We start from the raw sequence: 55,516 nt of genomic DNA, 5'->3' as shown, positions 1-55,516 counted from the left end.
TCGTCCGGCACTGTCCCGACCCACGGCTGGCTCTTCGGTTCTCTCTTGCTCGGCGTCACAGTCATCATGACCGCCTTGAGCTACTTCCCGGCCCTCGCCTTGGGCCCCCTCGCAGAAGGACTCCTCAAATGACCCGGTCCAACACGGCATTAGCCTCGGACACCGCCGCCCAGACCTACGCAGACGGAAATCCCCTCGGTACTCCGGGGGAGCACAAGCACCACACCAAGGCCCCGGCCAAGCTGGATCTTGCCAGTATCCGGACCGCCCTGCCGGTCGCAGTTCGGAAACTGGGACCACGCCAGATGATCCACTCTCCCGTGATGTTCACCGTGCTGGTAGGGGCGGCTCTCTGCACGGCCATTTGCCTTCTCAAGCCGGCGGCGTTCGGCATCTCGGTGACAATCTGGCTCTGGCTGACGGTGTTCTTCGGCACCTTGTCCGAGGCCATCGCAGAGGGCCGCGGCAAGGCCCAGGCAGATAGCCTCCGGGCCAGCAGGAAAGGTGTTGTTGCCCGGCTTCGGCTGGAGGATGGCACCCTCAAGGAAGTGCCGGGAACGGACCTGCGGAAGAACGACGTCGTCATTTGCGAAGCCGGGGACGTCATCCCCTCCGATGGTGAGATCATCGAAGGCCTGGCGAGCGTGGACGAATCCACCATCACCGGTGAATCGGCACCCGTCATCCGTGAGTCGGGCGGCGACCGCTCGTCGGTGACTGGCGGCACCAAGGTCCTTTCGGACCGCATCGCGGTTCGCATCACGGCTGAGGCGGGCGAAACGTTCATTGACCGGATGATCAAGCTCGTGGAAGGTGCCGTTCGGCAAAAGACACCCAACGAAATCGCCCTCCACGTACTCCTTGTCTCCCTGACCATCGTGTTCCTGGCAGTCACTATGAGTTTGGCGCCGTTCGCTTCCCTGCCGGGGGCAACGCCATCGCCGATCGTGCTGGTGGCGCTGCTCGTCTGCCTGATTCCCACGACCATCGGGGCGCTCGTGCCGGCCATCGGCATCGCAGGCATGGACCGCCTGGTGCAGCACAACGTCCTGGCCACCTCCGGCCGCGCCGTGGAAACCGCCGGGGACATCACCACGCTCCTGCTGGACAAGACCGGCACCATCACCTACGGCAACCGACGCGCGGTCAACTTCTTCCCCGCCAACAACGTCGACCGGACCGAACTCATCGAAGCGGCACGGCTCTCCAGCCTGGCCGATGAGACGCCGGAGGGACGTTCGATCATTGAGCTCGCGCGTGAAAAGGGTGTCAGCGGCCCTGACCTGGCTACTCTCCTGAAGACCTCGGAAGACTTCGCCGTTGTCGAGTTCAGCGCCAGCACCCGCATGAGCGGCCTGGACCTGGACGGGCGGAAGATCCGCAAGGGCGCCGCCGCCGCCGTCGCCAAATTCGTCGCGGACGCCGGCGGACACACCCCGGCCGAGGTGGACCACAAGGTGCAGGAAATCTCCGCCCAGGGCGGCACGCCACTGTTGGTGGCCGGCGTCGGGGACGACGGCGGAGCCCGGGTCCTGGGCACCATTCACCTGGCCGATGTGGTCAAGCCGGGCATGCACGCCCGCTTCGCCGAACTGCGGCGGATGGGCATCAGGACGGTCATGATCACCGGTGACAACCCCATCACGGCCAAGGCGATCGCCGCCGAAGCCGGGGTGGATCACTTCGTCGCCGAAGCCACCCCGGAAGACAAGATGGCCGTGATCAAGGAAGAACAGGCCGAAGGACGGCTCGTCGCCATGACCGGCGACGGCACCAACGATGCCCCCGCGCTGGCTGCGGCGGATGTCGGCGTCGCCATGAACTCAGGTACTCCGGCTGCTAAGGAAGCCGCCAACATGGTGGACCTGGATTCGGATCCCACCAAGCTCATCAACATTGTGGGCATCGGCAAACAGTTGCTCATCACCCGCGGCGCGCTGACCACGTTCTCGGTGGCGAACGACGTCGCAAAGTACTTCGCGATAGTCCCGGCGCTGTTCACGGCCGTATTTCCGGGGCTTGGCCGCATGAACATCATGGGCCTGGCCTCGCCTTCGTCGGCCATCCTGTCCGCCGTGATCTTCAACGCCTTGATCATCATCGCCCTGGTGCCGCTCGCCCTGCGCGGCGTCAAGTACCGGGCTGTCTCGGCGAACCAGGCGCTCGCCAGGAACCTGGCCATCTACGGCCTCGGCGGACTCGTGGCACCTTTCATCGGGATAAAGCTCATCGACCTGCTCATTTCCCTCATCCCCGGCATCGGCTAGGAGACAACCATGAACACCCTTCCCGGCTACCTTCGCCAAGCAGGAACGGCCTTGCGGTTCCTGCTCCTGGCCACCGTGGTCCTTGGATTGATCTACCCATTGGCGATTTTCGGTATCGGCCAGGCCGTTGCACCCTTCCAAGCCAATGGCTCCATCGTGAGGGACTCGGCCGGTAAGCCCGCCGCTTCCGCCCTGATTGCGCAAGTCTCCGCCAACGACGCCGGCGCCCAGAACCCGCTGTGGTTCCACGCCCGCCCTTCGGCGGCCAAGTGGGACCCGGGGGCGTCAACCGCCAGCAACCTGGGACCCAACGATCCCAAACTGCTCGACGCCGTCAAAGCCAACCGTGCCGCCGTTGCCGCCGCGGAAGGGGTCGAGGAGTCCGACGTCCCCGCCGACGCCGTGACGGCGAGTGGTTCCGGTCTGGACCCGCAGATCTCGGTGGCCTACGCTCGGCTCCAGGTGCCGAGGGTGGCCAAGGCGCACGGGCTGAGTCCTGAAGCCGTGCAGGCCATGGTGGACCGCCGCACAGTCACCGGACTCGAGGCCTTCCTGGGGCAGCCGTCCGTCAACGTCACGGAGCTGAATCTGGACATAGCCGCAGCGGTGCCGGCCAAATGAGCGCAGCCCGGGCCCGGATCCGCGCGGGCAACCGGCGCGTTCAACAAGTGAAAGAATGACCACATGGCACGGGCAACGCTGCGCATTTTCCTCGGGGCAGCCCCGGGAGTAGGGAAGACCTACGCCATGCTTGAAGAGGCCCACCGGCTCCGCGGGCGCGGTGAAGATGTAGTGGTGGCCTTCGCCATGGATCATGGGCGCAGCGACACCCGGGCCTTGATGGATGGACTGGAAGTCATTCCACCGCACAGCATCGCGTACCGGGATACCAGCTTTGAAGAGATAGACGTCGACGCGGTCCTGGCACGTAAGCCGCGCACCGCCGTCGTCGATGAATACGCTCACTCGAATATCCCAGGAAGCCGAAATCCCAAGCGTTGGCAGGACGTCGAGGAACTGCTCGACGCCGGTATCAACGTCCTCTCCACCGTCAACGTGCAGCATCTGGCTTCCCTCGGTGACGTCGTGAGTGCCATCACCGACGTCCGGCAGGCGGAGACAGTGCCTGACGACGTCGTGCGGCGTGCGGACCAGATCCACCTTGTGGACATCTCACCGGAGCTGTTGCGGCAACGGCTGGGCGACGGCAAAATCTATTCGGCGGACAAGATCGACGCAGCCCTTTCCAACTATTTCCGGATGGGCAACCTGACGGCATTACGGGAGCTGGCCCTGCTGTGGCTGGCCGATCGCGTGGACGAAGGGCTCGCGAAGTACCGTTCGGAACAGGGGATCGAGGCGAGCTGGCCAGCCCGCGAACGCATAGTCGTCGGCCTCACAGGCGGCCCTGAAGGAGAAGTCCTCGTCCGCCGCGCCGCCCGGATCCTCAAGCGCGTCAACGGCGGCGACTTGCTCGCGGTGCATGTCCGCGCCGCCGATGGCGTGGCGTCGGAATCTCCGCATGCGTTGGAATCCCAGCGCCTTTTGGTGCGGGATTTGGGCGGCAGTTACCACACGGTGGCGGGGGAGGATCCGGCCAAGGCCTTGCTGGACTTCGCCCGCAGCGTGAACGCGACGCAGATCGTCGTCGGGATTTCCCGACGCCGGAGCCTCGTCGCCCGGCTGACCGGCCGGGGGATCGGCAACCGGGTGGTCCGTGACTCCGGCGATATTGACGTGCACATGGTCTCGCATCCGCTAGGTGGGCGGGGCGTCGACCGTCGGCGGCAGCGGGACCTTGGCCGCACCAGGGTGGTCGTCGGGTTTGCCATGGCTGTGGTCCTTCCGGTTCTTTTGCAGCTCCTGCTGGCCGCGAGCCCTTCGCACAGCATCGCGACGGCGGTGCTCCTCCAGCTCACGGGCTCGGTTGCCGTGGCGCTGGTCGGCGGGTTGTGGCCCGCCCTGCTCGGTGCCCTGTGGAGCAGCCTGTTGGTGAACTTCTTCTCCATACCGCCCGTGGGAACCCTGACCATCAGCGACCCCGAGAACATCCTCGCGTTGCTCGTCTTCGTGGGCGTTTCAGCCGCAGTGGCGGCCGTCGTGGACGTATCGGCCAGGCGTTCCAAGGAAGCTGCCCGTGCCCGTGCCGAGGCCACCACCCTGGGTGACCTCACGCGGGGGGCATCGAGCGCCGAGGACACTGTCGAGGGACTCTTGAAGCAAGCGCTGGACGTGTTCCAGATGCGCGGTGCCGCGTTGTTCAAGGCGGGGGGCCTGGCTGGCGCGGGGACCGGCGGCTGGCGCCTCGTCGCGAAGGCCGGAGAGGCCGCACCACTACTGCCCGACGGCGGCGAAAACACCGAACAGATCGACGCCGGAACCCGGCTGGTCCTGTCCGGCCGCATCCTGCCAGCCAGCGACCGCCGGTTGCTCAGCGCCTTCGGAGCGCACCTTTCGGCCCAGCTCGAGCGGCGACAACTGGCAGCCAGCCGACGGGAGGTCATGCGCTTGGCCGAGAGCAACACCATGCGAACCTCCATCCTGCGCGCCGTCTCCCACGATTTGCGGACTCCGTTGGCCGGGATCAAGTTGGCCGTGGGCGGCTTGCGGCAAAGCAACGTCCATTACACGCCCGAGGAGGAACAGGAACTGCTGGCAACCATCGAGGAATGCTCGGACAGGCTCGACGTCCTCGTGGGGAACCTCCTGGACATGTCCCGCATCACCTCGGACTCGGTGAACGCCCTCATTCGCCCGGTGCGCTGGTACGAAGTGATTCCGACCGCCCTCCATGGCATACCGCCGGGCCGGGTGCGCGTCGACCTGCCGGGAAACATGCCGGAGATCGACGCCGACTCCGGAATGCTGGAACGCGTCATTGCCAACATCGTGGAGAACGCCATCAAGTACGCTCCGGATTCCGATGTTGTGCTGGTGGGAGCCGCGGGTGGCTTCAGTTCATCCACCTTGGACGGGAGGCCGTCGGGGGAACTGCGCATCATCGACCACGGCCAAGGTGTTCCCGCCGAAAGCGTGGTGAGGATGTTCCAGCCATTCCAGCGGCTCAACGACGTCCCTTCCACCACCGGGGTTGGCTTGGGGCTCGCCGTGGCGAAGGGATTCACGGAAGCGATGGGAGGAACGCTCACCGCGGAAGCGACTCCGGGCGGTGGCCTGACCATGGTCATTCGGCTTCCGCTGTCCACAGGGGTCGCGTTCCCGCACGAGGAGGCGCAAGCTCCCATGGAAGCGCAATCGGTTCTTTTGCAGCGCCGCCATGTGCCGCCGTCGGGCAGCCCTGAGAGCGCCTCCGGGGAGGCGAGATGAGCAACGTCCTGGTAGTGGACGACGATCCCCATATCGTCAAGGCCTTGCGGATTACGCTCCAAGCGCACGGTTACACCGTGGCCACTGCGTCCGACGGCGAATCGGCCTTGCGCTCTGCAGCCCAGCACCCGGTGGGCGTCTTGATCCTCGACCTGGGTCTGCCGGACATCGACGGAACCACGGTCATCACCCGCTTGCGTGAGTGGAGCAGCGTGCCCATCCTGGTCCTCTCCGCCCGGCACGGCTCCGACGACAAGGTTGAAGCCCTGGACGCCGGTGCGGACGACTACATCACCAAGCCCTTCGGGCTCGACGAGCTGCTGGCGCGTCTCCGGGCGATCCTGCGGCGCACGTCGGATCCAGGCGATGAACCGCCGGTGCTGGTCACTGAATCATTCACTGCGGATTTGGCCATGAGACGCGTGACGCGCGACGGCGAAGACGTCCGGCTGACGCCGACCGAGTGGCGGATCCTGGATCTCTTCGTGCGGAATCCCGAGAAGCTGATCACCCAGCAGCAGCTCCTCAGCGAGGTCTGGGGGCCGGCCTACGCCAAGGAAGCCAACTACCTGCGCGTGTACATGGCCCAGCTCCGCCGGAAACTGGAACCGGAGCCCGGGAACCCGCGCCACCTGATCACCGAGGTCGGGATCGGGTACCGTTTCATGCCGTGAGGCGGGCGTTTAGGCTGTCATGGCGTGATCTTCAAACTCCAGGCTCCCCCGGGCCTCGGCGAGCCGCGCATACGCGCCGCCGGAATTGCGAAGCTCGGCGGGCGTTCCGAACTCCACGATCGCACCCCCAGAGAGGACCGCCAGCTGATCGGCCTTCTCCACGGTGGAAAGCCTGTGGGCGATGGTGAGCGTAGTCCTGCCAACCGCGAGCCGGTCGAGCGCCGCCTGGACGTGGGCCTCGGTGGCGTTGTCCAGGGCGGAGGTGGCCTCGTCGAGGACCAGCACCTTGGGATTGCGCAGTATGGTTCGGGCAATGGCCAGGCGCTGCTGTTCTCCGCCGGAGAACCGGTGGCCGCGGGCGCCGACCATGGTGTCCAGGCCGTCGGGCAAGCTTGCGATCAGGTCCGCGATCTGCGCGGAGGCCAGCGCGTTCCACAGCACCGCGTCGTCCGCTCCGGGCGCCGCCAGCAGCAGGTTTTCCCGGATGGTGTCGTGAATCAAATACGTCTCCTGTGACACGACACCAACGATTTTCGTCAAGTCCTCCGGGGCGATGTCGCGCACGTCTACTCCGTCAATGGTGATCCGTCCGGCGGTGGCGTCATGGAGGCGCGGGACGAGCGAGCCCAGCGTCGATTTCCCGGAGCCCGTGGGTCCCACGATTGCGGTGCTGGTGCCGGCCGGAAGCGTGAGGTCGATGCCGTGCAGGACTTCAGTGCCGCCGTCGTACGCGAAACTGACCCCCTCGAAGCGGACCTCGCCGCGTACTGCGGCCGGATCCAGTGGGACGGGCCGCGCCGGGGCAGTGATCTCGGGAGCCAAGTCCAGGTACTCAAAGATGCGGCTGAACAGGGCCATCGCCGTGACCCATTGGACGCCGAGGTCCAGCAGGCTCATGACGGGGCGGAAGATGGCGCCCTGCAGCGCGGTGAACGCCACGAGCGTGCCGATGGTCATGCCGCCGCTCGTGACGGGCAGTCCGGCGGTCAGGTAAATCAGCGCCGGAATGGCCGAGAAGATGATGCCCATCGTGGACATGCGCCAGCGGCCGGCCAACTGGGATCGCATCTCCAGGCCGATGAGCCGTTTGGAGCTTTCCGTGTAGCGGTGGGCGTCTCGCTTGGTGGTTCCGAGGGTTTTGGAGAGCCGGACGCCAGACACTGACAGCCCTTCCTCGACCTGCGTGTTCATGGTGGCCAGTTCGCTCTGCAGCGTGGACGTGATGTTGCGCCGGAGCAGGGCCACCCGGCGGGTGAACCAGACCGCCGGCGGGATCACTATCAGGGACAGGAGCGAGAGCCCGGGCGAAATGGCCACCATCGCGATGGCGGTGGCAATGGCAGTGGTCAGGTTGGAGGCAACTCCGGTGGCGGTGGAGGTGATGACCTGCTGCAGGCCGGAAATGTCGTTGTTCAACCGCGATTGCACCTCGCCGCTGCGGGTCCGGGTAAAGAATCCCAGTGATTGCTGCTGTAGGTGCGTGAACAGTCGCGTGCGCAGGGTATGCATGATCTTCTGGCCCATGCCCGTGGTCATCCAGGTTTGCAGCACGCCAATAAGCGCGGTTCCGGCGGCTACGGCGATCAATCCGGCGGCCAGCCATGCGAGAAGCGGCAGATCCTTGCTGGGCAGCGCGACGTCGATGATGTGGCGGACCAGGAACGGCTGCGCCAGGCCGATGATGCTGGAAGCGCTGATGAGAAGCACGACGGCGGCAATGGTCACTTTGTGCGGCGTGAACAGCCCGGCGATCCGTTTGAGGCGCACGGGATGCTGTTTCAGCTGGGTGCGGTCGGCAGGATTGAGGCGGGCGGGGCCGCGGCCGGGACTTCGGGCTCCAGCGCCCGGTCGATGAGGATTTTGGGTGAGGATATTCTCCGTCATAAGCACCACCTCCAGTGGCGAGCGGGGCGCGGGAATCGCGCCTACTAATGCAGAGGTTACCTCACTATGTGGTTACTGGTCAAATTGCTAGACTGGCAGCATGCACTCACAGCCCTCTGATTCTGCCGACCTCGGCGATCTCTTCCATGCCGCTTTCCGGGGGCTGCGCCGGACCTGGGCCGAGCAGCTCTCGCCCTGGGAGCTGACGCCGCACCAGTGGCGGGCTCTCATGACGCTGATGCGCCCGGCGCCCGGGGATCCGATGCGACTGAAGGACCTGGCGGAAAGGCTGCGCATTGCGCCGCGTTCGGCCACGGAAGTGGTGGATCAGCTGGAGGTCAAAGGCCTCGTCCGTCGTGATCCGGACCCCACGGACCGGAGGGCCACCCTTGTCGCCGCCACACAAACCGGGCAGCAGCTCTTCGCGAAGGTCAGCGCCGAACGGCGCGGCAAGTCCTCCGAGTACTTTGCCCGGCTGAGCGCAGAGGATCGCGCCGAGCTGGCCCGGATTCTGGGGCAGCTCAGGGATTGAAGCTTGCGCCCCTTCCCTCCCAAGTTGCCGCGGAGTAGGTAGAGTCGAAGCCATGACTCGCCGGAAGGTTCCAGTTGCCCTCGTCGCGCTCCCTTTCGCGTTGTGCCTAATCGCACTTGCGCCCGCGGAGACTGCAGGGGCCGCAAGCTGTGATTCGCAAGGCCTTCTAGGTGTGGTTGGCATGTGCTCTCCCGGCAACTCCCCATCTCCTCGGCCGACGGGCAAAGCAACGCCGTCCGCCACGGCCAGCCCGCCGGTACAACCGCAACCCCAGCCGGATCCCGGCGTCGCGGTTCCTCCTGGTGGCGCTTCGACGCCCTCGCCGGCGGTGACCGCCGAACCGGCACCCGCCCAGGTGGCGCCACCTGCCACAACCGTCGCTGCAGTGCCTTCGCCGATCGTGTCCAGCCCGAGCCCCTCGACGCAAAATTCAGCCTCGGCGGTGGCCGCCGCCCGGATCGACCCCGGCTCGCCCGCACAGAGCGACCATCCCGTCGCTCCAACCGTCTCTGTGGCTGGAATCCTGGTGGCCTTCGGCGGAACCCTGATTGCAGCGGGCGGAGTGGTGGGCCTCAGAAGATATCCGCCGCTCTGATCCCGGACCCCGGAGTTCATCGGGAAACAGGTAATAGCGGACCCTGCCTCATTCCGATGTGCGTTCCTAGGATTGAAAGCGAGTAGACAAGCTTTCACGGAAGAGGAGAACCACATGACTGAACAATCGCGTGCCCAGCAACTCGTCGGAGACATCTCGCCCAAACTTGCCTCCCTGACCGACGACGTTCTCTTCGCTGACGTCTGGGAACGGCCCGAACTGGCCAAGCGGGACCGGAGCCTCATTACCGTTGCCTGTCTCGTGACGAGCGGCAGCACCGAACAGCTTTTCGGGCACCTGCGTCTTGCGAAGGCCAACGGACTGAGCGAGGCCGAATTGAGCGAGGCGATTACGCACCTGGCGTTCTACGCGGGCTGGCCGAAAGCGATGTCCGCCATGGCGGTCGCCAAGCAGGTGTTTGCCGAGTAGCCGAATTCACGTCCGGGGGCGCTTTGCGCCTCCGGTCCCGGTTACTGCGCGAACTCAGGCCTGTGGCGTTTGCCCTTGGAGGGAGGCGATCTGTGCACGCGCGGCCGCGATGAGCTCCTCGTTCGTGTTGGCGTGGCCGTTGAGGCCCCAGCCGCCGTCGGGGGCTTCCGTGAGGAGGACCCAGGTTCGATCGGGCAGTGTTGGATCCGCGGCCGCCGTCGCGACGAGCGCCGTGAGCTGTTCGACCAGAGCGAGCCGCTTTTCGCGGTTCAGCGCGCCCGCGTTCGTGAGCACCTGGACGCGCACGTAGTTGCTGTCGCCGTCGACATTCGACAGATCCCCCTCCGGGAGTTCATGGATGAATGCCGCCGTGTTCTTGCGGAACATCGGGATATCTGGCACCTGCTCCACCCGCATCACCGTCGACGCCAGATCAACGGCGAGCTGGTGTTTGTCGGCAAAGGTCCCTGTCGTGGCGTACACGTCGATCATGGGCATGACGCTTCTCCTCTTCGATGTGGGTCAACGGTCATTTGTTGTGCCATCCTTGCACCCTGCAGTCACCGTGTCTTCCTCTGGGCAATCATTTGCGGGTCGTCCGGCTTGACGTCCTTGGAAGTGCGGTTCTTCGGCCGGTGCGGCATGATCGGTTCGGACGCGAAGCGCCGTGGGCCACTCCACATTGATGGCGGGGCGTCGATCGCGTAGGCAAGGGCGTATGCGACTTTTTCGTAGTTGACGCGCCAGCCCCTGAAATGGGGCCAGGCTTGCTCCGCCGTCACCTCAATCGGGTAGTCGACAGTCCGCATGAGCTCCACGGCCGCTTGAAAATCTTCAAAAGTCACGTCGAGTTCGGAATCGGGATCGGGGTCTTCCTCGACCGGGATACGAATAGCCCGCGCCACCTGATTCAGGCAGGTGAACCCCATCCGCAGGACCAGCCGCGCGCGGGTGCTTGGGGCAGACCCCGGACTCAGGGAAAGCTGCAACGCGGCCGCGTCCATGACGCTGAGGAGGGAGTTGAGCCAGTTCGATTGCGGTGAAGGTGAACGGAACCATACCAACGTGAGGTAGGTGCTGTGTGATTCGGCCACATCTGCGGCCCACCGCTCCCACCTTTGGTAGAGCTCGCTGAGCTCGCTGGTGCTGGTTTGGGCGGCCATCCCGAACCGCGTGCGCACCAGAAGCTCCGGTCCCCATGAGGGTGAGCCCGCCCTCGAAACCAGGAGCGTTACTTCCGCCTCCCGCCTGTTGAAGGCCGCATAGAGTGTTGGCAGGTAACCGATCTGCAAAGCGATCACGATCAACCCGGTATAAGCGGCTACGTAAACCAACACCGTGTTGCCGACATTCGATGGAGCAGCGTAGCCAAGCGTGAACATTGCCGAGCCGGCCTCGCTTGCGGCTTGCCAGAGATCACCGTCGACGAAGGGAAGAAGGAGGAGACTGAACGACAAGTCGAACACGATCACCCAAACCAGCAGGCGGACGAACAGCGCCATGGGAGACTGCCAGGCAAGGATCCGATCACGTACTTCGTACGAGGTGAGGGGCTTTGTGATGACAAAGAAGATTTTCGCAGTGACCAAATGGGTCACCCGTGAAAGGTTGCTGTGCAGCGGACGTGGCACGATCAGCGTTCCGATCACACTCATCCAGTTCAGGAGCAACCCAAGCAACCCGACTGAAAAACACGCCCACACTATTACTGTCAATGCGCTCTTTCGACATTGTTGGACACCAATTCAGCTACTGACCACCGGTAGGGACAAAGCTGGTGAGGCTCGTATCATTCATTCCACCCTCGGATCTTGTCAAGGGTGACGAGCTGCGTCGTGCTTAGGCGCGACCCCACCAGCAAAGCATCGCAGGAGAGTTAAGGAGAAACCATCGTGGCAAACCATCTCATCCTCGGCGCGGGACTCGTAGGCGCGACGCTCGCGAGGCAGCTCTCCGCCCGCGGCGATCAGATAACCCTCGGCACGCGTAGCGGCACTACGGTCCCTGGGGCGACTCCCGTGAAACTGGACGCGAGCAACTCGGCCGAGGTGACAAAGGCTGCGCGCGGAGCCGCCACGATCTTCGTTTGCACAAACCCGCCTTACACCAACTGGGTAGCCGACTGGCCGCCGACCTTCGACGCCGTGATCACTGCGGCCCGTGACTCCGGGTCCGCGCTTGTGCTCATGGGTAACCTCTATGCGTACGGGCAGCCGGCCGGCCCGATGACCGAGCACTCACAGCTCGCCACTACCGAGAAAAAGGGCCTGGTACGCAGGGCGGGTTGGGAGAAAGTGCTCGCCGCACACGAACGCGGTGATATCCGGGCCGTGGAGGTTCGGGCCAGCGACTACTTCGGTCCTGGCGCTGCGGGGATGTCGACACACCTCGGCGGTGGTTTTTTCGAACCGCTCTTGGCCTCGAAGACGGCGCGCGTCGTTGGGTACCCGGCACTCGAGCACAGTTGGAGCTTCCTTCCCGATATCGCCGCGACGGCGATCGCTGCTGCAGACCACACGGGCGATTGGGGGCGTGCCTGGCATGTGCCGAGTGCGTCCGTCCCGCGCACGGAAATCGTGCGGCAGGTAAATGAGCGGTGGGGCGTGAATGGCCGGGTCGCCTCGATCCCGCAATGGTTTCTCAGCGCTCTCGGCGCAGTCGTTCCCATGATGCGCGAGATCTCAGCCTCAAGCTACCAATTCACGATGCCATTCGTGGTCGACTCCACGGAGACGCAGAAGATGCTGGGCGTTACGGCAACACCCTGGGACGAAGCGCTGGAGGTCACGGTGGACAGCTACCGCAAGCCTCCAGCGAGCAGCTCTACCAGCTAAGGCAGGCAAGGTCGCTCTCTACGGAGTTGCTCTGGGTGTGGGGGTTACCCTCTTCCGGGACGGCAACCTGTGGTTCTACATACCCGCCGCCATCGTCCTGGCCAGCGTCGGCCTAGCCGCAGCCTTCCGCGAACTGCGCGCATGAGCCTTTCCGCGGAACATCCCCGTCATAGGCTCAATGAGCTCATCCATTCACCGATGCGCTTTTCCATTATGGCGGCGTGCTCTCGTTCCTGTTCGACCCCGGCGGCGGTGACTGTGCCGGCCTCAAAGCAAAGCAGCGATGTCCTCGACCGCTTGTGTCAAAGCAGCAATGGATGACGGACCTCCGTGCCCTTCGTCCTCGATCACGATGAGTCGGCTTGAATTCCAGCCCTGGTGCAGACGCCAAGCGGTGACGACAGGGCCGCTGACGTCCCGTCTGCCATGAATGAGGTACGCGGGAATGCCGTTGAGTTCGTGAATTCGAGGGATGAGCTCTTGTCCTTCGACAAGGAATCCGTCGTTGGCCCAGTAGTGCGTCACGAGGAGTGCGAACGTCATGCGCTCTTGCTCGTCTTCAAACAGCGGGCCAGGAAGCCAGTTGGGGTCCAGCGAGACGTGGGTGGATTCCCACCGATCCCAAGACAGGGCTGCACGTCGGGCGTCTTCGCGATCGTGGCCCGCCAGCCGGCGAGCATAAGCGTCGATCACGCGTTCTTCCGGTTCCGCGTTGGCCGCCTCTGCAAAATCGGCCCACGCTTCAGGAAAAATGCGCCCGACGTCTTCTGTGATCCACTGGATCTCTTCACGGCTGCTTGTTGTCACTGCGACCAGTGCGATACCGAGGACCCGGGTGGGATGCTCCCGCGCATAGGCAAGGGCAAGAGTACTGCCCCAAGATACGCCCGTGACGATCCACTCTTCTATGCCTAGATGCTGCCTTACGGCCTCGATATCTTGGATCAAGGCACGAGTTGTATTCTCGGAGAGGTGGTCCAAGTCGTCCTGAACGATGGGAGTGCTTTTCCCGCAACCGCGTTGGTCCAGGCCAATAATGAGGAATCGACTCGGGTCGTGTCGCTTACGATAGCCACCCCGTCCGAGCGACCCGCCCGGGCCCCCGTGAAGGTAAAGCACCGGAATGCCAGCAGGCTCCCCGGTGGCCTCCCAATAAATGTTGGCGTTGGGCACCGCCACCCAACCGTTTCTCGTCCTGAATTGTTCGTCCCCCACCCCTCAACAGTATTGGACTTAGGCGCTAGATCGACAGCCCTAACGCCTCCGGTCAACCGCCGCAAGAATTGCTTTCCCGAGCTCTATCGGCTTGGTGAACTGGGGCCAGTGTCCGGTGGGCAGATCCATGAATTCGACGTCGTTGATGCGCGCGAGCTCGGCCACGAAGGGGTGGCCGGATTCGATCCATTCGCCGAGCAGGCTGGAGGGGAACTCGCACGCGATGATGGTGGCGGGGACGTCGTAACGGCGAACATCGTGCAAGCGCTGCTTATCTGTGGTGACGTTCTTTGGTTCCGGGATGGCGCGTGCGCGGAAGGCGGCCCGCAGCTCCTCGTTGAGGTCCACGAGATCCTCATTTTCGAAAAGCTCCCATGGTGGCAAGGGCACGGCATCGCCCTCGACTGGCAGTTCGTCGTTGATGACGCCGCCCTCGCCGAGCGGGCCGCTATCTACGTAGACCGCCCGGACCACGCGGTCCGGGCGGGCGTCGACGGCTCCGTGGATGATGGCACCTCCGCCCGAGTGGCCGACCAGTACTACGGGATTGCCAACGGCGTCGACCGCCGCCACTACTGCTTCGATGTGATCCCTGAGGCCGATGCCTGACCTCGGGGCGTCAACAGCTTCCAGCCCGGGCAGCGTGAGCGGGTGGACCGTATGCCCTGCAGCAACGAGCGGCGGCGTGACCTCCGACCATGAAGAAGCGTCCAACCAGAATCCGGGAACCATGATGATGTCCATGCCGGTACCCTACGACGGGCCACCGACAGAATGAACCCTTGCGTTGGTCCCGCACGCCGGAACGCGCCAACAGCTCACACTGCCGCGGTCCGTCCCGATCGCAGGAGAGGCGCGAAGAACGCGGCGAGTTCCGCCGTCGCGGTCAAGGGCAACACGTTCGCCACGTACTGGTCCGGCCGCACCACCACCACGACGCCGCCGCGGTCGAGGCCGCGCAGCTCGAAGATGTCAGTCGAAGGATCGGTGCCGTAGACGTTCTCAAGGTACGTCAGCTTGAACGGTCCCACCTGCGGCTTGAATGCCTCCGGCACCGCCCCGATGTCGACGCTCGTGTGTTCCTGCTGGTAGATCACCTTCACGTCGAACCATGCGTCACGGTCGGCGCCCGACGGCGTTGCGGCCAGCGGCGAGTCCGGCGAGTTCGCGATCCACTCGGCAAAGTCGACGACCGGCGAGGTTCCCACCTTTGCCGTTCCGGCAGCTTCGCTTGCGTCCGCGAAGACGTAGACGCGCCAGCGTCCGTCCGCCTTGGCCTGGTGACCGAGTTGCACCGGGTTGGTGTCGCAGACGCGCACTACCGGCGCGGACTTGAAGCGCTTGCCGATGGTGAATCCCGTGGCCAGGCCTTGGTGCGTGGGCTCGGCGATGAGCGGCGAGGGGGCGTAATGGGTCATGAAACCGGCAGGGAACTCTGCCGTGCTCACATAGAAGTTCTCCAGCTCGGTGGGGTCCTCAAATTCCTCGGGCTTCTTCGCCATGAGCGTGGACCACTCTTTGTCGAAGTCGATGAGGTTCTTCGCAACGACTTGGCGCTCGGCCGAGTACGTGGACAGGAGGCTCTCCGGGCTGCGGCCTTCGAGCACGTGCCCGAGCTTCCAGGCCAGGTTGAACCCGTCCTGCATGGAGACGTTCATGCCCTGGCCGGCCTTCGCGCTGTGGGTGTGGCAGGCATCGCCGGTAATGAAAACGCGTGGCGTGCGGGTGCCCTGCTCGTCCGGGAGAACGTCGTCGAACCGGTCGGTGAGGCGGTGGCCCACTTCGTAGACGCTGTGCCAGGCGACGTTGCGCACATCGAGAGTGTAGGGGTGGAGGATGTCGTTGGCTTTGGCGATGATCTGCTCGATCGTGGTGCTGCGCACGGAGCGGTTGTCATTCCGGTCCACCTCGCCGAGGTCGACGTACATACGGAAGAGGTGGCCGCCTTCGCGCGGAATCAGCAGGATGCTACCGCCGGTGCCGGACTGGATGGCGCATTTCGTGCGGATATCAGGGAAGTCCGTGACGGCAAGGACGTCCATGACTCCCCACGCGTGGTTGGCTTGGTCGCCGGCGAGCGTGCAGCCGATCGACTCCCGCACCTTGCTCCGGGCGCCATCCGCCCCCACGACGTACTTGGCCCGGACAACGCGCTCCTGGCCTTCGTTGGGTCCGGCGGTGTGGAGAAGGGTAACCGTGACGGGGTAGTCGCCCTCACCGCTGACCTCGAGGCCGCGGAACTCGTATCCGTAGTCGGGAGTCATGCGGGTAGGGGAGTTTGCCATGAATTCGGCGAAGTAGTCGAGCACGCGCGCCTGATTGACGATGAGGTGCGGGAATTCGCTGATGTCTCCTGTCGGATCGTCGAGGGCGCGGGCGGTCCGGATGATGCGCGAGGGATCCGCGGGGTCCGGCTTCCAGAACGCCATCTCGGTGATCCGGTACGCCTCGGCAATGATCCGCTCGGCGAAACCGAAGGCCTGGAAGGTCTCCACGCTCCGGGCCTGGATCCCGTCGGCCTGACCGATCGCGAGCCTCCCGGGGCGGCGCTCCACGATACGGGTTGTGACGCCCGGGAACTGGGACAATTGCGCGGCGGCGAGCATGCCGGCGGGTCCGCTGCCCACGATGAGCACGTCGACCTCGTCGGGAAGATCAGTGGGCCTGTCGATGCCGACGCCGGCGGCCGCTTGGACCCGCGGGTCGCCGGACACATAACCGTGGTGGTGGAACTGCATGAGCTTTCCTCACTTCATCGTGTGGGTTGTTCAATTATAGAACTATGAATTCTTTATTTGAACCCAGAATTGGATTCATACTGTACGGCAGGCGTGGCGGGGGTTACAAGGATGCAGGGGCCTGCCTGGATCCGGAGCTTGTTTCGAAAGCGGGGGTTGACGCCCAGAAGCTCCCGGGTCATAGTTATCGTATACGATTTCGTACTCGATGAGGAGTAAATCTTGGAAAAGGTCACCGACCATATCCTGGCCGCGGCCCGCAAGGTCATCGCGGTGCATATCAACTACCCCAGCCGGGCGGCCCAGCGCGGCCGTACGCCGGAGCAGCCGTCATACTTCCTGAAGCCTTCGTCGTCCCTTGCTCTCGGCGGCTCAACAGTAGAACGACCGGCTGGCTGTGAACTCCTCGGGTACGAGGGCGAGATCGCGCTGGTCATCGGCAAGCCCGCCCGCCGCCTACGCCTCGAGGACGCCTGGAGTCACGTCGAGTGGGTCACGGCCAGCAACGACCTGGGCGTCTATGACCTCCGGTACGCGGACAAGGGCTCGAACCTCCGCTCCAAGGGCGGCGACGGCTTCACCCCGGTGGGCCCCGCGCTCATCCCGGCCGCCGACGTCGACCCCACCGGACTGCGCATCCGCACCTGGCACAACGGCGAACTCGTCCAGGACGACACCACCGAGGACTTGCTGTTCCCGTTCGCGCGCCTCGTCGCCGACCTCTCCCAGCTCCTCACCCTCGAACCCGGCGACATCATCCTGACCGGCACCCCGGCCGGCGCCTCCGTCGCCCAGCCCGGCGACGTCGTCGAGGTTGAAGTCACCGGCGGCGGGCTCAGCTCGGGTCGTCTCACCACCACCGTGACCGAGGGTACGACGGCGTTCGCGGACTTCGGTGCCCGGCCCAAGACCGATGACACCCAGCGGGAGGAAGCATACGGTTCCCGCGAAGCAGCGGGCCTGCCGCCCCTGGAAAATCCGGCGCCCGTCCTCACGCCGGAGCTGAAGAAGAAACTCGAGTCCGTCGCCACGGCCACCCTGTCCAGTCAGTTGCGCAAGCGCGGGCTGAACAACGTGAGCATCGACGGGCTGCAGGCCACCCGACCGGACCGTCGCGTCGTCGGGCTCGCCCGGACTTTGCGTTATGTTCCCAACCGCGAGGACCTTTTCACGACCCACGGCGGCGGCTTCAACGCCCAGAAACGGGCCATCGACTCCGTCAACGAAGGCGAAATCCTGGTGATGGAAGCCCGCGGCGAAAAGGGCACCGGGACGGTCGGCGACATACTCGCCCTGCGTGCCCAGATGCGCGGTGCCGCGGCCATCATCACCGACGGCGGTGTCCGCGACTACTCCGCGGTGGCAGGACTGGACATGCCCACCTACTTCGCCAACCCGCACCCCGCCGTGCTGGGCCGCCGGCACATCCCGTGGGACACCGACATCACCATCGCCTGCGGCGGAGCCACCGTCCAGCCCGGGGACATCATCGTGGCCGACTCGGACGGCATCCTGGTGATCCCGCCGGCCATCGCCGGGGAGTTGGTGGATGAGTGCATCGAGCAGGAGAGGGAAGAATCCTTCATCTTCGAGATGGTCAAGCAGGGCAACAGCGTGGACGGTTTGTATCCGATGAATGCGCAGTGGCGTGCACGCTACCAGGAGTGGGAAGGAACCCAAGGTGACTGAAACCGCCGTCGGGAGCAAGTCCGAGCAGGCCTATGCGGCCGTCAAAGCGCGCATTGTCGAGGGCACCTACACGCCGGGGTACCGGCTGGTGCTGGCCAAGATCGCCGAGGACCTGGGCGTGAGCGTGGTTCCCGTCCGGGAGGCGATCCGCCGCCTGGAGGCCGAGGGGCTCGTAAAGTTCGAGCGCAACGTCGGCGCCACGGTCTCCGGGATCGATCCGACCGAGTACCTGTACACGATGCAGACTTTGAGCATCATCGAAGGAGCCGCGACGGCGTTGTCCGCACCGCTGATCGATTCCGTGGCGATTGCCCGGGCCCGTGCGGTCAACGCCGAGATGCGCGACTGCCTGGAGCATTTCGACCCGGTCCGCTTCACGGCGTTGAACCAGGATTTCCACAGCGTGCTCTTTGAACACTGTCCCAATCCGCACATCCTTGACCTCGTCCACCGGGGCTGGAACCGGCTCGCCTCGATCAGGGCGTCGACGTTCCGCTTCGTCCCCGGCCGCGCGCAGGAATCCGTGAAAGAGCACGAGGCGCTGCTTCAGCTCATTGAAAGCAACGCCGACGCCGACACCATCGAACAAGCCGCCCGCCGGCACCGCAGCGCCACCCTCGACGCCTACCTCGCACAAAGCAACGCGGGGTCACTTAGCGCCCATTAAGCGGTTCAACATAGGCCGTAAATGACCCCGCGTTGCAATAGCAAAGGAGAAAACAATGACGTTCACTGCACCAGAAACCACCACCCATTACGTCCCGGAGGACCTTCCGGCCCACATCCAGCACTTCATCAACGGCAAGTTCGTTGACTCCGTGGGCGGGAAGACCTTCGACGTCCTGGACCCGGTCTCCAACGGTAACTACGCCACCGCCGCGGCCGGGCAGAAGGAAGACATCGACCTCGCCGTCGCCGCCGCCCGCGAAGCTTTCGTGAATGGCCCGTGGCCGAAGATGAAGCCGCGCGAACGTGCCCGCGTGCTGAACAAGATCGCCGACGCCGTCGAAGCCCAGGAAGACCGTCTCGCCGAGCTGGAGACCTTCGACACCGGTCTGCCGATCACCCAGGCCAAGGGCCAGGCGCTGCGCGCGGCGGAGAACTTCCGTTTCTTCGCGGACCTGATCGTGGCCCAGTTCGACGACGCCATGAAAGTCCCCGGTTCCCAGATCAATTACGTGAACCGTAAGCCGATCGGCGTCGCGGGCCTGATCACGCCGTGGAACACCCCGTTCATGCTCGAGTCCTGGAAGCTCGCCCCGGCCCTGGCCACCGGCAACACCGTGGTCCTCAAGCCTGCCGAGTTCACCCCGCTCTCGGCCTCGCTCTGGGCGCAGATCTTCAAGGACGCGGGCCTGCCCGACGGCGTGTTCAACCTGGTCAACGGCCTCGGCGAGGAAGCCGGCGACGCCCTCGTCAAGCACCCGGACGTGCCGCTGATCTCCTTCACGGGTGAGACCACCACGGGCCAGACGATCTTTCGCAACGCCGCGGCCAACCTCAAGGGCCTGTCCATGGAGCTGGGCGGCAAGTCCCCGTGCGTCGTGTTCGCCGACGCCGACCTGGACGCCGCGATCGATTCGGCCCTGTTCGGGGTCTTCTCCCTCAACGGGGAACGCTGCACCGCCGGCTCGCGGATCCTCGTCGAACGCGCCATCTACGACGAGTTCTGCGAAAAGTACGCCGCCCGCGCGAAGAATATCGTCGTCGGGGACCCGCACGACCCCAAGACCCAGGTCGGCGCCCTCGTCCACCCTGAGCACTACGCCAAGGTCGCCTCCTATGTGGAGATCGGCAAAACCGAAGGCCGGCTGCTCGCCGGAGGAGGACGCCCGGAACACCTCCCGGAAGGCAACTACATCGCCCCGACCGTGTTCGCCGACGTCGCCCCCGACGCACGGATCTTCCAGGAGGAAATCTTCGGACCCGTCGTCGCGATCACTCCGTTCGAGAACGACGACGAAGCCCTCGACCTGGCGAACAACACCAAATACGGCCTGGCGGCCTACATCTGGACCCAGAACCTGACCCGCGCCCACAACTTCGCCCAGAACGTCGAGGCTGGCATGGTGTGGCTGAACAGCCACAACGTCCGGGACCTGCGCACCCCGTTCGGCGGCGTGAAGGCCTCGGGCCTGGGACATGAGGGCGGCTACCGCTCCATCGATTTCTACACCGACCAGCAAGCCGTGCACATCACCCTCGGCGCTGTCCATACTCCTAAATTCGGCGCCTAAGCGCTTCCACCCCTTTCAAAGAAGAGAGAACCCCATGACCAACTTCGTCGCCACCCCCACCGTCCCGGCTCCGGATATCGTCCGCTGCGCCTACCTCGAACTCGTCGTCACGGACCTCGCCAAGTCCCGTGAGTTCTACGTGGACCTCCTGGGCCTGCACGTCACCGAGGAAGACGAGGGCACCATCTACCTGCGCTCCTTCGAGGAGTTCATCCACCACAACCTGGTCCTGCGCAAGGGACCGGTCGCCGCGGCCGCCGCGTTCGCGTACCGGGTGAAGTCCCCGGCCGAGGTGGACGCCGCCGAGGCCTACTACCGCGAGCTGGGCTGCCGGGTGGAGCGCCGCAAGGACGGCTTCACCAAGGGCGTCGGTGACTCCGTCCGCGTCGAGGACCCGCTGGGCTTCCCCTACGAGTTCTTCTACGACGTGGAGCACGTCGAACGCCTTACCCAGCGCTACGACCTCTACTCCGCCGGTGAGCTGGTCCGCCTGGACCACTTCAACCAGGTCACCCCGGACGTTCCCCGGGGCCGGAAGTACCTCGAGGACCTCGGCTTCCGCGTTTCGGAAGACATCAAGGACTCCGACGGCGTCACGTACGCCGCGTGGATGCACCGCAAGCAGACCGTGCACGACACCGCCCTGACCGGCGGCAACGGTCCCCGCCTGCACCACATCGCCTTCTCCACCCACGAGAAGCACAACATCATCCAGATCTGCGACAAGATGGGCGCCCTGCGCATCAGTGACCGGATCGAACGCGGCCCCGGCCGGCACGGCGTCTCCAACGCCTTCTACCTCTACATCCTGGACCCGGACGGGCACCGCATCGAGATCTACACCCAGGACTACTACACCGGGGACCCGGACAACCCCACCGTCACCTGGGACGTTCACGACAACCAGCGCCGCGACTGGTGGGGCAACCCCGTCGTTCCGTCCTGGTACACCGAGGCCTCCCTCGTCCTGGACCTGGACGGCAACCCGCAGCCGGTCATCATCCGCGAGGAAAAGAGCGAAATGGCCGTCACCGTCGGCGCCGACGGCTTCTCCTACACCCGCCAGCCCGACGGCGGCCCCTCCGGCGAAAAGATGGGTTTCAAGGTCGGCTCGCAGCTCTAGGCCCGCAGCCCTCAACGTATGCTGACCGCAGGATGGCCGAACGGAGTGTGGAGATGCTTGACCCGAAGACGATAGAAACCATTGCGGACGAACTACTGGAAGCAGGCCGGTCCCGGACCCCGGTTCCACGCCTGACTGCCCGCTACCCGGAGATGACGGTGGAGGATTCTTACGCCGTCCAGCAATTGTGGCGCCGCCGCAACGAGGACGCGGGCCGGAAGCTGGTAGGCCGCAAGATCGGGCTGACATCCAAGGCCATGCAGGACGCCACCGGCATCACCGAACCGGACTATGGCGCGATTTTCGATGACATGGTCCTGGAAACCGGGTGCTCCGTTCCGTGGGACCAGTACACCCACCCAAGGGTGGAGGTGGAACTGGCGTTCGTGCTCAAGAAGGACCTGTCCGGGCCCGGTTGCACGATCTTCGACGTCCTGAACGCCACGGACTACGTGGTTCCGGCCCTTGAGATCCTGGATTCCAGGATCGAGATGGAGGGCCGGACCATCGTGGACACCATCTCGGACAACGCGGCCATGGGCGCCATGGTGGTGGGCGGGCGCCCGGTGCGCCCGGACGCCGTCGACCTCCGCTGGGTATCGGCGATCCTGTACAAGAACCAGACCGTGGAGGAGACCGGCGTCGCCGCGGGCGTGCTGGACCACCCGGCCAACGGCGTGCACTGGCTCGTTAACAAGATCGCCCCGCACGGCGACGGGCTGAAGGCCGGGGAGATCATCCTCGCCGGCTCCTTCACCCGCCCGCTCTGGGTGTACAAAGGCGATACCGTCCACGCCGACTACGGACCCTTGGGAGTTGTCACATGCCGGTTCGAGTAGAACCAGACCCAACGTTCCGCGAAGCCTTGCGGAACCAAACCGGCCCGGCCGGCCGGCCCCTCGCCGGGATGTGGGTGTGTTCCGGCAGCCCGCTGATCGCCGAACTGTGCGCCGGGGCTGGGCTGGACTGGCTCCTGATCGACGCCGAACACAGCCCCAACGGCCTTGAATCCATCCTTGCCCAGCTGCAGGCGGTCCGCGGCTACCCCGTCCAGGCCGTGGTCCGACCTCCGGTGAACGACACCGTGCTCCTGAAGCAATACCTGGACCTGGGCGTGCAGGACCTGCTGATCCCCATGGTCAACTCCGCAGCGGAAGCCAGGGCCGCCGTCGCTGCGGTACGCTACCCGCCGCACGGCGTGCGGGGCGTCGGCTCGGCATTGGCCCGCGCCTCGCGCTGGAACCGCATCCCGGACTACCTCGCCCGCGCCGCCTCGACCATCAGCGTCACGGTCCAGATCGAAACCGAGGCCGCCGTCGCCGCGGTCGAAGAGATCCTGGCGGTCGACGGCGTCGACGCCATCTTCGTCGGGCCCTCCGACCTCGCGGCGTCCATGGGCCTGCTGGGACAGCAGGAACACCCCAAGGTGCGCGCCGCCGTCGAGCACTGCCTTTCCGCGGCGAAGACCGCGGGCAAGCCGGCCGGCGTGAACGCCTTCAACGAAGCCACAGCGCGTGCGTATATGGACGCCGGGGCGAAGTTCGTGCTGGTCGGCGCGGATGTCGCGCTGCTGGCGCGCGGCACGGAAGCCCTCGCGGACAAGTTCATTCCAACAGCCCCCGACGGCGAAGCGCCCGTTCGCGGGACAGGTGACATGCCGTCGAGCTACTGAACTAGGTAGGTAGTCGGTACTCTTCCGGAGGTCCTTGGACAGAGCTACATTGGATATCCCCGAGGCCCCTCGGGGGCGGTCGAGGAGGGGGGTCGTCCGCAACTTCAATGGAGCATGCCGTGGTCGCGCAACCAGATCTCAATCCTCAACAAGCTGCAGCCATCGGCCAACCGCCGGGTGCAAGCCGTTCAGGCACCGTCGAGTACGATCTTCGGGCTGTTTACGTCCCGCAGTCCGGGCTGTTCCTGGATGATGAGGGGCGCGAATTCTTCGTCACTGCCGTGGAATTCTGGGAGCACGCGACGGTAGTCAGTCTGTGCTGGAAACGCAGGCCCATGGCAGGGCAGGGAAGTCCGCCCTTGGTTGCGACGGATGAGCACGACCGTGTGTTGAGTGTGAAGCGCATCTGGAACGTTGGCGCGCGGTCGATCCAACATTTTGAACCGATCGATACGTCCGCCCGCGCATTGACGGTGCTCATCGCAAGGAAAACGGGAACACAGGAACTGTTTAGCTGCAGGACGCCGCCGGCAAGGAAAGAGTGAGGCGCCTTGGCTTAGGCGGGCCGTCGGATTCGGCGGGTGGCCTTGCGGATGTGGTCCGGCGTGAGGCCAGTCAACGATGCGAGTTCGATGTCGTCGCACGCCCGGCTGCGCAGGGCCATGACAATCAGTGCTTCCCTGCGGTCCTCGATGCGTCCCCTGTGTTCCCCGGCCGCATCGAGTTCAGCACTTTTGGCCTTCAAAGCATCGAGATGGGCGCTGCGCGGGAGGCCGCTCGGATGGAGGTCAGCATAGGCCAGCCCGATAGTTCGGACGGCACGCATGTTCTCCCCGGTCACGGCGGAAATTGTGGCCAAGGTGAGCCCGTCTTCAAGGGCCTGGGCGATCATCTCGTTGCGGGCAGCGGTCAATGTCCGGATGGCGCTTGTTGCTTGAGATAAGAGCTGCTTATGGGCCGTGAGCGAATGGATGAGCTTGTCGTGTTCACCGGTGGCCGGTGCGCGGTCCTCACCCACCATTGGCGCCTTGGAGCGGTATGTGTACCTGCCTGTCGTCGAGCGGCGGGGAGTGGTCCCTGATTGAGCTTGCATGTGCTCCCTTTCCGACCCGGCTCTGATGGATCATGGCTTGTCTGATCTGAAGAATCTAGGCCCTGGACGCTCCACCGCGGAAATACCAATACCGCGTGAACCCATAAGCAAAGTGCATGGAAGATTCCCATATGGGGTTGAAATGTCCCTGACCACAGAATCCCTATATGGATCAGGTGGTCATAAGGGCCTCTTATTGATCCACGCACATTAGGTCTTATCCACGGCGCCCGGCAGTGCCTAGTCTCGAAATTGGGGATTCGACACCCGAATCCTGAGTTTCACGATTCTGGAGAAGACAAATGTCCGAGTACCTGCCGGCGTCGAGGGTCACACGCATCAAGTCCTCAGCGAGCGTCGCGGCCGCCGCCCGCGTCCGTGAACTACGAGCCGAAGGCATTCCGATCATCGACCTGACTGTCGGCGAGCCGGACTTCGACACCCCTGACCACATCAAGGCGGCCGCGATCGAAGCGATCAACGCCGGCCAGACCAAGTACACCTCGGTGACTGGAACTCCGGAGCTGCAGACCGCTATCCTCAGCCGGATTGAAAGCCACACCGGCGTGCACTACGAAGCGAACCAGCTGACCATAGGCGGCGGTGCCAAGCAAGTCCTCTACGTAGCACTCATGGCTTCGCTCAACGAAGGCGACGAGGTCATCGTCCCCGCACCGTACTGGGTGTCCTACCCGGACATGGTCCTCGCCAACGACGGCACGCCCGTGATAGTCGCTTGCGGAGAAGACACCGGCTTCAAGCTCACACCGGCCGCCCTCCGCGAAGCCATCACGCCCAAGACCAAATGGCTTATCCTCAACGCTCCGTCCAACCCGACGGGAGCTGTGTACTCACGCGAAGAACTGCAGGCCCTGGGTGCCGTCCTTGAGGAATTCCCGCATGTCTACATCCTCACCGACGAGATCTACAACGAAATCCACTTCGGCGTCGGCCGGGTAACCAGCCTCGTCACGGCGGTTCCTTCCCTGCGCAGCCGCATCCTGCTGGTCAACGGCGTCTCCAAGGCCTACGCGATGACCGGTTGGCGCCTTGGTTACGGCGTGGGCCCGGCGCCTTTGATCGCGGCTATGAACAAGCTGCAGTCGCAGACGTCCTCATGCCCGTCGTCGGTCAGCCAGGCAGCTGCGGCGGCCGCCCTGAACGGCGATCAGTCGTTCGTCCGGGACAGTGTGGAGGTGTACCGCAAGCGCCGGGACGTCGCCGTCGAGGGCCTTAATGCCATTGACGGACTTTCGGTGGCCCCGGCCGAGGGCGCCTTCTACGCCTACGTGAACTGCAGCGGCGTCATCGGCAAGACCGCTCCTGACGGCACCGTGATCGAAAATGACCAGGACTTCACGCTGTACCTCCTCAACGCGGCCGCGGTTGCCGTCATCCAGGGCTCGGCCTATGGCCTTGGCCCGTACTTCCGGATCTCCTTCGCCACATCGCTGGAGACCATCAACGCCGGCGTGGACTCGATCCGCAAGGCAGTCAGCGCCCTCAACTAAGCCCCACAGGCACTCCAGCAGCCAGCCAAGAGAAAGATTCAGAAAATGATCCACGTCAAGACCAAGTTCCAGAGGCCGGACGCCGACGTCGTCAGCCGCCTCGCGGCGTTCTCCTCCGCGACCATCCACGAAGCCCAGGGCCGCCGCGGCGCCTTGAGTTCCAAGATCAAGCCGATCGACCGCTCCATGTCCTTCTGTGGGCCGGCCGTGACCGTGGCTTGTGCCCCGCAGGACAACCTTATGCTGCAGGTCGCCATCCACTACGCCCAAGCCGGCGATGTCGTCCTGGTCGGTGCGCAGGAATTCTCCGACGCCGGAACCTTCGGCGACGTCTTGGGCAACGCCATGAAAGCCAAGGGCATTGCGGCCATGGTGACGGATTCCGGTGTGCGGGACACCCAGGACCTCATCGAACTGGGCCTGCCGGTTTTCTCGGGCAGCGTCTGCATCAAGGGCACGGTCAAAGAAACCCTTGGGCCGATCAACCACCCACTCGTCTTCGGCGATGAGATCATCTACCCCGGCGACATCCTCCGCGGTGACGCTGACGGCGTCGTGGTGGTCCGCCGTGAAGAAGCTGAAGAGGTCATCGCGCTCTCCCAGGCCCGGGACGACGCCGAACGCGAGCTCATCAAGGCCTACCACGCAGGAGGCACCACCATCGAGTTGTGCGGGCTGACGGAGAAGCTGAAGGCCAAGGGGCTCTTGGTCGAAGACTGACTGCGTCGCTCTAAGGCCGGTCACAGAAAGCGGTGGCCGGCCTTTTGCGCGCCCGTTTCCGGGCACCAAGAAGGCGCCTTGCCAGGGGCAAGGCGCCTTGAGTGGTGCAGTGGGTTTGAGGAAACCCCGAGTCAGTCCAGTCCAGGGTGTCCTGGCCGTGCGTCGACCAGGTACCACTCGATGCTATGTCCAGCGTGGGCCGGCATGAGGCTTCCTTCGAAGACGAAGAGGGGTTCGCCCAGCCCGCCCACTGGACGCCAGAAACCGTTCCTTGGGCAGTGGAATCCGGTCCGTGCACTGATCGCTCCGAGGGTTGGATTCGAAGCCCACCGGGTCTGGCTGATCTTTTTCACCGCTGTTCCTTTGATTGGGTTCACGGAATCCGCGAGCCGCTTTCGAATTACTTGCTAATTCGATAATAGGAAATAAAAACGCCGGTGAATAAGACCAAAGATGTCTGTCCGGATAAGGCAATGTTATGGATGGATCACGCTTCGGCTGGATCGGCCGCGTACTTGCTGATCAATTGTTGCTGGAGCATCTCCTTGACCAGGATGAGCACTGCGGAGGCGGCCTCGGACAGCGGCTCGTGGTCGGGGGTGCACAGGGCAATCTTGCTCTGCAGGGCCGGTTCGACGATCCGCAATACCTTGAAGTTCTCATCAGGGAAGAGCGCATCAGCGGCCGATTTCGGCAGCACCGTGGCCCCGAGGTTTGCGCGGATGAGTCGAACAAGTGACGGAACCGATTCCACTTCGCCTACAAGGCGCAGGGGCAACCCGTGGTCAGCCAGTCCCTTCTCGATGATCTGGCGCAGGGTGTGGTTTTTTTCGGGGAGGAATAGCCCAAGGCTGCTGGCTTCCTCGAGGGTGACCGTTGTTCGACCTTGGGCCACATCGACGTCCTCATGGGTCACCAAGTGCAGGTCTTCCACAATCATGGTGGTGAACTGCACTCCGCGGATCTTCCCTGGCTCGTAGATCAGGGCCATGTCCAGGCGGCCGTTCTTGATTGCCTCGCTCAGCACGCCGCCGAAGATCTCCGTCAGGTGCACCACAATGTCCGGGTATCGCCTGCCCACCTCGCGGATGATCTGCGGCGTCAGGCTGGAAGCCATGCTGTACGGTGCGATGGCGATGGACACCCTGCCCGACGGTGCGGCCCCGGATGCCGCTACGTCCAGCCGGGCTTGTTCCACGAGCCGCAGAATGGTCTGGGCGTGACGATAGAGGGTGTGTCCCGCAGCGGTTGGCTCGACTCCCTGCTTACTGCGGATCAGCAGGCGCTGCTTCAAATCGCTTTCCAGCGCCGACACCTGCTGGCTGAGGGCGGGTTGGGCGACGTGGAGCGCTGCGGCGGCCTTGGTGATGCTCCCCGAATCGACGATCTTTACAAAATACGAGAGCTTCCGCGTATCCATGGGTCTGCCTTCCTCCAGGTCCTCATTGGGGCCTGGATGCCATAAGGAAATTCTATGTAGGGACACACAATCCGTCTTTGTGTGACCTGTCTCTCAGCGACTAATTTGAGATCCACATCCCCATGGTGGCGTTTCCCAACCATTTACCGACAGTTCGTTGACTCCCCATCAACCAATTGTCCCGATACCCAAATATAGACGCATTTGGCGACTCGCCGTCGTCGACCTTCAACAAGGAGGACGACGACGGCGGTCCGGCGCCATGCGGTCCCTGCCAGCAGCATGTGTGCCCTAGGTCATAACCGGGAGCTATCCCGTGATAGCGAATAGGTCTTTGTGCCCGAACTTCTCGGGTGCGAGACTTCTATCACCAAAGAATTACCGACAGTTCGCCGGATTGAAGAATTTTAGCTAAACACTTTCAATCGAAAAGGCGACTGAGTTTACCGGATATTCCTGCCGTTCGTATGGAATTACCGGACCCCAATGCAGAACCACGGAAAGAGAACCACGTGAACCCGACAATTGATCTTGTAGCGGATCTTGGAGAGGGATTCGGTGCCTACACCATAGGCAGCGACACCGATCTTCTGGAGATCGTTTCAAGCGCCAATATCGCTTGCGGGTTCCACGCGGGCGATCCCGACATCATGGACGCCACCGTCGCCGAATGCGTTCGCCGCGGGGTGGGTATCGGAGCTCATCCGAGCTTCCCGGACCTGCGTGGTTTCGGCCGCCGGGACATGGGCCTCACTGCCAACGAGGTGCGCGCCGATGTCCTGTACCAGCTGGGGGCCCTGAACGGCTTCGCAGCCTTCCACGGAACCAAGGTGACCCACATTGCTCCGCACGGCCGGCTGGGAAATCTCGTGGCAGTGCGTGCGGATTACGCTGCGGCCGTGGCTGAGGCCGCAGCCCGCGTGGACAACGAACTCATCGTGGTCGCTCAGGAGGGCGAGTTGGCCAAGGCGGCACGTTCCGCCGGCCTGGACGTGGCCATTGTCGGCATCGTCGATCGTGCCTACCAGGAAGACGGGACCCTGGTCCCGCGCAGCCAACCCGGCGCCGTACTGCACGATCCCTCGGTCATTGTGGAGCGAACGGTCCGCATGGTGTGCGAGGGCAAGATCCGCTGCGCCAATGGCACTGACATCGACATCTCGACTGACACTGTCCTGCTTCACGGAGACAACCCCGGCGCCGTCGAGCTCGCCCGGCTCATTCGCTCGGAGCTCATTTCGGCCGGGGTCCGTATCGCCCCGTTGACCGAAGTCATGGATGCCAAGAGGAAGGCGGCCTGACATGTCCGTTCTCACTACGGCTCCCACCGAGATCTACGAATCCGGAGACTCCGCATTGCGCGTCGTCGCCCTCGCTGAAGCAAGCGAGGACAACTGGCTCACGGTCCACCGTCTTGCTGACTGGCTGGAGAGCTGTGGCGCCGAGGGCCTTCATGGCGCGGTACCCACCTACGATTCCGTGCTGGTGGAATTCGACCCCGTCCTGGTGTCGGCCCGCCAGGTGCGCGCGTTCGTGAAGCTGGGACTCCTTGAAATGGGCCGGTCAGCCGGCACCGCAGCAGCACCCCGTGAATTTGACGTCCCGGTGGCCTACGGCGGAGAATACGGTCCCGACCTGGAGAAAGTAGCCGAGCAACAGGGCATCTCCACCGAGGAAGTCATCCGCCTTCACACCGAGAAGACCTACACGGTTCGCTGCCTGGGTGCACCGGCCGGCTCGCCAATGATGGACGGCCCCGCGTTCCCCAAGCCCGTACCGCGCCTCAAGGATCCCCGCCTCAGCGTCCCGGCAGGGGCAGTGGCAGTGGCTGGACGCCAAGCCGTCATCGCTCCCGCGTCCGCGCCGGGTGGTTGGTGCGTCATCGGTCAGACCCCTTTGACCGTCCTGAACATTCGTCGTGAACCACTGGTCCCTTACAAGCCAGGAGATATTCTCCGGTTCCGTCCTATCGAGGCCGGAGAATTCGACTCTTACGTCGGCAAGGAACTGGAACCAAGGCCATGAACGGGCACATCCTCATCCAGCAACCGGGTAATTCCGTGGTCACAGACCTTGGCCGTTTCCGGGGACCGCGCTTTGGACTGCCGGTCAACGGCGCCCTGGACCAGTATTCTGCACGGGCCGCCAATATCCTGGCCGGCAACCTCGACAACGATCCCTTGGTGGAGATCACGGCCCTCGACTTCAGGATGAAGACACAGTCCGACATCCTGATCGCAGTCACGGGGGCACCCCTGGCACTCACCGTCGGAGGGCGTCCGAGCAGCCAGTGGGAACCGGTTTCGGTCCGCGCGGGCGAGACGGTAGCCATCCGGGGAATCAACCGGGGTCTCCGTGCCTACCTGGCCATCCACGGCTCTGTGGAGGCGCCGATGCTGCTGGGTAGTTGTGCTCCGGACACCGTTGTGGGCTTCGGCCTGCAGCTCAAGGAAGGAACCACACTCCTCACCCGCCGCAGCGTGGGCCCCGTTCGCCAACCGTACTTCGACCTTCCGCTCTTCCGGCTTGGTCTTGAACGGCCGGACATGGGGCAGGAATTGATGGTCGATGTGACCGACGGTCCGGATGTCGCCGAGTTTGGCGATTCCGCCGAGTTGCTCTTCACATCGGAATACGCCGTGAGTGGCCGGAGCAACCACATCGGCTTGAGGCTCGGCGGCGAGCTGCCGGAAAGAACCTCCAGTGGTGAAGTGCTTTCACGCGGGGTCCCGGTGGGCGCCGTCGAGGTTCCTTCCCGGGAAGAGTTGCTGGTACTGCATCGGGGACGCGGCGTCACCGCCGGATATCCAGTCCTCGCAGTGGTCACCAGTAATGGCCTGGACGTCCTTGCCCAAGCCCGCCCGGGTGACAAGGTCCGCTTCAGGAAAACAACGGTGGCGGAGGCAACTTCCGCCCACCGGCGCTCGCGGGCGCAGCTTGAAACCCTCCGCGAATCCGTCAACACAGTCTTCGGACTACTTGGCATTGGATGCCGACCTCAGTGGCAGGACCTCCCGGTTGCGGCATGCAGCTAAAAACCTGTCGTCAAAACCAATAGGCGTTGCTACGCTCAACATCAAGAAGGAAATGTCATGACCGCTAACACCAACGCTGCACAAGTGCAGCATGAACGGCTCACAGGCCGTCAAACGCGCAAGGTTGTCACCGCAGGCTGCGTTGGCATCTTCGTGGAACTTTATGACAACGGCATCTTCGCGTTCATGGCCGGAACGCTTGCCTTGGTGTTCCTCGCCCCGGGCAACCCGGACAACGCCTTGTTGTTCGTCTTTGCCGGCTACGCAGTCTCGTTCTTCGTCCGGCCCCTCGGCGCAGTTGTATGTGGCTACCTGGGCGACCGGATCGGCAGGCAAAAGCTACTAGTCTTCGTCATTCTGCTGATCAGCGTCGCCACCGCCGGTATCGGGGTCCTGCCCACGTACGCGGCCATCGGCATCGCAGCGCCAATCCTGCTCGTCCTCCTGCGGCTCCTGCAGGGCTTTTCGGTTGGCGGCGAGGCCGCCGGCGCCATGACCTTCCTCGCTGAACACGCCCCTGAAGGCAAGCGCGGCATCATCACCTCCTACGCACAGATCGCGTCGTTCGCAGCACTGCTCACCGGCACCCTCGTGGCGTTCTCCATGTCTCCTTGGCTCACCCAGTCCGCGATCGACGGCGGCGGCTTCGGTTCCTTCGCATGGCGCATTCCGTTCCTGGTCGCCATCCCCATGGGCGTCATCGGTTGGTACATCCGCAAGGCCATCGCAGACACCCCCAACTTCACAAAGCTCAAGGAAGAGGGCGGCCTCTCCAAGAACCCGCTCAAGGAAGCCTTCCAGTCCGCTGAGCACCGCCGGGCCATGGTTCTGGCCCTCTTCATCCCGCTCATGAACGGTTCCGGCTACTACGTCCTGTTCTCCTACATGCCTACGTTCCTCAAGGGGAAGCAGCTCAACTTCACCATCGGCGAGGCACTGTTCATCACCGCCTGCAGCCTGGTTGTCATCTGCATCGCCATTCCTTTCATGGGTGCCCTGTCCGACCGCATCGGCCGCAAGAAGGTCATCGCAGGCTCCGCCATCGCCATGACCATCCTGGGTATCCCGTCCTACGCCCTCATCGCAACGGGAAACATGGGCCTGGCTATCCTTGGCGCCTCGATCATGGCCATCGTCTTCGCCGGCCACACGGCCGTCATCCACATCCTGATCGTTGAGCTCTTCCCCACTCGGGTTCGGTACTCCGCTTACGGCCTCGGCTACAACATCTCTTCCGCGCTCTTCGGCGGAACGGCCCCGTTGTTGATGACCTGGCTCATCAGCAGCACCGGCAACATCTACATGCCCGCCTTCTACGCAGTCATCACGGCCCTCGGCACGCTTGCAGCCGTGAGCACGGTCAAGGACCGGGCCCACGAACCCCTGCGCGACGCTTAGGCGCCGCTGACCTTCGGCACAGTTCGTGCCTTCCATTTCCACTCTTTGGAGAACCGATGTCTTTTTCCGACTACAACACCGCCCTTGTCACCGGAGCGTCAACCGGTATGGGTGCCGCGATCACGGAGCGACTGGCCAAAAGGGGCCTGACCGTTCACGCCGTGGCCCGCAACGAGGAACGCCTCAGCGAACTGGCCGACCGTACGGGCGCCATCCCCCACGTAGTTGACCTGACCGACACAGCGGCGTTGACCGCCGTCGTGAGCGAATTGAAGATCGACGTCCTGGTCAACTGCGCCGGAGTTTCCCGGCCCGGCAACCTCCTGGACTCGTCCGAGCAGGACATCGACGAGCTCATCGACGTCAACCTTCGGGGCCTGCTTCAGTTGACACGGCTGGTCCTGCCGGGCATGGTGGAGCGCGATCTGGGCCACATCATCAACATCAGCTCGATCGCAGGCGTCTACAACTTCTACGGCCACACGGTGTACCACGCCACGAAGGCAGCCGTGCACCAGATCTCCCGCCAGCTCAGGAATGACACGGTCGGCAAGCGCATCCGCGTGACCGAGATCTGCCCCGGCAGGGTGGAAACCGAGATCTTCGGCCGGAACATGGGCGGCACGCCTGAAGCCATGGAAGAAGCGTGGAAGACCTACTACGAAGGCTACGAGTCGCTGACCACTGACGACATCGTGAACGCCCTCGACTACGCCATAGAAACCCCGCGACACGTCAATGTGGGCATGCTGGAACTCATGCCGACGTTCCAGGTCCCGGGAGGCCTCACCTTCGACAGGCGCTGATCGCAGCAAGCTGGCGGCCGCGAATCTCGCGGCCGCCAGCACCCGTTTCCGGGGAAAAGCTTTTGGTCGGGCCCGCCACTTAGGGCAGGCCCGACGTCGGGCGCTCAGTCCTCGTGGAGCGCTTGCGTCAGGTGGTGCGTGGGGATGCGGTCACGGTCATAGGTGATTTCCGTGTAGCCGTGCGGTTCCGGCCGGCCGTCGTGCCCGAGATTGACGAACACGATTTCCTCGATGGTCAGGATGCTGTCGCGGGTGATCATGTTGCGCACCTCCGCACGCATGGTCAGCGAGGTCCGGCCGAAGCGGACTGCGGTCAGGCCCATCTCCACCAGATCGCCCTGGACGGCCGAGCTGACGAAGTTGATCTCCGAGATGTACTTGGTGACGGCGCGGCCGTTGCCAAGTTGGAGGATTGCGTAGATTGCCGCTTCCTCGTCGATCCACTTCAGCAGGCTTCCACCGAACAGCGTGCCGTTGGCGTTGAGGTCCTCCGGACGAATCCACTTGCGGGTCCGGAACGTGATGTCAGCCTTTTCCATAATGCGAGATTAGCCGAGGCTGGGCGCCCGCGTCTCCTGCGGCGTGCCATGCTCGGCGCGACTCCGTAACATGGATACGGTGCACCCGGTTCAGGGCACAACACGACACGCCGATTCGCGCACCATGCGGCACACCGGGGAACGCGCTGGAGGAACACCATGAAGATCGACAAAACCCACCGTAGCGCCGGGCTGGGCGCCCGGCCTTCCGATGTGGACCACTGACCATGCCACCGTTCAGCGCAGTGTTAGGCGCCTGGTCAATGAACTGGCCCGCCCTGATCATCCTAATTGCCGCGGTCGCCCTGTATTCAAAGGGCCTGATTGCCGCCAAGCGCCGGGATATCCGCTGGCCCTTGTGGAACTCGTTTGCCTTCTTCGTCCTTGGCCTTGGCAGTTTCGCGGCCCTGAGCTTTGGATTCCCGGGAACCTACAGCCACGATCTGCGGTGGGCATTCACCCTCAAGGTGACGTCCTATCTGTTTGTGGTCCCGCTGTTGATTGGCCTGGGCAAGCCGCTGACCCTTGCGCGGCAGAGCCTCGGGCCCGTGGGCGCTGCGAGGGTGGAAGCAGTCCTCGGGCACCGGCTCGTTCGCATGCTCAGCAACACGCTCGTGGCGGCACTGCTGGGGCTCGCCATGTTCACGCTGTTCTTGACCCCGTTCTTCTACGTGCTCCGGACCAACCCCGCCGCCGACGTCATCCTGACCTTGCTGGTGCCCGTCATGGGACTCCTCATGACCGTACCGATCATGGAAGACGGCGCAGGACGAACCTCGTCACTCATCGTCGTCGAGTTCATCTTTGTATTCATCGAACTGCTCGCCGATGCGGTGCCTGGGGTCCTCATGCGGCTCAGCCCGGGAATTCTCGACGGCGCCACGCAAGTCTTGGGCAATCAGCCAGCCTGGTTCCCCTCGCCGCTGCGGGACCAGCAACTCGCGGGAGACCTGATGTGGTTCCTCGCGGAGATAGTGGATCTTCCCCTCATCATCCTGATGTTCGTCCGGTTCTCCCGGAGCGACAAGCACGAGGCCAAGAGCTTCGACGACCTAAGCGATGAAGAAATCGAAGCCCTGAACCGGGCACATCTGGGTCAGGGTGGACGCAGCCTGGATTGATCCGGGGCGGCAGGTGGAGCCGGAGGGTGGCCGGTGCGGCGGCCTGTCCTTAGGCCATCGCCGTGTGCGAGGCGCTGTGCGAATCGATCGGCTTGGCGTAGCACTGCGAGTGGCTGACACCAATGTAGGGGCCGAAATTGGGCACTGCAGCGAAGCCGGCGCTCTCGTAGAAGCTGCGGCCGTCCGATTGGGCCGACCCCGCCTCCGCTGTGATCATGCTGAAACCGTGGGCATGTGCCTGCGCTTCGAGCGCGGCAAGGATGGAGCTGGCCACTCCTGAGCCTCTGGCGTACGGGACGACGTAAAGCCGCTTGATTTCCGCGGTTTCGGCGTCCAGAATCCTTAGCCCTCCGCAACCCAGTGGCTGACCCGAGCACTTTTCGTAGGCAACCACGAAGACGGCAGTATCCGCTTCCGATGGTGCGGGTCCGGGCTCGTGGTCCGAGTTGCCGAAACGTGCGTCCAGTTCCGCCTGCTGCGCCGCGCGGAGGTCTGCACCCACCGGGTTAGCCCAGGTGACCTGTCTGATGTTGAGCCGCGGATTGGTCTGCATCGGAACCTCTTTCGCCGGAGGGGGTTATGCCTATCAAGCCTAAGAAGCGGGGGTTACCGCGGTGTTTCCTGCGCGTAAGCGTCCGGAGAAATACCGGTGCGTTCGGGTAGGCCTCACGCTGCCGTCATTCGACGGCGTCACCGGTGGGGTCTTCGACGGTCCGGTCGGCCAAGGCAAGTCCGCCTACGGGGCTCTGGTCCCAGTGCAGTAGGCGCCAGCCCATTTCCGGGTCGCCTTCGAGCGCCACGATGCCGGTGTTCTGCAGTTGGTGGGTGGCTGCGAACTCGCGGCCAACATCCACGGCTCGGCGACCTGCCCAGCCGCGGATTGCGGCACCATGGCTGACGACGACGACGGTTTCGTCGCCGGCTGCTGCCACCTTGGCAATGGCGGCGTCGTAGCGGGCAAAGAACTCATGGCCATCACCCGCTCCCGGCATGCGAACGTCGAGTTTACCGTCGGTCCAATCGAACACGGTGCTCATGTACCGGTGGTGCGACTCGGGGTCGGTGCGCTTCTCCAAGGCCCCGGCCTCAATCTCCTGCAGGCCGTGCAATACCGTGGCCTCGAGCCCAAGCACTCTTGCGAGTGGGGCGGCCGTCAGCTGAGTGCGGACCAGGGTCGATGCATAGATTGCCGTGATGTCTTCGTTGGCGAGCGACCCTGGGAGGGCAGCGGCCTGACGAACGCCGAGTTCAGTCAGTCCCGGACCGGGAAACGCCGTGTCCAATTGTCCCAAGACGTTTCCAGGGGTTTGCCCGTGGCGGATAAGCAAGAGCCTCATGCTGACACAGTTCCTTACTTCGATTCGGTAACGCCGGGACTATGAACAGCGCCGCGTTCTACTTCAGGTGGTCCACCAACTGGTCCGCGATGCCGGTGTACTTGCCTGGAGTAAGTGCCAGGAGACGTGCTTCGGCTTCGGGAGACAAGCCCAGGCTTGAGACGAACTCCTGCATGCGGACGGCATCGACGCGCTGACCGCGGGTGAGATCCTTGAGTCGCTCGTACGGGTTCTCCATGCCCTCAACGCCGGCGATCGCCTCGGCGCGCATGACCATCTGGATCGCCTCGCCCAGGACTTCCCAGTTGGTGTCGAGATCGGCTGCCAGTACTTCCTCGGCAACGTCCAAGGCCTTCAGTCCCTTGGCAACATTCGAGATTGCAAGGAGCGAGTGCCCGAACGCGACGCCGATGTTGCGTTGCGAGGAAGAGTCGGTGAGGTCTCGCTGCCAGCGGGAGGTAACGAGCGTGGCGCCCAGGGTGTCCAACAGTCCGTTGGAAATCTCCAGGTTGGCCTCGGCGTTTTCGAAGCGGATCGGGTTGACCTTGTGCGGCATGGTGGAGGAGCCGGTGGCGCCGGCAACCGGGATCTGGCGGAAGTAGCCAATCGAGATGTAGCTCCACATGTCCGTGCAGACGTTGTGCAGAATGCGGTTGAAGCGGGCGACGTCGGCATAGAGCTCAGCCTGCCAGTCGTGGCTCTCGATCTGGGTGGTCAACGGGTTCCACGTCAGTCCCAGGCCTTCAACGAACGACTGGGCTACGGCCTCCCAATCGGCACCGGGAACGGAAGCGATATGTGCGGCATAAGTGCCGGTAGCACCATTGATCTTGCCCAGGTACTGGGTCTTGGAAACGCGGTCCAGCTGGCGGCTCAGGCGGTGCGTGATGACAGCCAGTTCCTTGCCAAGAGTGGTGGGAGTGGCCGGCTGGCCGTGCGTGCGTGAAAGCATCGGGACGGCGCGGTTCTCCTCGGCCATCGCTTCGATCTGCTTCACCAAGGCGCTGGCAGCAGGGAGCCAGACATCTTCCACGGCACCCTTGACGCCCAAGGCGTAGGAAAGGTTGTTGATGTCTTCCGATGTGCAGCCGAAGTGCACCATCGCGGTCAGGTTCTCGATACCGATCGCGGGGAGGCGGCGGCCTATGTAGTACTCAACGGCCTTGACGTCGTGGACCGTGACGGCTTCGATTTCAGCGAGTTCCGCGACCGAAGCGGAGTCGAACTCGGTGACGATGGCGCGCAGCTTCTCCCGCTGCTCGCTGGTCAGTGGGCCGGCGCCGGGAAGAACGTTGTTGCTGGTCAGGTGGATGAGCCACTCGACTTCGACGGCCACGCGGTCGCGGTTGAGAGCGGCCTCGGACAGGTAGTCGACGAGGGGAGCGACGGCGGACTGGTACCGGCCGTCCAACGGGCCCAGGGCGATCGGCTCCGGCGACGCGGCGAGAGCCAGGCGTCCAGAGGGCGTACGGGTAACAGCGGCGGCGACGGTTTCAGGCATGAGGCAATTCTTTCATGAACTCGGCTCGCGCCATTAAGCCGGGCTGCTCTATGTGCATAACATCGCCGCTTCCTCGTCCTGGCTGTGTTTGCGGCAGGTTATCCACATAGCCGAGTACGGCGGTTCCGCGCCATCGGGGCGCAACGTAGCGTCGGTGACAACATCAATGGACATAGAGGAGGAGAACGTCTTGAGCGGCATTCTTATGGCGGCCGGAGGAGCGGATCTGGACTCGCATCAGTGTATTTCACGAGGCGCGGAGATACAGAAGCTCGGATGGCGGATGAGCGTCTGCGCCGACCAAGCCGACGCCGTTCTTGCCAGGCTGGCTCAGTTGCAACTCGAGCAATGGGAGTCGCCGGCCGGCCGTGCCTACCGGACCACGCTCGCTTTGCAGGCCGCTTCCCTTCGAAGGGGTCGTGATGCCTTGCGCGAGGCCGCTGCAGTGACCCTCCGCCATGCCCAGAATGTGGCAACGAAGCTCCAGCCTGGATTCTGATGGCCGAGGTTGCTCCTATCGGCGCGGGCGGAACTCCGCACCCTCGAACACCCGAGCCGGATGGCACATTGCGGATACGTGGCGGAGTCGGCGGAATCCGCTTCCAATTCGAAGAGCTGCTTGCTGGCGCTGCCGCGCTGGACGGACTAGTGCTCCAACTGCAGGCAATTGAAGTGGAAGCTGAGCGGGTAAAGGTAGCTCTCTTCCCGCACCAGGCCTCGGCTTACACAAGCGGAAGCAACGCCATCATCGCCGTAGGCGAGAGCGGCCGGGAGATTGGATGGGTCCGCGAACAGCTTCAGCGGATTGGCAGCGATGTCAGGGCAAGCCATCGTGAATACGAGTTTGCAGAATCTCACGCGGCGATCAGGCTGCGGATGGGCATGGGAATGCCAGTCCTCGCGACTGGTCCGAATCCCCTGGACCTTGGCCAGAGGGGAGCCACGGAAGGAGCTGTCCGGGATCTGACCCGGATATTGGCGCTGATGATGGGGCTACCCCCGGTAGCGGCGAACCTTTCAGGGGCGACAGTCGGGCCCACTGATGTCGGTGCCGTCCTGCGAGCGATCGTGGCGGTGCCCGGATTGGATTTCCTCAGGCCACGTCCTGTTTCGGTCAGCCGGGGAGAGATCGCCACCGAGCGCATTGACCTGTCGGCAGCAGGAATGCTCAGGGAACTGGATGACGTCGGTGCCACTTCAGAGAGCGAAATAGAAGTCCTGCAGGTAGATAAGGACGGAGCGCGGGCGTGGGTGGTCTTGATTCCGGGCACCCAGCCGGGCAATCCGCCAGGAGGCAGCAATCCATTGGACGAAGCCGGGATTGCCGAAGCGCTGGGTTACAACTCGATGGAAACCAGCAAGGCCATCCGTCAGGCGTTGCTCGAGGCAGGTGCCGCAGCCGGCGAGGCGGTGGTGGCAGTCGGCCACAGCCAAGGCGGAATCCATGCCATGAACTTGAGCAAGGACAAAGCGTTCCTCGCCGAGTATGACCTCAAGTTTGTGGTGACAGCGGGATCACCAGTCGGCGGGATCACCCCGCAGGCCGGCATCGGGAGCCTGCACTTGGAGCACGAACAGGATTGGGTTCCCGGTGCCGAGGGCAAAGCGAATCCGGACACCAAGGACAGGGTCACGGTGACCATGACCAACCCGATCCTGGAACCCGGCGAAGACCAAGGCATCGGGCCGGCGCACAAGCTCTCACGCTATGAGGAAGGGGCGAAGCTGGTGCAGCTCAGTTCCGATCCTTCGCTGGCCGCTTCCACAGCCACCCTGGGCGGGATACTGGGCGCTGGTGGAGTGGCCAAGGTGAGCCGGTTCAAGCTGACCCGCGAAACACCCCCGGCCCCGCGGGGAAGGCGGTGACAAAAAGCGGTCGAACAAGCTGGCGGAAACCGCGCTGCCGCCTCTTGCGGCTCCTTACCGCCTGCCGCCGGGAATCCAGCTGGCGACCATGGAGATCAGGCTGATGATGATCGCTGCGAGAACTGCGGTCCAAAAGAAACGGTCGATGGTGAGGTGTACTGGCGTGTAGCTGCTGAGCCACGCGGTGAGGGACAACATGGCCGCGTTGATGACAATCGTGAACAGGCCGAGAGTGAGGATCGTGATCGGAAGGGAGAGCAGGTTGACCAAAGGCCGGACAAAGGCATTGACGATGCCAAAAATGAGCCCTATGAAGAGATAGGCAAGAACCACGCCCAATGTGTCGCCGCCTTGAGTGACGCCCGCGTTGCCTACTGCGTTGGTGGTTGCCGAAGTGGAGATATCCATCCCCGGCAGAATCCAGCTGGCAACCCAGAGGGCCAGCCCGTTGATCAGGACGCGCACAATGAATGAACCCATACGCCCATGCTTTCACATGCGCCCTGTTTCACATGCGCTGGTTTTCGCATGCACAGGTTTTCACAGGCCCGCTTTCATGTGCGCTGCCCAGAGGGCCTGCCAGCATGGCCCGAAGCCCTGCAAGTAGGCTGGTGCCATGAATTCTTCTGACAACGCACCGGAGGGCGTGCGTCCCCGCCCGGTTGTGGACAGGCTCCCCAAATATGCTGCAGGGAAGCCTCCCGTAGCAATAGAGGGCCTGACCAGTTACAAACTGTCGTCCAATGAAAACCCGCTACCCCCGATTCCCGCAGTGCTCCAGGCAATCGCTGATCAGTCGGACATCAACCGGTATCCGGACCCTTTGTCCACCAAGCTGCGCACAGCGCTCGCCGCCTTCCTGGGAGTCCCCGCTGACGACGTCGTCACCGGAGCTGGAAGCCTCGGTGCACTGAACCAGATCCTTGCCACCTTCGCCGGCCAGAACCACGACGGCAAGGCCGATGAGGTTATCTATGCGTGGCGCTCCTTCGAGGCCTACCCGATCTGTGTGGGGCTGGCCGGGGCCGAGAGCATCCAGATCCCGTTGCTTTCCGATGGACGCCACGATCTCGAGGCCATGGCGGCCGCTGTGACGGTCCGCACCAAGGTGATTCTGCTTTGCACGCCAAACAACCCTACGGGCCCCATCCTCACCGCCGAGGAAACCGAACGGTTCATCCAGTCAGTGCCGGCAGGCGTGGTCGTAGTTATCGATGAGGCCTACCAGGAGTTCGTCAGGAACGAGAACGCCGTGGACGGCATCAAGATGTACCGCAAGTACCCCAACGTCGTTGTCCTCCGCACCTTTTCCAAGGCCCACGGCCTTGCGGGGCTGCGCGTTGGATACAGCGTTTCCGGTCCGGATCTCACCCAGCACCTGCGCGTCACTGCCACGCCGTTCGCCGTCTCGCAGATTGCCGAACGCGCCGCCATTACTTCGTTGGAGAATTTCGACCAAGTTATGGAAAGGGTACAAAGCCTGGTTGACGAGCGGGACCGGGTTACCGCAGGACTCCGGAAGCTGGGATGGTTCGTGCCCGAGGCCCAAGGCAACTTCGTGTGGCTGAATCTTGGAGCGAACAGCGCTGAATTTGCCGGACTAGCAGGCGAGCGGGCGTTGTCCGTGCGGGCCTTCGGCAGCGAAGGCGTCCGGGTCAGCATCGGTGAAGTCGAGGCCAATACCCGATTCCTGGAACTCTGTGCGTCCTATACAAAAGCGCCGCAACCTTCCTAGCGGTTAACAAATGCCCCTGCGTCCCTTACTGCGGATAAAGTAAGGGACGAAAGCCAAGATATGCCGATTCCGGAATGCATTCCGGAATCGGCATATATCAGCGAATATTGCTCAGCATCGGGCTGCGGCAGGCAAGGAGACGGAATGGGCGCAACTCAATTGCCCACCCCCGGGATCAACGGAACGGGACTGGATCAGCAGTCTCCTGCGGGAGGCGCTTCAAGCGATCCCGCTGCCGAGATGATCCAGCTGCTGGGGCCGGACGGCAAGCTAGGGACAGATCCCGTCTTCTCGGACTACGCGAAGCGCCTTGATCCTGAGCAGCTCCGGGGCTTCTACGCCGACATGGCCAAGGTCCGCCGCTTCGATCAGGAGGCCACGGCCCTCCAGCGCCAAGGCGAGCTGGCTCTTTGGGTTCCCCTCACCGGCCAGGAAGCCGCCCAGATCGGTTCGGGCCGCGCAACCCAACGGCAGGACTACATCTTCCCCACATACCGGGAACACGGCGTTGCGTTGACCCGTGATGTGGATCTGGCGGAACTCCTGAAGCTGTTCCGTGGAATTTCGAATGGCGGCTGGGATCCCACCGAGAACAACTTCCATCTCTATACGCTCGTGCTTGCGGCGCAGACTCTACATTCCGTTGGTTACGCCATGGGAATCCAACGGGACCAGAAGCTCGCCGAAGCCAATGGCTCCAATGACCCGAAGGCTGCTGTCGTTGCCTACTTCGGCGATGGTGCCAGCTCCGAAGGCGACGTCCACGAATCCATGGTCTTCGCGGCGTCCTACAATGCTCCCGTGGTGTTCTTCTGCCAGAACAACCACTGGGCCATCTCGGTTCCCACCGAGGTCCAGACCAAGGTTCCCCTGTTCAACCGGGCCAAGGGGTACGGTTTCCCGGGCATCCGGGTGGACGGCAACGACGTCATCGCCGTCCATGCGGTCACCGAATGGGCGCTTGAACACGCGCGCGAAGGCCGCGGTCCGGTACTCATTGAGGCATATACCTATCGTGTTGGTGCCCACACCACGGCGGACGACCCCACCAAGTACCGCGAATCCGCCGAAGAAACCGCATGGCGGGGCAAGGATCCCTTGGATCGCTTGGAGAAGTACCTCCGCAACGAGGGCCTGGCCGACGAAGCTTTCTTTGAGCAAGTCAGGATTGACGGCGACAAACTCGCTGCCCATGTCCGTAGCACCACCCAAAATTTGCGGGGCCCGAACTTCCGCGAGTCATTCGCCGGGGTCTATGCCGAACCGCACCCGCTGGTGGCCGAGGAACTTGCCTGGTTCGAGGAGTACTCCGCCGGATTCGAAGGCGACGAGGAAGAGGGGACAGGCAACTGATGACCACCATGACCATAGCCAAGGCCATCAACGAAGGCCTGCGTGCCTCGCTCACCAACAACCCGAAGTCCTTGCTCATGGGCGAAGACATCGGGCCGCTCGGCGGTGTCTATCGCGTGACCGACGGACTGATTAGGGAGTTCGGTGCAGACCGGGTAGTTGATACCCCGCTGGCTGAGTCCGGCATCGTCGGCACCGCGATAGGCCTGGCCCTACGCGGCTACCGTCCCATCTGCGAGATCCAGTTCGATGGCTTTGTGTTCCCCGGCTTCAACCAGATCACTACGCAACTGGCCAAGATGCACTCGCGCAGCGGCGGCAAGCTGACTGTTCCCGTGGTCATCCGCATTCCTTACGGTGGCGGCATCGGCTCGATCGAACATCACTCGGAATCACCGGAAGCGCTGTTCGCCCACACCGCCGGCCTGCGCATCATCACCCCGTCCAATGCCCACGACGCCTACTGGATGATCCAGCAGGCCGTTGACTGCACGGACCCGGTCATCTTCTTTGAGCCCAAGCGCCGCTACTGGCTCAAGGGCGAGGTCGACACCGAAACCCCAGGACCGGCGTCGGACCCGTTCCAGGCACACGTCCTGCGCGAAGGCTCCGACGCTACCATCGTGGCCTACGGGCCGCTCGTACCGGTCGCGCTGGCCGCCGCAGCGGCAGCAGAAGAGGACGGACGCAGCATCGAAGTGATCGATTTGCGCTCGATTTCCCCCATCGACTTCGACACCGTCACGGATTCCGTCAAGAAGACCGGCCGGTTGATCGTTGCCCACGAAGCCCCGACATTCGGGGGGATCGGCGGCGAGATCGCTGCGCGGATCAGTGAGCGTGCCTTCTTGCACCTTGAGGCTCCGGTTATCCGCGTGGGCGGTTTCCACATGCCGTATCCGGTGGCGAAGGTGGAAGAGGACTACTTGCCGGACATCGACAAGATCCTCGAAGCCCTGGACCGTTCCCTGGCCTACTAGCCGCCCCTGATTGCACCCGCCGCCATGCGGACGGGCCAGCCGAGATCGAGGACACAAGTGACTGTTAAGAAATTCAACCTGCCGGATGTCGGCGAAGGACTGACCGAGGCGGAAATCGTCTCCTGGAAGGTCAAGCCCGGCGACACCGTGGCCATCAACGACGTCATCTGCGAGATCGAGACCGCCAAGTCCCTCGTGGAATTGCCGTCCCCGTATGCGGGAACGGTGGCGGAATTGCTCGTCGCCGAAGGCATCACGGTTGAAGTAGGAACCGCGATTATCGGCATTTCGGACAATGCGCCGGGAGAACCGGAGCCCACCCCGGCGCCGGCGGCTCCGAGCGCCGTCGCGTCGTCCCTCGCCCAGCCTGCCGCGCCTGCAGCCGAACAGGCCTTCGAAGCCTCGATGTACGGCAAGTTGCCCGACGACGCCGGAACGTCCGATGGCGGTCCCGCCGGCGGACCGCTGGTTGGCTCCGGTCCCAAGGCCGACGCCGTCAAGCGCCGCCCGCGTAAGCGCCCGGAAGGCGCCAACTCAGTACCCGCAGCTGCCCCGAGTTCGGCACCCGCCGCCGCCGTCGTCGTCGAGCCCACCGCTCCGGCCCTGCCGCCCGTTGCCGCACAGCAGCCCGCGGCTACAAGCCAGGGAGCCGCAAGCCAGGCACCCGCAGGCCAGGCGCCGGGTCTCACCGGCCTCGGCGCAACGGTCAGCGGCATCGTCAACCGGGTGTTGGCCAAGCCTCCCGTGCGCAAGATCGCCCGCGAACTAGGGATTGACCTGGCCGACGTCGTTCCCACGGGAGCCCGCGGCGAAGTGACCCGCGAGGACTTGGTGAGCTACCAGTCGCAGCGCGACGCCGAGGTGGACCAAGCAGACAAGTTCTGGGGTGCGTCCAAGAAGCCGCAGGATCAGCGGGTGGAACGGATCCCCGTCAAGGGCGTCCGCAAGGCCACCGCCAAGGCCATGGTGGAGTCGGCCTTCACGGCGCCGCATGTGAGTATCTTCGTTGACGTCGATGCCAGCCGCACGATGGAATTCGTCAAGCGGCTCAAGGCCTCCAGGGACTTTGAGGGCATCAAGGTGTCGCCTCTGCTGATTCTCTCCAAGGCCGTGATTTGGGCCGCGGCACGCAATCCGAGCGTTAACGCGACCTGGGTGGAGAACGCCGATGGTAACGGCAACGCGGAGATCCACGTCAAGCACTACATGAACCTGGGTATTGCCGCAGCTACGCCGAGAGGGCTCATGGTCCCGAACATCAAGGATGCCCAGGACCTTTCCCTCAAGGAACTGGCCCTCGCGCTCAACGAGCTAGCCAGCACGGCTCGCGCGGGCAAGACCCAGCCCGCGCAGATGCAGGACGGCTCGCTGACCATCACCAACGTTGGCGCCCTCGGCATCGACACAGGAACGCCCATCATCAACCCCGGCGAGGTGGCAATCGTCGCGTTCGGCACCATCAAGCAAAAGCCTTGGGTTCTCGACGGCGAGGTCATCCCTCGATGGATCACAACGCTTGGCGGTTCGTTCGATCACCGGGTGGTGGATGGGGACCTCTCCGCCCGCTTCATGGCCGACGTCGCGGCCATCCTCGAAGAGCCTGCTCTGCTTCTTGACTGAGCAGAGCGGCGTTGAGGGAGGGCAGAGCGGCGTTGAGGGAGGGCAGAGCGGCGTTGAGGGAGGGCAGAGCGGCGTTGGGGGAGGGCAGAGCGGCATTGGGGAAAAGCGGCGCGACGTTGGAGCCCGTCACCGTGTTGCCCGGCTCCTGACGGAAGTCTTCCAGCCGCCCGCAGTCGTGTCCGTCTTGCTACTCATCAGCCCCGCGGTGGACCCGGGTTTCCCGGGGACGATATGGTTCGGTGTCCTGGCTGCGCTCTTTGTGGGTGTGCTGCCGCTGGCCTACGTCTTGGCCCTGGTGAGGCTCGGCAGGCTCAGCGACCACCACGTCAGCGATCGCAGGGAGCGTGCGCCCTTGCTGATGCTTGCGCTCGTGTCCGTGGTCGTGGGGCTGGTGGTCCTGAACCTCATCCACGCCCCGAGGAGCGTCTCAGCGATGATCCTTGCACTGATTGGCGGCATCACAGTGTTGGCCGCAGTCAGCCTCGTGTGGAAAATCAGCGGTCATGCCTCGGCAATCTCCGCGGCTGCAGTCATTGTGGCCCTTATGTTCGGGCCGGTGTGGTTGCCGCTACTGCTTCTGGTTCCGGCCGTCGGCTGGTCCCGCGTCGTCCTACGGGACCATACCCGCGGCCAGGTCATCGCCGGTTCGTTGTTCGGCGGGGTGGTCATCGCAGGGCTTTGGTGGGTCCTGCGCGGTTGGTTGAGCTAGTAGGACGTGTAGCTGAGCGCAAGGTCGCGCAGTTGCTGGTCGCTCATGCTGCCGATCATTCCAAATGACAGCACCATGGCCAGGGCTCCGACGGCGAGCATCGCGGAAGCAACCACGAGCAACAATTTCCAGTCGGAGCGAAGGATGCTGCGGAACGTTTCCGGCATCTGGAGCAGCGGAGAGATCATGTTCGGAGCGCTGTCTACCGAGCCGTCGTCGAGAAGTGCCACGATGCGGTCATTTGCCCGGTCGAAGCGCATGGAGCTGATGTGGTTGCCGTGGCGGGCGAGCAGAATGTCGTGTCCGACGCGTTGGCGCGGCTGCAGAGTAAGCAAAAGGGATCCCCTACGGGTTGTTGTGATGGGCGGCTCGCGCCCTTGGGGGCCACCTCAATTTTACCGGCGGCGTCCTAGCCGCACGGCCAAAATCGGGGTGAGACCGCCCACCACAACGCGTGATCCCAGTCAAAGTCCCGGGGTCGGGGGAGTCGCTTAAGGTTCGTCCGTCTTGGCGATGTAGACGTCGCACGGCGCTTTGTGCGCCACCGTGTTGGCAACACTGCCGAGAACCCTGGCCAGTCCCTGCATGCGGCGGTTGCCGACCACGATCACTTTGGCACCCACTCGTTCGGCTTCCTTGACCAGGGCCTCTCCGGCTTTGCCGAAGACAGCTCCATAGCTTGTGGTCAACTGGTCGGAGGCGAGTTCAGCGGCCACTTTGCTGGCTACCTTCTCCGCGGCGTCGGCGTCCGAGAGAATCCACTTGTCGCCTCCGCTTTCGACGACCTCCACGTGGGCGCCTTCAAAAGCGGTGATGACGCGGAGTTCCGCGCCCAGTGCGGTTGCCAAATTCTTTGCCGAGTCGGCGGCCCGCCTTGCTGTTACGCTGCCGTCGACTCCGACGAGGACTATTCCGCTCATAAATCTGCTCCTTTGCTGATGACATCAATGGCTTCTTGCAAAACCGGCGCCAATCGGCGGACGCCTTCGGCGATGGACTCCGGTGGCACTGCGCTGAAAGCCAACCTCAGTTTGTTGGATGGTTCGTCAGAGTGCGTGAACGCCGCGCCGGGGATGAACACGACCCCTGCCTCGATTGCCTTCTTGAGCAATGGATACGTGTCGACGCCGTCGGGCAGCGTGACCCAGACGAAGAAGCCGCCCTCGGGCTTGGTCCAACTGAGGCCGGACGGCATGTGCTCTTCCAGCGCCACCAGTAGGGCATTGCAGCGTTCCTCGTACAGGGCCCGGTAAGTGTCAATCTGCCCGCGCCAGTCATAGTCCCGAAGATATGCCGAGATGATCATCTGGTTGAGGGTGGGAGGGCACAAGGTCACGGCTTCCGAAGCCAGGTAGAAGCGCCGCTGAAGGTGCTCGGGCACAAGCGCCCACCCGATCCGCAGTCCGGGGGCGAAGATCTTGGAGAAGGAGCCCATATAGATGACGTCATGCTCATTCGCAGCCCGCATTGGTTCCAGCGGGTTGCCGTCGAAGCGCAAAAGACCGTAGGGGTTGTCCTCGAGCACCAGGATATTCGCATTGCGGCATATATCGACGATGCGCTGACGCCTCACCGGAGCAAGTGTGATGCCGGAGGGGTTGTTGAAGTTGGGGATCGTGTAGAGGAATTTGATGCTCTTGCCTTGGGCCTGAAGCGCCGCGATCTTGGCTTCCAGGAGCTCCGGGACCAGGCCGTCGTTGTCTATGTCCACTGTCTCAACCTGGACCTGGTAGGCCTCGAAGGTGTTCAGTGCGCCCACATAAGTGGGGTTTTCTACGAGGACGACGTCACCCGGATTGCAGAAGACCTTCGTGGCCACGTCCTGGGCCGATTGGGAACCGGCGGTGATCACCACGTTCTCCGGCCGGGCGTCCCGGATGCCCTCCGCCGCCATGATCTCGCAGATCTGGGTACGCAGTTCCTCGGTTCCTTGGCCGCCGCCATACTGCAGCGCGGTCATGCCTTCCTCCGCGATGATGCGGGCGGCGGTCTGTCCGAGCTTCTCGAGGGGCAGGGACTGCAGATAGGGGTTTCCGCCGGCAAGTGACACGAGTCCCGGCCGCATTGAGATGTCGAAGACGTCACGCACAGCGGACTGCTTGATGTTGGCGGCGCGCTCCGAGAAAAGTTCCTCGTGGCGGTGGGCGGCAGTTGCTGCTCGCTCTATTGCGTCGATTGCTTCCGCGGGCAATTCGGGCCCGGCGTCCAATGTTTCGTGGGTCACATTGAAAGGATACTCCCCGGAGTTGCCAATTGAGCAACGGATGTTTCATCCCAATTTCGGGATTCGCGGTGCGAAGCGCTTTACGTACTGACGGAGGAGGGCTGGAATAGAGCAATGACGATGCATCCCGAACTAGAGTCCAAGGCCCTCCGCTTCCACGAGCTCCATGCCGCGCCGCATGCGCCGTTGGTGCTGGTGAATGCGTGGGATGCGGCATCTGCGCGGATGGTCGAGGAAGCGGGCGCGACGGCGGTGGCGACCTCCAGCTCGGCAGTCTCCTGGAGCCTGGGGTACCGGGATGGGGACCACCTTCCGCGGCAACTTGCGATGGAAACGCTGTCGCGGATCGCAAAGACCACTCGCTTGCCCGTGACTGCGGATATCGAGACCGGGTACGGCCGTACCGACGAAGAACTCCAGGCCACCGTTCGAGCGGTGCTGGACGCGGGCGCCGTCGGGATCAATATCGAGGACTCAGCGGACCAGCCATTGAGCGAGAACGCCGAACAATCCAGGCGCATCGCCCTGATCAGGCAGACTGCCGAGGACGCGGGCGTTGGCTTGTTCATCAATGCGCGAACCGACACATATTGGTCTGGAAGTTTTCCGGACACCGCATATGAGGAAACCCTGCGCCGCGCGGATGCCTATCAGCGGGCCGGGGCGGACGGGATATTCGTGCCGGGGTTGGCCGATCTCCATGTCCTGCATGAACTTTCCCGGCGGATCAGCGTACCGCTCAACGCTTTGGCCGGCTTGGGTTCTCCGTCGCCCGGAGAACTGCACGACGTCGGCGTGCGGCGAATCAGCATCGGCGGCAGTACTGCCAGGGCGGCCTACGCGAAGGTCTCCAGGCTGGCAAGGGAAGTTCTTGGCGACGGAAACTGGTCGGGCCTCGCCGGATCCCGGAGTTATGCCGACATGGACGCGCTATTTGAGTGACGGGCCACCTCAGCGCAAACTCAGGACGTCCGCCAGGGTGTTCCCGTCGATGTAGATCGCGGCCTGGGATGCTCCCGTAGCCGCCACCGCGGTCTGCGCCAGCTGGGTTTCGATCCGCGGGTGGTCGCACACGCCTCCGGGACGAAGCGACCCGCTCAGGTTCACGACGGCAGTGGTGCCGTCGAGGTAGCCCGAAACGTAGCGCAGCGCCGAGCCCGAGAGCGCGTCGTACAAACCTGCCCGGGACGCGGTTCCACCGGGCGCCAGCAGCTGCCCCATTGCCACGGACAGCGGGTCGCTGCCCGGAGGGGCGGCGACGTGCACAGCTACCAGGCTGTCGTCGCAGCCGAACCGCACACCGCGGCTGCCGCCGTCGCCGATCGCCACGAAATACACAGTGGTTCCAGTCGATTCGCCTGCGGTCGGGAGGGGTGCAGGAACCGGAACGGCTGCGGGTGCCAGCGGGCTCGCCGTGGTTGGCCGCGGTGCCGCGGTAGGCGGGTTGATATACGGGGGAGGCGCCGGGAGGGGCATGGGAATCGGCCCGGTTACCGGCTCCTGCGTCGCCTCGACAAAACCAGGCGAGGCCGGTTGTGCGGAGCGTGACCCGCCCGGATCGCCGCCGCCGGGGGAGGCACAGCCAGCCAGGCAGAGCGCGAGGGATAGGCACAGCGCGGCGACCGCCGTCGTCGTGCATTCCACGCCGCGTCCGACCCGCATGACAGCCCCCGCTCCTGCCCTGATCACCCCTGGTGCCTGTACTCAACGTTACGGCTGGCCGCACGGGTGTGGGCCGCTCCGTCCATGACGGTTCGGCCTCAGCTCAGTCACGGAATGGTAGCGGTGCGGTGACGCCTTGCTTCCGCTTCGAAGGGGCGTTCCGGCTAGTCCGTTCCCTTGATCTTCCGCCAGCCGCCGGCGCGGTTGTTCGCCGCGATCTGCCGCAGTATGGTGACGAGCGGTGCACGCGGAATCTCGTCGTGTTGGTGGAAGGTGATCATGCGGGCGGTCTTGTTGTCGTGCCCCGATGTGATGATGTTGTCCGGGTCGGGGACAATCGCGCCGTCGTAAAGGAACAGGTTGACGTGGTCCTTGGCCGCGAGCAGAGCGCAGACGTTACCGTTGAGGACGAAGTAAGGCCGCGTGCGGCGCTTGATCGTTTCGACGATTTCGGGCTCGGCTTCGTGGATGAGGTCGCGTAGTTGCTCTGCGATGGCGCGTTGCCAGTCCGGGAGGGCCTCAAGGTAGGCGTCGACTTCGGGGTGGCGGTTGTAGTCGGCCATGCCGCCATCGTATCGACAAAGGATGCCCCCGCCCACGCCTCAACGGCGGGACAGGGGCATTCTCGCGGCGCGCGGGGTGAACCGCAGGGACTAGGCCGCTACTTCGGCTTCCTGGAAGGCGGTCAGCGGCTCGAAGATGCCCTTGATCTGCTCAACAACTTCGGCGTCGTCCTTCGGGTGCAGTTCAGCAAAGCGGATCATGGAGCCCGGAACGGCAAGCTTGACGTCCTCGAGGACCTTGGCACCGGCGATCCCGGCTGCCTTGCGGGCCTCGTCTTGCGCCCAGACGCCACCGAACTGGCCGAATGCGGTGCCGACGACGGCGGTGGGCTTGCCTGCCAGCGCACCGGCGCCGAACGGGCGGGACAGCCAGTCGATGGCGTTCTTGAGGGACGCCGGCACGGTGCCGTTGTGTTCCGGCGTGACGAGCAGGATGGCGTCGGCTGCTGCGGCGGCAGCGCGGAGGGCGGCGGCTTCGGCGGGAACCTGGCCTTCGACGTCGATGTCTTCGTTGTAGAACGGGATGTTGCCGAGCGAGCCGTGGATCTGTACTTCGACGTTTTCCGGGGCGTTGAGCTGGATGGCTTCGGCGAGCTTACGGTTGTGGGAATCGGCGCGGAGGCTGCCAACAAGGGCGAGAACGGTGTTCTTGGACATGGGAACTCCTTGGGTCTGGCCGCGGACGGTGCCGCAGGCGCTCGGTTTTGGAGGCTTTTGCTGCCTTCGTAGATTCTAAACGGACTGCGGTCCGCTTAATATTCCCAAGGCTAGAATGTTTTTGTGAGCCTCATCCCCATCCGGCCCGGATCGCCTTTCGGGACGCAGCCGGAACGCAGCGACGCCGCGCGTAACCGCGAACGGCTCCTTCAAGCTGCCAGGGATCTCGTGGCCGAACACGGAGTGGACGCCGTCACCATGGACATGCTCGCGTGCAGGGCCGACGTCGGCAAGGGAACGGTTTTCCGCCGTTTCGGCAGCAGGGCAGGACTCATGATGACCCTCCTGAGCGACGCCGAAGCGGAATTCCAGCGCGAGTTCATCTTCGGTCCGCCGCCCCTGGGCCCCGGAGCGCCCCCACTTGAACGCCTCATTGCCTTCGGCGAAGCGCGCATCAAATATGTCGAAGAATACGGCGAGCTGGCCCGCGCCGCGGCGGAGCATTCCCCGCAAAACCGGCACGACGCCCCGCCGGTCGTGTTGTGGCACCGGCACATCGAGATGCTGCTGCGGGAAGCGGGCCTGGACCGCGATCCCTGGCTTTTGGCTCTTTCCCTCGGCGCCACCCTGGATCCCGAACGTATGCTCCATTCCCTTCGCTCTCACGGAGTCGCGCCGGAGCGCCTTGCGGCGTCGTGGCGAGAGCTCGTCACTCGCCTGCTGAAAGACTGCTGACATTACCTTCGCCGGGCCACGTTCGCCCGGTAGCGTAGCGGCATGACCCACACACCGATCCGCACCGCCGTCGTCGGCTTTGGCCTTTCCGGCAGTGTCTTTCACGCGCCGTTCATTGCAGCCAATCCCGCGTATTCCCTCAACGTCATCGCCACTTCGGACGCAGGCCGTAAGGCCAAAGCCGAGGAACAGTATCCGGGCACGAGGATCGTGGACAGTCCGGAAGACGTCCTGGCGCTCGCGGGTGAGCTGGACCTCATGGTGCTCGGCACGCCGCCCGCGACCCATCACCCGCTCGCGAAGGCCGCGCTGGAAGCCGGGCTCGACGTCGTCGTGGATAAGCCATTCGCGGTGACCAGCGCGCAGGGGCAGGAGCTGATCGAGCTGGCCGCGAGGCTGGGCCGCGTGCTGACGGTCTACCAAAACCGCCGCTGGGACGGCGACGCCCTCACGGCGAAGAAGCTGCTCGACGCCGGGACGCTGGGCGAGGTCATGCGCTGCGAAGCTTCAATGGAGCGGTGGGCGCCCGAAATCAGCAAGGCGTGGAAGGCCGGCGCCACGGCCGACGACGGCGGTGGGCTGCTCTTCGACCTGGGAACCCACCTGTTGGACCTGGCGCTGCAGATGTTCGGTCCCGGCGAAGTCATCCACGCAGAAATACTGGCGCGACGGCCCCAGGAAAAGGCTGACGACGACGTCTTCCTGGTCCTGAAACACGCTTCCGGAGTGCTCAGCCACGTCGCCATGAACGTCAACAGCCAGCTTCACGCTCCGCGCTTCCGCATCCTGGGCAGCAAGGGTGGATTCGTGAAGTACGGAATCGATCCCCAGGAACCATTCATCCTGGCGGGCGGCCGCCCCACGGATGGCGCCTACGGCGTCGACGATCCTCACCACTACGGCACGCTTGAAATCGACGGCGTGCGGACCTCGGTACCCACTGAGCGGGGCGCCTACCAGGAGTTCTACCGGATCCTTGGGGAGAAGATCGCCGACGGCGGTGCCGCCTCCGCTCTGCCGCTCCCCGTGGATCCGGCCGGGCCGGTCGAGGTACTCAAGCTGATTGAGCAGGCCAGGACCCTCGCCTGACTGGCGCGAACTGGCATCAAATGACCCCAAAACGCTTGGGAAGGGTCATCTAGTGCCAGTTCGCCTGAAAGTTTTTTTGGATCGGGCGTAACCTCGCCGGGACCGCCAGCGATGTAAGGGGAGTGTGGACAACGTCCGCACTGATCATCCGGTAGCGACAAAGCCGCTGCCGGAGCAGTCCCAAAACGTTTGTCGGAGGGTTCCATGTCCTTGTTCACTGTCCTTGCCACCAGCAAAATCGCCGCCGGCGTCCTTGCCGCCGGAGCTGTAGCGGTTGGCGGAACCGGCGTCGCAGCCTTCAACGGAGCGCTTCCCAACGATATGCAGAAGAGCGCCCACGAGATCCTCGGAGCCCCGGCTCCGGCCGCATCCAAAGCAGCCGAGTCCGCAGAGTCCAAGACGGCTGAGGCGTCCCAAATGGCAACGTCCAAGGCGACTGACGCCGCTGCCGACGCTAAGTCCAAGGCCACGGACGCCGTTGACGACGCAAAGTCCAAGGCCGCAGCAGCAGTCGCATCGGCCAAGGCCACCTCACCCGAGGCGTTCGGCCTCTGCACCGCCTTCCTCAACGGCGGCCTGAAAGCTGACACCAAGGTGCCCGGCTACTCCTCGCTGGTTGTTGCCGCTGGCGGCGAAGCCAACGTCAACGCGCACTGCGCAACTGTAGTAAGCGAAGGCAAGGCTGCCGGCTTGAAGGCTGACGGTTCCGCTTCCGCCAAGGCGGACGCCGATGGAAACGCCGCACTGCCTGCTACGCCTGCCGTACCGGCGGTTCCCGCAGTGCCGTCCGCACCGGCCGTCCCCGCTGTGCCGGCTGTCCCGTCCCACGTGCCGACCGCACCTGTGCACGTGCCGTCCGATTCTGTCAGCCCGTAACACTGCGGCTACGCTTGAACGGCGGGGCTCCTTGGCTAAATGACAAGGAGCCCCGCGACGCAACAGACTGCAGCGGTGGTCATTTCCCAGGCCAGGGACGATGACCGCGCTGCGTGGGATGGAGGGGTCGCGGGTGCTTGACCCTTTGGCTGACGAATATTTGCAGGCGGACGAGGAAGATCCCGCGCTGCTCTTCACGGCTGCCTACAACGAGTTTTCCGGACCGGTGTTTGGATACCTACGCGCCCGCGGCGTAGACGATCCGGAAGCAGTTACCCAGGACGTGTTCCTGGCGCTTTATCCCAAACTGGATTCCCTCCGCGGAGGTCTCCAGGGGGCCAAGACCCTGCTCTTCTCCATAGCGCACGCGCGAATGGTGGATCACTACCGCAAGCGGGAACGCACCCCTGATTCCGCGCCCTATGAATCTGATCTGGATTCGCGGCGCGCGCCTTCGGCCGAGGACCAGGCATTCGGGCATGGGGAAGGCCTAGGCGTAACGGAGCTACTGGCCGACCTCAACCCGGATTACCGGGAGGTCCTGGCACTACGGGTCGTGGCGGACCTGTCGTTGGAAGAAACAGCGGACATCATGGGCAAATCCCAAGGAGCCGTGAAGCAGTTGCAGCGCAGGGCATTGAGTGCACTGAGAGAACGTGCACTACTAAGGAATGGCACATCATGAGCGAAAAATCCGCATCCTTCGGCGAGCAAGGCATCGACCGCCTGCTTGCTGATGCCGGGCTCGACGAAGCGTACGAGATTCGGACCGAGCTGCTGGAACTGCGCGCCCTTGCGAGCACACGGCCGCAGCCCTCGGCGGCTGTGCAAGCGTTGATGGCACCGGCCCGCATGGCGATTGCGCCTGTTGAGACTGTTGCCGTTTTTGAGGCAGTTACCGCTGTGGAGACGACTTCCGGCGCCGCGGCTGCACCTGTTGATGAACTGGCCGCTCGTCGGAGCAAAAAGGCCCGACTGACCTTCGCTGCTGTTGCCGTTGCGGCTTCGCTTGCTGCCGGAGCTACCGCTGCGGCCGCGTCCGACGGTGGCATTCCGGGAACGATTGAACACTTGGGCGCCGTGGTGGGATCGGTCGTCTCCCAGCTCACCCCTGGGTCTGGCGGCAACGTTCCGCAACAGCAGGGAACGCGCCCGGAGCTAGTTCCGATGCCCACCCAGGGGACGGGCAATCCCGCGTCGCCATCGCCGGAGTCCTCCAGCCCCGGCGCCCAAAACAAGAACACGCGTCCGTCGCCGCACGCCACACCCAGCACTACCCCCGGGTCCGAGTCGGATCCGCGTAAAGAATTGCAGGACATCGCCAAGGGCCGCCCGGGACCCATTACGATCCCGACGCCCGTGGTTCCAACGCCCACGCTCCCGTTGCCCCAGCCCGTTCCCTCGGAGATCCTCCCGGGCAACCCGGTCAAGCCGTAACTGGCGTCGTGCTCAGCTGAGCCGCTTAGGCGGCGGCGCGTAGCTCGGTGACGTGGGCGTACCGCAGTGCTTTGGCTTGGCGTCGCAGCTTGCGTCGGCAGGGCCTGGGATTCAGTCCGGTATCGGGTGGGTCTGTGCCTTGTATCCCGGCTCCTGGCAGGGGTGGGGCTGTTGATCGGTAGTGGTGTCCGGTGGGGGTGCGGATGTCGAGGACATGCCGTGTCCCGGGGCGTGTTGTTGCTGCTTCGGTTCGTGCTGTCCAGCCTTTGAGTTCTTTGGTGTGGTTGCAGGCTTCGCACAGGCCCGCCCCGTT

Annotated in this window: 57 protein-coding genes and 1 pseudogene (1 of these 58 cut by a window edge); 37 read left to right on the top strand and 21 right to left on the bottom strand. The window is 64.0% G+C overall.

Going from position 1 to position 55,516, the window contains the following annotated elements:
* The 5 genes from kdpA to AB4074_RS15340 all read left to right on the top strand — a co-directional run.
* On the top strand, positions 1–132 hold the final stretch of the coding sequence (gene kdpA, locus AB4074_RS15360; RefSeq protein WP_441414147.1) for a potassium-transporting ATPase subunit KdpA. The gene continues 1,536 nt to the left of window position 1, outside the view; the window shows 132 of its 1,668 coding nt (coding positions 1,537–1,668); its start codon lies beyond the left edge, outside the window; it ends in the stop codon at positions 130–132.
* The gene (gene kdpB, locus AB4074_RS15355; protein ID WP_441414146.1) at positions 129–2,267 is read left to right on the top strand and encodes a potassium-transporting ATPase subunit KdpB; all 2,139 of its coding nucleotides are present in this window, start codon (positions 129–131) and stop codon (positions 2,265–2,267) included. Before kdpA ends, kdpB begins: the two co-directional genes overlap by 4 nt.
* A gap of 9 nt (positions 2,268–2,276) precedes the next feature.
* Positions 2,277–2,888 (top strand): K(+)-transporting ATPase subunit C, encoded by a 612-nt coding sequence (gene kdpC, locus AB4074_RS15350; protein WP_441414145.1) that lies wholly within the window; start codon positions 2,277–2,279, stop codon positions 2,886–2,888.
* A 63-nt stretch (positions 2,889–2,951) separates the two neighbouring features.
* Positions 2,952–5,594 carry an ATP-binding protein gene (locus tag AB4074_RS15345; protein WP_441414144.1) on the top strand — a complete coding sequence of 881 codons (2,643 nt, stop codon included), beginning with the start codon at positions 2,952–2,954 and terminating at the stop codon, positions 5,592–5,594.
* Entirely contained in the window at positions 5,591–6,268 is a 678-nt protein-coding gene (locus AB4074_RS15340) for a response regulator (protein ID WP_441414143.1), read from the top strand. Before AB4074_RS15345 ends, AB4074_RS15340 begins: the two co-directional genes overlap by 4 nt.
* Before the next feature lie 9 nt (positions 6,269–6,277).
* Here the strand turns inward: AB4074_RS15340 and AB4074_RS15335 are convergent, their stop codons facing one another.
* Complete coding sequence (locus AB4074_RS15335) at positions 6,278–8,152, bottom strand: ABC transporter ATP-binding protein (RefSeq protein ID WP_441414142.1); 1,875 nt, start codon at positions 8,150–8,152, stop codon at positions 6,278–6,280.
* 100 nt (positions 8,153–8,252) lie between these two features.
* Here AB4074_RS15335 and AB4074_RS15330 point away from each other — a divergent pair, with 100 nt between their 5' ends.
* The 3 genes from AB4074_RS15330 (at position 8,253) to AB4074_RS15320 (ending at position 9,708) form a co-directional block, all read left to right on the top strand.
* On the top strand, positions 8,253–8,684 hold the full coding sequence (locus AB4074_RS15330; protein WP_441414141.1) for a MarR family winged helix-turn-helix transcriptional regulator: 432 nt from the start codon (positions 8,253–8,255) through the stop codon (positions 8,682–8,684).
* A 52-nt stretch (positions 8,685–8,736) separates the two neighbouring features.
* On the top strand, positions 8,737–9,279 hold the full coding sequence (locus AB4074_RS15325) for a hypothetical protein (RefSeq protein WP_441414140.1): 543 nt from the start codon (positions 8,737–8,739) through the stop codon (positions 9,277–9,279).
* Positions 9,280–9,393: 114 nt separating this feature from the next.
* Positions 9,394–9,708, top strand: coding sequence for a carboxymuconolactone decarboxylase family protein (locus tag AB4074_RS15320; protein WP_441414139.1), 315 nt, complete (start codon positions 9,394–9,396; stop codon positions 9,706–9,708).
* Between the two features lie 54 nt (positions 9,709–9,762).
* Here AB4074_RS15320 and AB4074_RS15315 read toward each other — a convergent pair whose 3' ends face one another.
* The gene (locus tag AB4074_RS15315; RefSeq protein WP_441414138.1) at positions 9,763–10,206 is read right to left on the bottom strand and encodes a hypothetical protein; all 444 of its coding nucleotides are present in this window, start codon (positions 10,204–10,206) and stop codon (positions 9,763–9,765) included.
* Positions 10,207–10,268: 62 nt separating this feature from the next.
* A complete protein-coding gene (locus AB4074_RS15310) occupies positions 10,269–11,363 on the bottom strand; it encodes a hypothetical protein (RefSeq protein ID WP_441414137.1) in 1,095 nt (364 codons plus the stop codon).
* Between the two features lie 237 nt (positions 11,364–11,600).
* Between AB4074_RS15310 and AB4074_RS15305 the strand changes: the two genes are divergently transcribed.
* Positions 11,601–12,542: an NAD-dependent epimerase/dehydratase family protein gene (locus AB4074_RS15305; protein WP_441414136.1), complete on the top strand. Its 942-nt coding sequence runs from the start codon at positions 11,601–11,603 to the stop codon at positions 12,540–12,542.
* A 267-nt stretch (positions 12,543–12,809) separates the two neighbouring features.
* Here AB4074_RS15305 and AB4074_RS15300 read toward each other — a convergent pair whose 3' ends face one another.
* The 3 genes from AB4074_RS15300 to AB4074_RS15290 form a co-directional block, all read right to left on the bottom strand.
* The gene (locus AB4074_RS15300; protein ID WP_441414168.1) at positions 12,810–13,661 is read right to left on the bottom strand and encodes an alpha/beta fold hydrolase; all 852 of its coding nucleotides are present in this window, start codon (positions 13,659–13,661) and stop codon (positions 12,810–12,812) included.
* Positions 13,662–13,796: 135 nt separating this feature from the next.
* Positions 13,797–14,501 carry an alpha/beta fold hydrolase gene (locus AB4074_RS15295; RefSeq protein ID WP_441414135.1) on the bottom strand — a complete coding sequence of 235 codons (705 nt, stop codon included), beginning with the start codon at positions 14,499–14,501 and terminating at the stop codon, positions 13,797–13,799.
* Between the two features lie 74 nt (positions 14,502–14,575).
* Positions 14,576–16,495 (bottom strand): FAD-binding monooxygenase, encoded by a 1,920-nt coding sequence (locus AB4074_RS15290; protein WP_441414134.1) that lies wholly within the window; start codon positions 16,493–16,495, stop codon positions 14,576–14,578.
* 222 nt (positions 16,496–16,717) lie between these two features.
* Between AB4074_RS15290 and AB4074_RS15285 the strand changes: the two genes are divergently transcribed.
* From AB4074_RS15285 to AB4074_RS15255, 7 genes are all read left to right on the top strand, one after another.
* Positions 16,718–18,184: a fumarylacetoacetate hydrolase family protein gene (locus AB4074_RS15285; RefSeq protein ID WP_441414133.1), complete on the top strand. Its 1,467-nt coding sequence runs from the start codon at positions 16,718–16,720 to the stop codon at positions 18,182–18,184.
* Complete coding sequence (locus AB4074_RS15280; RefSeq protein ID WP_441414132.1) at positions 18,177–18,851, top strand: GntR family transcriptional regulator; 675 nt, start codon at positions 18,177–18,179, stop codon at positions 18,849–18,851. The genes AB4074_RS15285 and AB4074_RS15280 overlap by 8 nt, the downstream gene beginning before the upstream one ends.
* A gap of 55 nt (positions 18,852–18,906) precedes the next feature.
* Positions 18,907–20,421, top strand: a complete 1,515-nt coding sequence (gene hpaE, locus AB4074_RS15275) for a 5-carboxymethyl-2-hydroxymuconate semialdehyde dehydrogenase (protein WP_441414131.1) — start codon at positions 18,907–18,909, stop codon at positions 20,419–20,421.
* A gap of 34 nt (positions 20,422–20,455) precedes the next feature.
* Complete coding sequence (gene hpaD, locus AB4074_RS15270; protein WP_441414130.1) at positions 20,456–21,544, top strand: 3,4-dihydroxyphenylacetate 2,3-dioxygenase; 1,089 nt, start codon at positions 20,456–20,458, stop codon at positions 21,542–21,544.
* Between the two features lie 53 nt (positions 21,545–21,597).
* Positions 21,598–22,383: a 2-oxo-hept-4-ene-1,7-dioate hydratase gene (gene hpaH, locus AB4074_RS15265; protein ID WP_441414129.1), complete on the top strand. Its 786-nt coding sequence runs from the start codon at positions 21,598–21,600 to the stop codon at positions 22,381–22,383.
* Positions 22,368–23,216: an HpcH/HpaI aldolase family protein gene (locus AB4074_RS15260; RefSeq protein ID WP_441414128.1), complete on the top strand. Its 849-nt coding sequence runs from the start codon at positions 22,368–22,370 to the stop codon at positions 23,214–23,216. Before hpaH ends, AB4074_RS15260 begins: the two co-directional genes overlap by 16 nt.
* A 107-nt stretch (positions 23,217–23,323) precedes the next feature.
* The gene (locus AB4074_RS15255) at positions 23,324–23,761 is read left to right on the top strand and encodes a hypothetical protein (protein ID WP_441414127.1); all 438 of its coding nucleotides are present in this window, start codon (positions 23,324–23,326) and stop codon (positions 23,759–23,761) included.
* An 11-nt stretch (positions 23,762–23,772) separates the two neighbouring features.
* On the opposite strand, the gene AB4074_RS15250 is transcribed toward AB4074_RS15255, so the two are convergent.
* Complete coding sequence (locus AB4074_RS15250; protein WP_441414126.1) at positions 23,773–24,309, bottom strand: hypothetical protein; 537 nt, start codon at positions 24,307–24,309, stop codon at positions 23,773–23,775.
* A 302-nt stretch (positions 24,310–24,611) separates the two neighbouring features.
* Here AB4074_RS15250 and AB4074_RS15245 point away from each other — a divergent pair, with 302 nt between their 5' ends.
* Positions 24,612–25,820 carry an aspartate transaminase gene (locus tag AB4074_RS15245; protein WP_441414125.1) on the top strand — a complete coding sequence of 403 codons (1,209 nt, stop codon included), beginning with the start codon at positions 24,612–24,614 and terminating at the stop codon, positions 25,818–25,820.
* A 45-nt stretch (positions 25,821–25,865) separates the two neighbouring features.
* On the top strand, positions 25,866–26,540 hold the full coding sequence (locus tag AB4074_RS15240; protein WP_059388748.1) for a 4-carboxy-4-hydroxy-2-oxoadipate aldolase/oxaloacetate decarboxylase: 675 nt from the start codon (positions 25,866–25,868) through the stop codon (positions 26,538–26,540).
* 131 nt (positions 26,541–26,671) lie between these two features.
* On the opposite strand, the gene AB4074_RS15235 is transcribed toward AB4074_RS15240, so the two are convergent.
* Together AB4074_RS15235 and AB4074_RS15230 are read right to left on the bottom strand one after the other, a co-directional pair.
* Positions 26,672–26,893 carry a hypothetical protein gene (locus AB4074_RS15235; RefSeq protein ID WP_236813600.1) on the bottom strand — a complete coding sequence of 74 codons (222 nt, stop codon included), beginning with the start codon at positions 26,891–26,893 and terminating at the stop codon, positions 26,672–26,674.
* A 134-nt stretch (positions 26,894–27,027) separates the two neighbouring features.
* Entirely contained in the window at positions 27,028–27,960 is a 933-nt protein-coding gene (locus AB4074_RS15230; RefSeq protein WP_236813598.1) for a LysR substrate-binding domain-containing protein, read from the bottom strand.
* A 512-nt stretch (positions 27,961–28,472) separates the two neighbouring features.
* Here AB4074_RS15230 and AB4074_RS15225 point away from each other — a divergent pair.
* The 5 genes from AB4074_RS15225 to AB4074_RS15205 are packed head-to-tail and all read left to right on the top strand — an operon-like array spanning position 28,473 to position 33,199.
* Complete coding sequence (locus tag AB4074_RS15225; RefSeq protein ID WP_441414124.1) at positions 28,473–29,261, top strand: LamB/YcsF family protein; 789 nt, start codon at positions 28,473–28,475, stop codon at positions 29,259–29,261.
* A gap of 1 nt (position 29,262) precedes the next feature.
* On the top strand, positions 29,263–29,985 hold the full coding sequence (locus AB4074_RS15220) for a 5-oxoprolinase subunit B family protein (RefSeq protein ID WP_441414123.1): 723 nt from the start codon (positions 29,263–29,265) through the stop codon (positions 29,983–29,985).
* Positions 29,982–30,995 (top strand): biotin-dependent carboxyltransferase family protein, encoded by a 1,014-nt coding sequence (locus tag AB4074_RS15215; protein WP_441414122.1) that lies wholly within the window; start codon positions 29,982–29,984, stop codon positions 30,993–30,995. The genes AB4074_RS15220 and AB4074_RS15215 overlap by 4 nt, the downstream gene beginning before the upstream one ends.
* A gap of 57 nt (positions 30,996–31,052) precedes the next feature.
* Positions 31,053–32,393 (top strand): MFS transporter, encoded by a 1,341-nt coding sequence (locus AB4074_RS15210; protein ID WP_345448102.1) that lies wholly within the window; start codon positions 31,053–31,055, stop codon positions 32,391–32,393.
* A gap of 56 nt (positions 32,394–32,449) precedes the next feature.
* Positions 32,450–33,199, top strand: coding sequence for an SDR family oxidoreductase (locus AB4074_RS15205; protein ID WP_441414121.1), 750 nt, complete (start codon positions 32,450–32,452; stop codon positions 33,197–33,199).
* A gap of 104 nt (positions 33,200–33,303) precedes the next feature.
* Here the strand turns inward: AB4074_RS15205 and AB4074_RS15200 are convergent, their stop codons facing one another.
* Positions 33,304–33,738, bottom strand: a complete 435-nt coding sequence (locus AB4074_RS15200; protein WP_084784486.1) for an acyl-CoA thioesterase — start codon at positions 33,736–33,738, stop codon at positions 33,304–33,306.
* A gap of 263 nt (positions 33,739–34,001) precedes the next feature.
* Here AB4074_RS15200 and AB4074_RS15195 point away from each other — a divergent pair, with 263 nt between their 5' ends.
* Complete coding sequence (locus AB4074_RS15195) at positions 34,002–34,859, top strand: cytochrome c oxidase assembly protein (RefSeq protein ID WP_441414120.1); 858 nt, start codon at positions 34,002–34,004, stop codon at positions 34,857–34,859.
* A 49-nt stretch (positions 34,860–34,908) separates the two neighbouring features.
* Here AB4074_RS15195 and AB4074_RS15190 read toward each other — a convergent pair whose 3' ends face one another.
* From AB4074_RS15190 to purB, 3 genes are all read right to left on the bottom strand, one after another.
* Positions 34,909–35,412, bottom strand: a complete 504-nt coding sequence (locus AB4074_RS15190; protein ID WP_234751783.1) for a GNAT family N-acetyltransferase — start codon at positions 35,410–35,412, stop codon at positions 34,909–34,911.
* A gap of 124 nt (positions 35,413–35,536) precedes the next feature.
* Entirely contained in the window at positions 35,537–36,196 is a 660-nt protein-coding gene (locus AB4074_RS15185; protein ID WP_441414119.1) for a histidine phosphatase family protein, read from the bottom strand.
* A 58-nt stretch (positions 36,197–36,254) separates the two neighbouring features.
* Complete coding sequence (gene purB / locus AB4074_RS15180; RefSeq protein WP_441414118.1) at positions 36,255–37,697, bottom strand: adenylosuccinate lyase; 1,443 nt, start codon at positions 37,695–37,697, stop codon at positions 36,255–36,257.
* 190 nt (positions 37,698–37,887) lie between these two features.
* On the opposite strand from purB, the gene AB4074_RS15175 reads away from it, so the two are divergent.
* Both AB4074_RS15175 and AB4074_RS15170 read left to right on the top strand, forming a co-directional pair.
* Positions 37,888–38,196 (top strand): hypothetical protein, encoded by a 309-nt coding sequence (locus tag AB4074_RS15175; RefSeq protein WP_441414117.1) that lies wholly within the window; start codon positions 37,888–37,890, stop codon positions 38,194–38,196.
* Positions 38,196–39,563 (top strand): hypothetical protein, encoded by a 1,368-nt coding sequence (locus AB4074_RS15170; protein ID WP_441414116.1) that lies wholly within the window; start codon positions 38,196–38,198, stop codon positions 39,561–39,563. Before AB4074_RS15175 ends, AB4074_RS15170 begins: the two co-directional genes overlap by 1 nt.
* Positions 39,564–39,617: 54 nt before the next feature.
* On the opposite strand, the gene AB4074_RS15165 is transcribed toward AB4074_RS15170, so the two are convergent.
* On the bottom strand, positions 39,618–40,043 hold the full coding sequence (locus AB4074_RS15165) for a phage holin family protein (RefSeq protein ID WP_441414115.1): 426 nt from the start codon (positions 40,041–40,043) through the stop codon (positions 39,618–39,620).
* A gap of 136 nt (positions 40,044–40,179) precedes the next feature.
* Here AB4074_RS15165 and AB4074_RS15160 point away from each other — a divergent pair, with 136 nt between their 5' ends.
* The 5 genes from AB4074_RS15160 (at position 40,180) to AB4074_RS15140 (ending at position 45,960) form a co-directional block, all read left to right on the top strand.
* Positions 40,180–41,298: a histidinol-phosphate transaminase gene (locus AB4074_RS15160; protein ID WP_441414114.1), complete on the top strand. Its 1,119-nt coding sequence runs from the start codon at positions 40,180–40,182 to the stop codon at positions 41,296–41,298.
* Between the two features lie 144 nt (positions 41,299–41,442).
* Positions 41,443–42,651: a pyruvate dehydrogenase (acetyl-transferring) E1 component subunit alpha gene (gene pdhA, locus AB4074_RS15155; RefSeq protein ID WP_441414113.1), complete on the top strand. Its 1,209-nt coding sequence runs from the start codon at positions 41,443–41,445 to the stop codon at positions 42,649–42,651.
* Entirely contained in the window at positions 42,651–43,631 is a 981-nt protein-coding gene (locus AB4074_RS15150) for an alpha-ketoacid dehydrogenase subunit beta (RefSeq protein WP_441414112.1), read from the top strand. The genes pdhA and AB4074_RS15150 overlap by 1 nt, the downstream gene beginning before the upstream one ends.
* A 57-nt stretch (positions 43,632–43,688) precedes the next feature.
* Positions 43,689–45,251 (top strand): dihydrolipoamide acetyltransferase family protein, encoded by a 1,563-nt coding sequence (locus tag AB4074_RS15145; RefSeq protein ID WP_441414111.1) that lies wholly within the window; start codon positions 43,689–43,691, stop codon positions 45,249–45,251.
* Between the two features lie 94 nt (positions 45,252–45,345).
* Positions 45,346–45,960 (top strand): phosphatase PAP2 family protein, encoded by a 615-nt coding sequence (locus AB4074_RS15140; protein ID WP_441414167.1) that lies wholly within the window; start codon positions 45,346–45,348, stop codon positions 45,958–45,960.
* Here the strand turns inward: AB4074_RS15140 and AB4074_RS15135 are convergent.
* The 3 genes from AB4074_RS15135 to AB4074_RS15125 all read right to left on the bottom strand — a co-directional run bounded on the left by AB4074_RS15135 (position 45,957) and on the right by AB4074_RS15125 (position 48,184).
* The gene (locus AB4074_RS15135; protein ID WP_113990649.1) at positions 45,957–46,295 is read right to left on the bottom strand and encodes a hypothetical protein; all 339 of its coding nucleotides are present in this window, start codon (positions 46,293–46,295) and stop codon (positions 45,957–45,959) included. The two genes, AB4074_RS15140 and AB4074_RS15135, sit on opposite strands and share 4 nt — an antisense overlap.
* A gap of 156 nt (positions 46,296–46,451) precedes the next feature.
* A complete protein-coding gene (locus tag AB4074_RS15130; protein WP_437771792.1) occupies positions 46,452–46,880 on the bottom strand; it encodes a universal stress protein in 429 nt (142 codons plus the stop codon).
* A complete protein-coding gene (locus AB4074_RS15125; RefSeq protein ID WP_441414110.1) occupies positions 46,877–48,184 on the bottom strand; it encodes an aminotransferase-like domain-containing protein in 1,308 nt (435 codons plus the stop codon). Before AB4074_RS15125 ends, AB4074_RS15130 begins: the two co-directional genes overlap by 4 nt.
* Positions 48,185–48,298: 114 nt before the next feature.
* Here AB4074_RS15125 and AB4074_RS15120 point away from each other — a divergent pair, with 114 nt between their 5' ends.
* Positions 48,299–49,126, top strand: a complete 828-nt coding sequence (locus AB4074_RS15120; RefSeq protein WP_441414109.1) for an isocitrate lyase/PEP mutase family protein — start codon at positions 48,299–48,301, stop codon at positions 49,124–49,126.
* 9 nt (positions 49,127–49,135) lie between these two features.
* Here the strand turns inward: AB4074_RS15120 and AB4074_RS15115 are convergent, their stop codons facing one another.
* The 3 genes from AB4074_RS15115 to AB4074_RS15105 all read right to left on the bottom strand — a co-directional run bounded on the left by AB4074_RS15115 (position 49,136) and on the right by AB4074_RS15105 (position 51,066).
* A complete protein-coding gene (locus AB4074_RS15115; protein WP_441414108.1) occupies positions 49,136–49,846 on the bottom strand; it encodes a GerMN domain-containing protein in 711 nt (236 codons plus the stop codon).
* Between the two features lie 164 nt (positions 49,847–50,010).
* Positions 50,011–50,409 (bottom strand): DUF1801 domain-containing protein, encoded by a 399-nt coding sequence (locus tag AB4074_RS15110; protein WP_441414107.1) that lies wholly within the window; start codon positions 50,407–50,409, stop codon positions 50,011–50,013.
* Between the two features lie 90 nt (positions 50,410–50,499).
* On the bottom strand, positions 50,500–51,066 hold the full coding sequence (locus AB4074_RS15105; RefSeq protein ID WP_441414106.1) for an NAD(P)H-dependent oxidoreductase: 567 nt from the start codon (positions 51,064–51,066) through the stop codon (positions 50,500–50,502).
* Between the two features lie 123 nt (positions 51,067–51,189).
* Between AB4074_RS15105 and AB4074_RS15100 the strand changes: the two genes are divergently transcribed.
* The 5 genes from AB4074_RS15100 (at position 51,190) to AB4074_RS15080 (ending at position 55,203) form a co-directional block, all read left to right on the top strand.
* Positions 51,190–51,801 (top strand): TetR/AcrR family transcriptional regulator, encoded by a 612-nt coding sequence (locus AB4074_RS15100; protein ID WP_441414105.1) that lies wholly within the window; start codon positions 51,190–51,192, stop codon positions 51,799–51,801.
* Positions 51,802–51,843: 42 nt separating this feature from the next.
* Complete coding sequence (locus tag AB4074_RS15095; protein WP_441414104.1) at positions 51,844–52,890, top strand: Gfo/Idh/MocA family protein; 1,047 nt, start codon at positions 51,844–51,846, stop codon at positions 52,888–52,890.
* A gap of 204 nt (positions 52,891–53,094) precedes the next feature.
* Complete coding sequence (locus tag AB4074_RS15090; protein ID WP_441414103.1) at positions 53,095–53,766, top strand: hypothetical protein; 672 nt, start codon at positions 53,095–53,097, stop codon at positions 53,764–53,766.
* A gap of 133 nt (positions 53,767–53,899) precedes the next feature.
* Positions 53,900–54,451: an RNA polymerase sigma factor gene (locus AB4074_RS15085; RefSeq protein WP_345448083.1), complete on the top strand. Its 552-nt coding sequence runs from the start codon at positions 53,900–53,902 to the stop codon at positions 54,449–54,451.
* Positions 54,448–55,203 (top strand): hypothetical protein, encoded by a 756-nt coding sequence (locus tag AB4074_RS15080; RefSeq protein WP_441414102.1) that lies wholly within the window; start codon positions 54,448–54,450, stop codon positions 55,201–55,203. The genes AB4074_RS15085 and AB4074_RS15080 overlap by 4 nt, the downstream gene beginning before the upstream one ends.
* A gap of 25 nt (positions 55,204–55,228) precedes the next feature.
* Here AB4074_RS15080 and AB4074_RS15075 read toward each other — a convergent pair.
* Positions 55,229–55,516 (bottom strand): annotated as a pseudogene (locus AB4074_RS15075) (HNH endonuclease); the annotation flags it as partial.

This window comes from Arthrobacter sp. 2MCAF14, assembly GCF_052115645.1.
Taxonomy (GTDB): domain Bacteria; phylum Actinomycetota; class Actinomycetes; order Actinomycetales; family Micrococcaceae; genus Arthrobacter.
This window is presented reverse-complemented; position numbering and strand designations above follow the sequence as displayed.

Excerpts from the sequence above, each read along its gene's own strand:
- AB4074_RS15220 (WP_441414123.1), top strand. The coding sequence starts at position 29,263 with ATGTCCGTTCTCACTACGGCTCCCACCGAGATCTACGAATCCGGAGAC.
- AB4074_RS15215 (WP_441414122.1), top strand. The coding sequence starts at position 29,982 with ATGAACGGGCACATCCTCATCCAGCAACCGGGTAATTCCGTGGTCACA.
- AB4074_RS15315 (WP_441414138.1), bottom strand. The coding sequence starts at position 10,206 with ATGCCCATGATCGACGTGTACGCCACGACAGGGACCTTTGCCGACAAA.
- AB4074_RS15080 (WP_441414102.1), top strand. The coding sequence starts at position 54,448 with ATGAGCGAAAAATCCGCATCCTTCGGCGAGCAAGGCATCGACCGCCTG.
- hpaE (WP_441414131.1), top strand. The coding sequence starts at position 18,907 with ATGACGTTCACTGCACCAGAAACCACCACCCATTACGTCCCGGAGGAC.
- AB4074_RS15185 (WP_441414119.1), bottom strand. The coding sequence starts at position 36,196 with ATGAGGCTCTTGCTTATCCGCCACGGGCAAACCCCTGGAAACGTCTTG.
- kdpB (WP_441414146.1), top strand. The coding sequence starts at position 129 with ATGACCCGGTCCAACACGGCATTAGCCTCGGACACCGCCGCCCAGACC.
- AB4074_RS15205 (WP_441414121.1), top strand. The coding sequence starts at position 32,450 with ATGTCTTTTTCCGACTACAACACCGCCCTTGTCACCGGAGCGTCAACC.
- AB4074_RS15095 (WP_441414104.1), top strand. The coding sequence starts at position 51,844 with ATGACCCACACACCGATCCGCACCGCCGTCGTCGGCTTTGGCCTTTCC.
- AB4074_RS15250 (WP_441414126.1), bottom strand. The coding sequence starts at position 24,309 with ATGCAAGCTCAATCAGGGACCACTCCCCGCCGCTCGACGACAGGCAGG.
- AB4074_RS15245 (WP_441414125.1), top strand. The coding sequence starts at position 24,612 with ATGTCCGAGTACCTGCCGGCGTCGAGGGTCACACGCATCAAGTCCTCA.
- hpaH (WP_441414129.1), top strand. The coding sequence starts at position 21,598 with ATGCTTGACCCGAAGACGATAGAAACCATTGCGGACGAACTACTGGAA.
- AB4074_RS15335 (WP_441414142.1), bottom strand. The coding sequence starts at position 8,152 with ATGACGGAGAATATCCTCACCCAAAATCCTCATCGACCGGGCGCTGGA.
- AB4074_RS15115 (WP_441414108.1), bottom strand. The coding sequence starts at position 49,846 with ATGCGGGTCGGACGCGGCGTGGAATGCACGACGACGGCGGTCGCCGCG.
- AB4074_RS15165 (WP_441414115.1), bottom strand. The coding sequence starts at position 40,043 with ATGGGTTCATTCATTGTGCGCGTCCTGATCAACGGGCTGGCCCTCTGG.
- AB4074_RS15170 (WP_441414116.1), top strand. The coding sequence starts at position 38,196 with ATGGCCGAGGTTGCTCCTATCGGCGCGGGCGGAACTCCGCACCCTCGA.
- AB4074_RS15110 (WP_441414107.1), bottom strand. The coding sequence starts at position 50,409 with ATGGCCGACTACAACCGCCACCCCGAAGTCGACGCCTACCTTGAGGCC.
- AB4074_RS15200 (WP_084784486.1), bottom strand. The coding sequence starts at position 33,738 with ATGGAAAAGGCTGACATCACGTTCCGGACCCGCAAGTGGATTCGTCCG.
- AB4074_RS15345 (WP_441414144.1), top strand. The coding sequence starts at position 2,952 with ATGGCACGGGCAACGCTGCGCATTTTCCTCGGGGCAGCCCCGGGAGTA.
- hpaD (WP_441414130.1), top strand. The coding sequence starts at position 20,456 with ATGACCAACTTCGTCGCCACCCCCACCGTCCCGGCTCCGGATATCGTC.
- AB4074_RS15190 (WP_234751783.1), bottom strand. The coding sequence starts at position 35,412 with ATGCAGACCAATCCGCGGCTCAACATCAGACAGGTCACCTGGGCTAAC.
- AB4074_RS15150 (WP_441414112.1), top strand. The coding sequence starts at position 42,651 with ATGACCACCATGACCATAGCCAAGGCCATCAACGAAGGCCTGCGTGCC.
- kdpC (WP_441414145.1), top strand. The coding sequence starts at position 2,277 with ATGAACACCCTTCCCGGCTACCTTCGCCAAGCAGGAACGGCCTTGCGG.
- AB4074_RS15160 (WP_441414114.1), top strand. The coding sequence starts at position 40,180 with ATGAATTCTTCTGACAACGCACCGGAGGGCGTGCGTCCCCGCCCGGTT.
- AB4074_RS15230 (WP_236813598.1), bottom strand. The coding sequence starts at position 27,960 with ATGGATACGCGGAAGCTCTCGTATTTTGTAAAGATCGTCGATTCGGGG.
- AB4074_RS15290 (WP_441414134.1), bottom strand. The coding sequence starts at position 16,495 with ATGCAGTTCCACCACCACGGTTATGTGTCCGGCGACCCGCGGGTCCAA.
- AB4074_RS15260 (WP_441414128.1), top strand. The coding sequence starts at position 22,368 with ATGCCGGTTCGAGTAGAACCAGACCCAACGTTCCGCGAAGCCTTGCGG.
- AB4074_RS15255 (WP_441414127.1), top strand. The coding sequence starts at position 23,324 with ATGGAGCATGCCGTGGTCGCGCAACCAGATCTCAATCCTCAACAAGCT.
- pdhA (WP_441414113.1), top strand. The coding sequence starts at position 41,443 with ATGGGCGCAACTCAATTGCCCACCCCCGGGATCAACGGAACGGGACTG.
- AB4074_RS15295 (WP_441414135.1), bottom strand. The coding sequence starts at position 14,501 with ATGGACATCATCATGGTTCCCGGATTCTGGTTGGACGCTTCTTCATGG.
- AB4074_RS15105 (WP_441414106.1), bottom strand. The coding sequence starts at position 51,066 with ATGTCCAAGAACACCGTTCTCGCCCTTGTTGGCAGCCTCCGCGCCGAT.
- AB4074_RS15090 (WP_441414103.1), top strand. The coding sequence starts at position 53,095 with ATGTCCTTGTTCACTGTCCTTGCCACCAGCAAAATCGCCGCCGGCGTC.
- purB (WP_441414118.1), bottom strand. The coding sequence starts at position 37,697 with ATGCCTGAAACCGTCGCCGCCGCTGTTACCCGTACGCCCTCTGGACGC.
- AB4074_RS15210 (WP_345448102.1), top strand. The coding sequence starts at position 31,053 with ATGACCGCTAACACCAACGCTGCACAAGTGCAGCATGAACGGCTCACA.
- AB4074_RS15330 (WP_441414141.1), top strand. The coding sequence starts at position 8,253 with ATGCACTCACAGCCCTCTGATTCTGCCGACCTCGGCGATCTCTTCCAT.
- AB4074_RS15240 (WP_059388748.1), top strand. The coding sequence starts at position 25,866 with ATGATCCACGTCAAGACCAAGTTCCAGAGGCCGGACGCCGACGTCGTC.
- AB4074_RS15340 (WP_441414143.1), top strand. The coding sequence starts at position 5,591 with ATGAGCAACGTCCTGGTAGTGGACGACGATCCCCATATCGTCAAGGCC.
- AB4074_RS15130 (WP_437771792.1), bottom strand. The coding sequence starts at position 46,880 with ATGAGCGGAATAGTCCTCGTCGGAGTCGACGGCAGCGTAACAGCAAGG.
- AB4074_RS15320 (WP_441414139.1), top strand. The coding sequence starts at position 9,394 with ATGACTGAACAATCGCGTGCCCAGCAACTCGTCGGAGACATCTCGCCC.
- AB4074_RS15310 (WP_441414137.1), bottom strand. The coding sequence starts at position 11,363 with ATGAGTGTGATCGGAACGCTGATCGTGCCACGTCCGCTGCACAGCAAC.
- AB4074_RS15120 (WP_441414109.1), top strand. The coding sequence starts at position 48,299 with ATGACGATGCATCCCGAACTAGAGTCCAAGGCCCTCCGCTTCCACGAG.
- AB4074_RS15325 (WP_441414140.1), top strand. The coding sequence starts at position 8,737 with ATGACTCGCCGGAAGGTTCCAGTTGCCCTCGTCGCGCTCCCTTTCGCG.
- AB4074_RS15195 (WP_441414120.1), top strand. The coding sequence starts at position 34,002 with ATGAACTGGCCCGCCCTGATCATCCTAATTGCCGCGGTCGCCCTGTAT.